The following is a 57671-nucleotide window of genomic DNA, read 5'->3' on the forward strand; positions in this document are numbered from 1 at the left end:
TCTTGAAGAATGCTTTTCATAACGTCAGGATTTTTTTCTATAACGACAAAATCAATTTTATGGGCTCTTAATATATTGGCAGCCTGCTGTCCGTTTCTGCCAAAGCCACAGATAATAACATGATACTGCATTTTCTCTAAAGCCTGCATAAGATGTCTGTTTTTAAAATATGAGGTCATTTCACCACTAATGATATACTGAGTTAACCTGGCTAAGGCATAGGTGAAAGTTGAAAAAGAAAGAATGATAAGAACAATATTAAATAACCTTCCTTCATCTGATAAAGGTTTTACCTCATGGTAACCAATAGTAGAAATGGTGATAACGACCATATACAGGGCGTCAAGAAAACTGTAATTCTCTATCAGCATAAAGCCGGAAATGCCAAAAAGCATGATAAATAGAATAAAGGCTATCCATTGAATCAGAGGCATCGGCTTTGAAAAACGTAGCATAGCTGGCACTTTCGAGATAAACAAAACACCTTTGGTTTTTCAGATATCAAAAGAAGCGATTGTAAAACAAAAATAATCCAAACATCGAGCGCAATAATACATATAGAAGCAGACGGCGATGAATAGAATGGATGTTTAAAAGAGCAAAGGAAAGAAACAGGAAAAATAAGAATTCGTTATATACTTATATTGAAATGATACATTGAAACAAAAGCTGAATTATTTACGTGATAATTGAATAAGAGGTACAATTGTTCGAAGCAAATTCCTTCCGAAAAAATACATCAATGCGTTTTGTCAATTGAACTATTATGAAAAGGTTGCGAGTCAGACTTTCTGGAATCCTTTTGTCACCGTCGAGTGTTTTGTATCAGTAAGAAAGCAATTAGTAAGACTTAAACGAGCAGGCTGAATTATTAATATTTGCAATTACTATAGAACGATTTCTGGTAGCAAAACTTAATTATCTGCATTTCAGTTTCCTTAAAGCAGCTATAATGAACAATTGCAAACGCTAATTGATCTCGTTATTTATCTGGCCGACTCTTTTTACCCTACAATAACTTCCTGCTAAGCCATTACTTCTTCTTCTACCTGAATTTTAATTCCCAATAACTTATAAAATTCCTGCAAAATTCTTGGATGACCTGGCCACGCCGGAGAAGTGGTTAGATTTCTATCTGTTATGGCTTCATTTACAGCCACTTCCTTATATATACCGCCAGCTAGTGAAATATCCGGACCAATAGCAGGATAGGCTGTGAGTGTGCGTCCTTTTAATACGTTGGCCACAGTTAATATCTGGATGCCATGACAAATTGCTGCCACAGGCTTGTCTTCATCAAAAAAATGCTTTGTAATTTCTAGTACTCTTTTATTAAGGCGTATATATTCCGGTGATCTTCCTCCGCAAACATACAGGCCATCATACTCTTCCGGATTTACTTCGTTAAAAGTCTTATTTAATTGAAAGTTATGCCCCCGGAGCTCGGCATAAGTTTGAAAGCCAACAAAATCATGAACTGCGGTTGCTATAGAATCTCCCGATTTTTTATCAGGGCAAACTGCATGCACTTCACATCCCACCGATAGCAAACTCTGAAAAGGTACCATCACTTCATAATCTTCTACAAAATCGCCGGCAAGCATTAAGATTTTCTTTGCCATTATTATAAATTTTAATTGTTTAAAAGTTAAGAAAGTTACAGAAAGTAAGCGAAAAGTTGAAGTTCATCTTGTGATTTTTTTGGTTCATACCGCCCCTTGCAATTCTTTTTCGTTTGTCCTTTCAGTGTAGACAGCTTTAGGTGTTGCTAAAAGGAAAACGATTACCCTTGCATGCATTGGTCATCTTGACTAATTATGTTTCATTCAATCGATACTAATGCTAATACAAAGTGTCATTGAAACTTAAACAACTTCTGCTAACGCATATTCCTCTGATGTTTTTAAAGTACTGGCAAGGTTGTTTATAAAGGTTTGAACATAAACAGGTTGCATTTTACTTTTTAAAACAGCTGCATACCACGTTCTTTTTATAGCCCTTCTTATTGGCACAGCAACCATTCCTCCCAATGGCAGATAGGGCTTAATAATCCAATTAGGCATAACAGCTACACCTATCCCCGCCTTTACCATTTCCACGATTGCTTCTGTAAGAGCAATTTTATAAAGCTCCTTCGGCCGCTTTTCTTTAAAAAGCATTGAATAGATAGTACTTTCTTCACAAGGTATATTATACATTATATAACTTTCATCTGCAAAATCCTCCTGGCGAACTGTTTTTCTATTTGCCCATCTATGTTCTGTAGAAACAAGTGCATAAAATTCATCCTGAAACAAAGGAGTATATAATAGTTTATTATTAGTATTTTCTTCAAGTATACCAATGTCTATTTCATTATTAAGTAAAGATGTAACTGTTTTATAAGTGGCATCAGCATTTATTCTTACCAGTACCTGGGGATGGTCATATTTGAAGTCTTTCATGAATTTAGATAGCCAGTGATAGGATGTATAACATTCTGTCGTTACCCTTATCTCTCCTTCATTTTCATTATTCAATGTTTTTATCCTTTGCTTCACCAATTCTAATTCTTTTAAGATGTTTTCTCCGGCAACTAATATAATTTTACCGGCTTCTGTAAGCAACATTTGTTTGCTGTGCCTGATAAATATTTGGGTATCAAAAAAAGTTTCTATCTCCTTTAACTGATGACTTAATGCGGATTGGGATAAGTAAAGATTTTCAGCAGCCTTTGTTAAATTCTTAACCTCTGCCACTGCCTTTATCATTTTAAAATGTCGCAATTCCATTATTACTATTTTTAATCGTCACCATAAAGTTAATTAAAATTTATAATAATAAACTATCTGCCATTCTCGTAATTAACGCGTTAAAAGCTCTTATATTGATTGCAATGTAGTCTGTATTTTGGAAGGATTAGCAATGGGTTTATTCATGTAGTTTGATTAAAAGTGAAACAGGCCAAAGCTTTCGCTTTGTGCAAGGTTAAGTCTCATTTCATTTAATTTAAAAACGAACCATAGCCTTTTTGGTTTTTGTCCCGCAACACAATTAATATTTCTATTCAATAAAAAACACGCTATAACTATTAGTTTTTTTAATCGTTTTATATAAAACAATTCATTTTAATAATTAATTATTAGAGATAATTTTGACACTGCAATCAATATTTCTTTAAACACAAAACTTACAATTATGAAAAAGCTTAGCCTTTTCCTGATGCTGTCATTCGTCCTTTTCACCTCGTTCAAGTCTCCTAAAACCAATACGACAAATAATGTGGAGACAATTTTCAATGAAACTTTTAAGGATGTAAAAAATGTACAATGGTATGTTACTGATAAAACATACTCAGCACGCTTTACAACTAAAAATGTTATTACAAGTATAACCTATAATAAAGATGGAAAATTTGTTCGCTCGAGCAGAGTTGCTGGCCAAGAACTGTTACCTCTCAATGTTCTTTTAAAAATAAAAGAAAAATACAGTGGCAAAACTATAAAACTGGTAACTGAAATAGTGGAAGGCAATGAATTGTCATATTCATTAACAATTGACGATAAAGATAATTGCTGGATAGTGGAAGCCACAGCTTTAGGAGATAATAAAGTGTTATCAAAATTTGCAAAACAACACTAATTTTTTTGCGACATAAAAATGGCAATGGCATCCCCCTTGTGTATAAAAATGGCAGAAGGCGCCCTATCATGGGGCAAAACATCAGATGCTTTTATTCAAGGTAATCTTAGGCTTAGTATCTCTGCCAGAAAAAACACTAACATTTTTTAAAGCCAGGCTTAGCCTGGCTTTAATCATTTGCATTGAAGTTGAATTTGTAAAAGGAATATTCTGGGTATAACGGATCGGATGAAAAACTCTTAAATTTTATTGGCGCCCGTACTGCTATTTCGATTTCGTAAGCGGGGTAATGCGAACGATCACATCAGGTTTGTTTAACAGAACATAAAGAGCGCCATCAGGGCCAAATTTAATGTCTCTGACGCGGCCAAAGCCTTTCATAATCATTTCCTGTTTAGTCACTTTTTTATTCACAATTACAAGTCTGCGCAATTCTTCAAAAGCAAGAGCCCCTACCATCAGGTTGTTTCTCCATTTCGGAAAAAGCGGAGAGGTACAAAATTCTGCAGGGCACACTGCAATTGAGGGTGTCCATTGCACAATGGGTTGCTCCATACCTTTTTGAGCTGTCTTTTCCGACACTATCTTCCCACTGTAATCTATGCCGTATGTGATAACAGGCCATCCGTAATTCGCTCCCTTTTTTAATATATTTAATTCGTCGCCACCTCTTGGGCCATGCTCAGTAGCCCAAATATCTCCCGTAACAGGATGTTGGGCAATGCCCTCTACATTGCGGTTGCCGTAAGTGAATATTGCAGGCAGTGCCCCGGGGGTATTTACAAAAGGATTATCTTTTGGAATAGAACCGTCAGGGTAAATGCGATAAACTTTTCCTGTAGCACGCCTCAGGTCTTGAGAGGCGTCAGCTTTGCCCATATCACCTATTGTGAAATAGAGATAACCTGACTTATCAAACAAGAACCGGCATCCCCATCGATCGCCCCGAACAACCATTAAAGAGTCAGGCACCTCAAATAAAGTTTGTTGATCCGTCCATTCATGGTCTTTTATTTTGCCCCGAATTATTTTTGTCATCCCGGGTGCGTCTTTATCGTGAATGTCTCCTTTTGTATAACTGAAACCCAAATAAACCCAACCATTTACAGAATATTTTGGATCTAAAGCAATATCCATAAAACCGCCTGTGCCGCTGGCTATGTGTGTAGCAGGAAGTCCAAGGATGGGAACGGTATCAAGCTTACCATTAATCATCCAACGAAGTTTGCCGGGTTTTTCAGAAATCAAAGCACGATCTGCATTTACAAATTCAATAGCCCAGGGAGTGGTTATATCAGTTGTAACAAGCTTTTCTACTTTTAATACATAATCTTCCGTAACAAGTTTTGCAGGAATTGTATCTTTTGTTTTAGCAGGTTTATTTTGAGAAGAGCGGATGTAATCAACCAATGTGCTAATCTGGTTGTCTTTCAAAACATTGCCCCAACCTTTCATTTCCGTATTCGGGATTCCTGCCTTAATATTTCTAAACAGGGCACTTCTGCTTGCGCCATGCAGCCATTTTGTTTTAATTAATGCAGGTGCTGAGTTGCCTTCTAAGTCTGCCCCATGACAACCTCCACAATAGGTTTTGTAAATGACTTCTGCTTGCTGAGAGTAAGCGGAAGTTACAATTAGAATAGAAAGTAGACTAAAAAGTAAAAGTTGTTTCATAAAATTATTTATTAGCAAATGTCCTCTCGTTTAATTGTTCAGGGCGACATATATATGTTATAGAGAACATGAATAGAATTTTGTTGCTATAGCCCTTTAAATTTTAGGATTAGTAGTATTAAAGAAATAGCAAAACTTAATATCGCCAAAGTAAAGGTTAACCAATAAGTTTTATATACTCTTTTAGCATTAACAAGATCAATCTCTAATTTTTGAATTTGTAAATTTTTCTCGTAAACAATTTTGTTCTTTTTTGCTTTTTCTTCTTTGAATATTCTTCTACCCGTTTCATTTATGAATATTAATTCCTGCTCATCAGTAATTAAACCACTCCATTCTAAATTTTTGAGATAAATCATAAGAGATTCTTCTCTATTATTAGGAAATTTTCCTATAAAGAAATCCTCCAGTTCTTTAAAAGTTTTTGGTGAATTGGATTGTAAATATTCCAGTAATAAAAATTCATTCTCCTTCATAATATTCTACAAACTTAAAAAAAGGGGCATAAGAGAAATAAAAATAAGGTAAAGGCCTTTAATTATTTTTTAAAAAACTATAAGAATCACGTTTTTTAATAATTATTCGTTCAACTGCCTCCACAGTCCAATTTACTCCTCACCCAACTTATACAGCTCATAAATAACTTTATTTATTTTTCTATCTGAATATGTAGTTAAGTTGGATATCTCTCTTCCGGTAGCCTGTCTTTTTACCAGCAGTTAAGCAATCAGAAGCTTCTATTTATTCGAATATTTTGGTAAATGCTTTTCTTTTACATACATTCTAGGGTGGTGTGATCTTTAAAATCAAATACAAATTAAAAGGATGACTTACCTGATCAGCATTACCGTACCTTTTTTAAATATTTTTTTCCCTGATGAAGTTTTCATTTCAACTTCATATATAAATGTTCCTGTTTGCTGACGTATATCGTTTACATTGCCATCCCACCCACTGCTAGCGTCTTTACCCGAATAAACTTTTTGGCCCCACCGATTATAAACAATAAATTTTTGTAAAGCGTAGCCGCTCGGCACCATTACTTTAAATCTATCATTTACACCATCATCATTTGGGGTAAAAGCAGAGGGAATATAGAAGTTATCAAACACTTTTATGAAGACAGTAGAAGTAGCAATACCACAGCCAACTGAAGAGGCTACACTCAGTGTGTACTGCATATCGTATGGAGGAAAAATTTTTGGAGTTATTGCATGGCTATCATTTATAAACAGTGCTGGTGTCCACGATACATTTACAGATGTTCCAGCAACAGTTGCAGGCAGTGTTGCAGTATCGCCTTTGATCATTGTAATATTATTACTAGCGTTGGCAAAGGGATTTTTATAAACATTCACGGTTACAAAGGCGGAATCTTTACAACCATAAGAATTACTGGCAGTTACTGTATATACTGTCTTTTCTGAAGGGTTTGCAACCGGGTTTGCTATAGTATCGTTTGATAATCCATAAGATGGCGTCCATTTGTACGTTTCCCCTCCTGATGCGGTAAGCGTTATAGTACTATTTTCACATAAGGCATAGGAACTATTTGCTGCAATAGTTACTGAAGGAGCTACTTTTAAATAAAAAGAGTCTAACGACGTACAACCGTAATCAAACTTTTGGTAGATTTTGTACAGGCCTGTATCATTAGCTTGAATATTTGGAACAGTTGATACTGCATTCGTAGAAAAATAGTTATTAGGACCTGTCCATCGCACTGATCGTGCAGATACATCAGCATACGGCAGTACCAGATCTTTATCCAGGCATCCCAGAAGGTTTTGAAGAGGTCGGTGGGCAGGTAAAGGATGAACACTTATTGAAACAGGATTAGAGGCTATTCTGCACTTCGGTGAATTGATATTTCGATTTTCTGCTATTAATATGCGGTAAAGAACAGTTTTAGCAGACATATGCGGAACAATGTAAGTGGTTGAGGTTTCACCCGGCATATCATTCCATGTTTTACCTGTGTCGATGCTGTTTTGCCACATTACCACGGGGTTAGAAAAACCATAACCATAAGTTGCATTTAAAACAATCGGGGAAGTATAATCTTCACACAAGTCGAGAGCAGAGTCGCTGTTTCCATTGATAGCAACGGCTACAGGAGGACCACAAACCTTTAAGGTTATGTCATCTAATGCAAAGGCGCTTCCGCAGCCGTAACCAGGCTTTATACTAATACGCAGTATTACAACTGTTATACCGGGTGGATTCGTAAAAGACAATCCATATTCCTTCCATTGTTTATCATCAGTCAAAGGAAGGTCGCCTGTATTGTAACGCGCTATTACGGTTCCTGATAAGGTTTCGGCGGTAAAGATGATGTCAGGCAATACTGCCTTACCGTCGCACGTAATCTTTTGCATAACACTTGTAATGTATGCGGCAAACTGATAGGTTGTATTGCTGCATAAACCTGTTACGGTGTCTACATATATGTTTCCGGGCGAAGATTCGGCATTTACAAGCATATAGTTTCCATTATAACCGCCTGTATGATCGCCGGTAAGTTTTACCCATGTGCGATTGCCACATCCAAACAAAAAATTATGTATTGTATATTGGCCTGCTGCTGGACATCCGCCTGCGTATTCATAAGTAGTAGTAGTGCGGGGTAAGGGCTTGTGTATATTGCCAAAAGTGGTATTTATGATGGCGTCTCCCAAATTTCCATTGCAAAGCTGCCCATTGGCAATGCCGCTTAATAACAGTAGGAAAAACGGGAAAACTAAAAATTTCATTTATGAACAGTCTTTAACCAGGTTAGATATAGTTATTTGCAAGAACTAGATGTAATATTAACTAGTATAGCTGCTTTTTACCTCTTTTCTTACTTTATAATTTTTAAAATCCGGATTTTCTATACTAATTCTTTTTTAAATAGTGCAGTAACAATAAAGGAACAGATAAATATTTAATTAAATTAGGAATTTAGTAAACGCTCTGAGGAATATAATTATCCTTACTTAAGCGATCTCACTTAACTCCAAATAACGACAAAAAGCATTTGCTAACCTCATCTGATCAGGATTATTACAACTTGGCTGAAACAATTTTGGACTTGCTACAAGAATAAATATACTTTTAGCTCTCGATACTGCGACATTTAACCTGTTGAGACTGTACAAAAACTCCATTCCGCGCGGTGCATCTTCGGGCGATGATGTGCTCATTGAATATATTACAACCGCTGCTTCCTGCCCCTGGAACTTATCAACTGTTCCAATATGTGCATTAGGTGGCAGTTTGGTTGCAAGAGCAACAACATGGGCATTGTAGGGTGCAATGATCATAATATCAGCAAGCGTAAGGGTTCTTTTTTTGCCGTGCTTGTCTGTCCACAACACGTCATCCTTTGTTAGTTCACTAACTATTACAGCAACTCTATCAGCCTCTTCGTCTGAACAGCTTTGATTGTTTTCATGTTCAACAGGTACAAACCACAACCCTGCCCCTTTGAATAATGTTTTTCCTTCTATTACCTGATTAATAAGGTCAGGTCGTGGATGCAGTCTTCCTTCGTAAAATAATTCTGAAATAAAGGCACAAATCTTTGGATGCATTCGCCAGGTTTCACCTAAGAATATGCCCCTATCATCAGGAATGGTTTTATGCTCCTGCAAAATGTGCTCAAGAGCAGAAACCTCGGTACCCTCAGGATGGCTTCCCTGCTTGCTGGGGTTGTTTCAATTGCTGGGGATCACCTAAAAGAACAATATTTTTAGCAGCTTGCGAAACTGCCAAAGCATCAATTAAACTGAATTGTCCTGCCTCATCAACAAATAACACGTCAACTGCTTCTGCAAAATCTTCGCGAGCCCAAAGCCACGCCGTTCCGGCTGCTACCTTAACCTCATCTGACTGTAGAGCTTTAAGAACAGCCTTATTATCATCCGTTTCCAATATTCCTGGACTGCTTTGTCCTGAAACTACAGATACTTTTTGTATGCATCTTAAAGCAACGTTTAGTTCTTCTGCAGCTTTCATCACTTTTTCCAAAAGCCCCCTGATAACTTTGTGGCTGAGAGCGGTAATACCGACTTTTTTACCAGACCGAACCAACGCGATTATCATTTGTGCTGCCGTATGACTTTTTCCTGCTCCAGGCGGTCCTTGTATGGGTAATACGCTGGTATCTAAAAGCTGTACCCATTCAACAGCTAAATCCAAAGAACTATCATATACCGTTACAGGCTTTTTTGTCCTTGGCGGATAACTTAGCAACAAATCTCTTCCTGATCTATATGATCCATCTGCATCTATTTCATTATCTGCAACCCATGTTGCTATTCGAATGATTGCATCTTCTTTTATGCTATCTCGTACATCATTGTGCCTGAAAACAGAAGCAGGATGTATTTTCTCTTTTTTCGGACCTTTCTTAATATCTATCGTACAAGAAATATAATCAATAGAAACGACCTCGCCAAAATCGTCGCCATTTCCACATTTAAGGGTATCGCCTCTGCGTACGTCGCACTCCTGCGGAGGGTATTTGTAGCGGTCAACGAAGCTTTTTTTAACCGGTTGCCTTTGCCCGCTAAATTGCAAACCCGAAAGAGCCGCCTTTTCTTCAAACAATTCATTGTCAGGCAATTCACACAAACGAAAATACTCCCACCAGGTAGCTTTCTTCTCACGACGGTACCATTCAAGCATGTTAGCGAGCAACCATTTTGCCTGTTGTTTGTCATTACGCTCGCTCCTATCGATAGATATACCTGCGATAAGCTTTTGATAAATAGGTTGTATGCGCTGCTGAAATTCTTTTAAAGACTCACTTGCGTCAGCCGGTTTAACTTCAGGTCTTGGAATTTCTTTTCCGGTTTTAATAAGGTCAGCCCTTAGTTTCTCAAGCCAATCTCTCAACCGTTTTGTAGAGATACAATCTTCTTTATTATATTCTTCAACCGCTTCGATTATTTGAGATGGGATATTTGACGCATTGTTTAGCTCCAAATATCGCTCTATGGCCCTTAAGTTTAGAGAAGCCTGTTTGAGTGGGAGTTCACGGGTAAAACCGTGAAATATTTCGAGGTCTTTTAAAGAATATTTTTCTATTCCTGCACGAAGAGATTGTTTAGTGATACTATGCAAGTCAATAAAAATTTCCCCTCTTAGCATGCGATCAATTTCATCTTCGCGCGTAGCATATTTTCCCATTAAACGTTTGAGTGCTGCTGGTTCATAATTAGTGAAGTGATAAACATGAAAACCAGGGTAAATTTTCCAACGTGCCATAACCCCATCTACAAAGTCTTCAAATGCCTTTTTTTCTTCTGCGGCTGACAGCGCCCAAATGCGATGGTAAGTTTCTTTGCCTTTATCTACAACTGCCCATCCAAATAAATATTCAAGGCCGGTTGTCCCCACGAAAGGATCACCTTCAAAATCAAAAAAAATATCTCCTTCTGACGGTTCCGGTAGCCTGAAAAATCCTTTTTCTTGATTGATTTCTAAAAGCTCGTGAACCGGTGCTTTTTTAACTCTTGCTTCAAACTGCACCCTGGCTTGCTCCCTTACCCGTTCATATGTATCTATTGAACCTCTTGATGGTTGTTGTGCAAGTGGAATTGGCAACTCAGCTAAATTTTTAAGAGTGTGTACCTCCCATTTTTTGATTTCTGCAACCTGCCTGCCTGATATTCCTGAAACCAACGATAGGTGGTCATCATCTCTCCGCTGTCTATCACAATTCTGCCACCACCGACATATCTCGCAATGCTGCACGGGATTAGGATAAGTATAGATGTCATCCGTTCCTTTTTTAATAGCAGTAACCAGCCCTTCTTGCACAAACCTGAAGTAAGCTATAAAATCGTTAACCCGGTAGGTATTAATAGATAGATCGTTTTCAGGGGTGATAACGTACATAAACTCTGGTAACAATCCTTGTATGTCGGCGACAAGTTGAGAGTAAAGGCAGATCTGCAAGATCGTTCCTGCCCGGGTTGATTTTGCCAGTTTTGTATCAATAACTTCATAAGACCACGGCCCGAGCTTGCCAGGTTTTTTAACCTTTTTTAGAAAATCAGCTTTTCCCTGCCAAATTCCATTTTTAAGACTTGCCTGGTAAATATAATCAGCGCCTTGCTGCATTGCTTGTATTGTTCTTTGTAAACCCGCTGCGCTTTCATCACTTGTTGGTTCTGATACGCTAAAACCTTTATCTTTTAATGATTGCAGGTAGGCCTGTTCAAATTCCAGTCCTCTTTCCTGTAAGACTGCAAGCATGGGATCACGATATTTGGGCTGTTCAATAATACCATTGGCTACACGCAGATCTAAAAAAGTGAGATGTCTGCACGCGATATAATTAGAGAGATCGCGGGCAGAAAGTTCAATATCGTTGTGAAGTTTTTTCATGAGATATTTCTATACATTCCTCTTTTTACTTATTGCAAAAAGCAATATAAAACTTTTATCGTGCTACTGGCGAAAGCAAAACAGTTTAGTAGGGATCAAAGGTTAATTTTTATGAAGTTATTTGTTTTCTTTCTCGTAAATGAACGGAGCTCAATAGCTTGGACAAATAACAACAATCTTATTCTTTATTTGCAATGGTAGGGACCGCTATTTTTAAGGCGCTTACTGGTCAGCTTTAATAGACTTTAATCATTTTTTAAAAGTATAATAGCAATTGAACCTGCAATCATTATGGCTGAACCAAATAGCTTTTTACGAATATCTTGTTCTTCAAAAAGCCTGTGCCCTAGAATTACGCTAACAATAGTTGAGAGTTGAAAGAGTGATAAAGCGTAGCCAACGGGCATATGAGCAAAGGTATAATTAGTAGTAAACTGCATAAGTCCGATACAAAGGATAAGGAACATATATCTACTAAAACTTGCAGATTTCACTTTTCTAATTTCTTTTAAAAAATTAAGCCGATAAACAAACAAAAAGAGAAAAGAAAAAAATGCACCAAACCAGCACCAACTTATAAAAGCAATGGTAGAAGAAGAAGCTAAAATAATTTTTTTTATAAATACAGCTTCAATCGCAGTTAATATCATTGCCCAAATGCGATATTGTATTTCATCTTTTTTTAGCAGAGCCACTGAAAACCTTTCTTCAGTTGTATCTAAAACAAAATAGCTTCCATAAACAATTAACGCAATTCCCAATACTCCCCAGAGATTAGGAATTTCTCTAAGCAGGAAAATACCAACTATTATTCCTACAACAGATTTATAAGAATTAATTGGTCCCAGTACCGAAAGATCTCCCTTTTGTAATGCTTTTACTAAAAAGCCGTTTCCCAAAGCGCCTGCTATTCCGCCTAAAATAGAATAAAGCCAGAATTGCGTTGCTAAATTTTTCCACTGTACGGGTATTGCAATAAAAATGCAAACAATCGACAATAGCAAATAAGTTAGAAAATTGATGAGTAAAGGATGATTTCCTTTTGAGGTAAGTTGTTTTTGAAAAACGTTAGCTAAAGGATTGGAAAGAATTCTTACTGAAACGGCTATTGAGGTTAAAACAGTTTCTATCATGTATCATTACTGGTTATAAAGAGCACGTGCAAACTTCAACTCATTAAAATAAGAATGTTACATGCAGCATTCCCCTCATTTTCACTTTAGTCTGTTCGTTTGACAGGTTTTGGCTGACTGGTAGCTGAGTGTTAAAACCTACAGCCATTTTAGCAAAATTAACCTCCATTCCTGCTGCAGCTAACAGAGCATTTCCACCCGTATCTTCAACTTTTGATTTGTTTAGTTCATTTGCATCTATTTTTTCGAATAGAAGACCAGCATTGGGATTAACTGTTGTATTGCCACTACCACTTGAGAATGAATGAAAAACAAATGCGGCAGTATTGAACTGATTACCAAAATGGAAATTTTCCGCACTTCGGTTTATCTTATAATTTACATTGCTGTTAATGCCCCAATCCTCAACATGAAGCGTATACATTGCATTTAATATAAAGTCGACACTGCCCGTGCCAGCCTGGTTATTTGCCTCTGGTATAATATCTACTTCATCGGGAGAGAACTTTCCTGTTGGCAGTTTTAAACCTCCACCTACCCAAAGTTGCTGGCTGATCATCTTTTCATTCGCATTCGTATTCCTCTTGTCTAATATTTTATGATTTACAATAAAACTTATGTCACCTATACCGTTGTTAGTCTTTGTTCCATCGTCAGATGTTTGTTTGTTTATATTATACGGCACAAATGAAAGAACTTGCCATTTTCTGCCAATATTTAAACCTCCCCATAGTTCTATACTTTGATAGAAGTCTTTGCTGAACTGTGTATGATCTGACTTTAGCCTGCTTTCAAAACTTTTGAAATTATACCTCGTGCCAAAGAAATGGCTTCTGAATTGTGGAAATGGACCTAAAAAATAATTACCCGAACTACAGCCACAGATATCACAAGAAAACGCCTGCGTAATAGTTAAAAGCAAAATAGATAGTATGGAAAGTTTTTTCATTTTTATTTTGAATAAGCTGTTCAAATATTCGTCGCGAAGGTAAAAATTTTAATTGGCGTCAAGTAAAATAACGATGTAATATAAAAAAAGTTGCTTTTATTCTTACTGCTGAACGCGAGATGTTCATTAGAAATTCTATCCGCCTACTACAGAAAATTAATCACCCCTCCCCTCTCAAAATTTCTAATAGACTTCTCTTTGAAACTCCTTTTATGTTTATTAGTGCGATTTCAATTATATGCAACGGGATCAAAGCCTTAGCAACTGCAACCAATGAACAATAAAAATAGTTTTAAAAGAAAATTTTATCAAAGCCGGGGTGCTAAAGCGGGATAAAACAATGCCGGTCGCAGAAATTGAGCCGGTAAAATCAATTGCAACATCTAAATAAGATATAGTAAAAAGCGTAAATGGCCTTCACTACAAGACTTTGAAATATTGCTACGGAATCTGATATGTGTTAATTTCGCCTGCTATTTAAGCAATAGTTTGCAAAAGCGGTTTTCAAAGAAACTTAGCCGAAAAGATTATTAGTGAAAGAAATACGAATCCTGGATTGAAAATTAGCAATCGTCTTGAATATTTCTATTAATGTTCCCTGTTCTATTTTCGTTAATTTATTAAGATCTATGTAGTTATCCGGCTCCTTGCGATCCATAATAATTTGATTAGCCTGGTTTTTTAGTCGAAGACTCATGAGAAAGTAGTAGGATTGACTTAACTCATTAAAAGATGTTTCAGTAAATATTCCTTTTTCTTTTAGAGCTTTCAGGCGTTCTCCGGTATTCACCTCAAAAATACGGTTTTGGAGTGCATACACCCTTACAAGATCTACTATCGGCGTCATTGCTTTTTTAATGTCAAATACTTCTTGCGAACCTATCGTTGTCGTTCTTATATTTTTAAAGAACGTTAGTGGAGGTTCATATTGCAGTGCATTTTTGGCCATGAAATAAAAAAGCTTTTCAAGTGGTTTTTGCAATTCCTCATCTAAAAACGCTTTAAGTTCATCCATAATTGAAGCTTCACCAAAGAGAAACCGGCAGTCAAAAAAGGTGGAAAACTTTATGGCTGTCTCTGCAAGTGAATCTTCTATCCAACTGGTATAATTTCTTTTCCAATACGACAATGAGTGTGTCCATTCATGATTTTTTGCCATAAAGCCACCAAGGCAAAAACTAAATCCTATATCATTTAATCTGCCTGATACAATTTCTGCAAATTTCAAAAAATATTCCCTGACCAACTCTCGTTGTTCGTTGGCTTTATCTTCGTAAATAATTGCATTATCCTGGTCGGTTTTCAATGTCTGCTCTTTACGTCCCTCACTTCCAAGTACAATAAAAACGAATTTTGCAGGAGGTTGCCCTATTTCATCTATTACGCCTTCGATTACCTTTATGGCAATAGTATCTGCAACGGTTGTTATTACCTGGTTCGCAATTTCTGCATTTACTCCCCGCTCCAGAAGCTGTGTTACAATCGACGGTACTTTTTCCCATTTCTTTTTAAGCTCGTCAACAGTAGTAGAAGATTTAACCGATTGAATAAATACCAGCGGCGACTGCGCCTGTTCACTTAACAATTTGTTGCGGCTTTGAAAACCAATATATTCACCATTCTCTTCTATCAGCAGGTATTTTGTTTTTGTACGAAACATCATAAGAATAGCCTCATAAACATACGCCTGCGTACTGATTGAAACGACGGGCTTATCTATAATGCTGATTATAGGATTGTGCGCGTCTGACGCGGTAGCCACAACTTTATCTCTTATAGTTATATCGGTAATATAGCCAATTATTTTTTCAGATTCGTCTTTTATAAATAAGCAGCTGACTTTGTTTTTTGCCATAGCTATCGCTGCGACGTAAATAGGTGTAGAGGCCGGACAGGATACAATATTACGATATTGAATGCTTTCGATCTTGCGAGAATACAATTGGTCAGAAGCTATATAACTTTCCTCAAAAGTTGTCGGTTTTTTTACAAAATGAGCAAATTCATCATCGAGCATATGCTTGCCAAAATCTGCTGTGAAATAATGAAAAAAGCTTTCAAATGATTTACATAACTCAACAAAATCTTTTCGTGGCAGGGTGTAAACTACTGTTCCCTTTTTAGCAATGACAGTTTTTAAAGAACGTTTTCTGTTCAACAGTACCGATATGCCTCCATAAGAATGACCGGGAAGATAGAGTTCAACTGACCTTTTATTTTGAGCGCTGTCATAAAAAAAAGTTTCATATTCACCTTGTACAATGATATCTACCTTATTCATTTTCGTAACCTCCTGCTGATAAATAATAGCCTCTTTACTATATTTCACATATTCTAATAAATCTGAAACACCAATCAGCACATCTTCAGGTAAGCTGTTAAAGGGTACTGTATTTTTAAGAATTTCCAGGCGATCATTCATAAAATATAAAGTATTAAAAAGGTTAGGAAAATGATTAAAAGTATGGGGACCATGCAGCCGGTTTGTTTCTCTTGTATCTCAGAAGCCTGTGCCTCTTTTTGTTGAAAAGCAATCGTTTCATCCGTGACTTCCCCACGTTTTATTAGTTCGAAAAAGCAATCGGCCGTTGCCTTTGCATCAACCAAAGCATTGTGTTGATTGTAAAGCTTAGTATCGAACAAACATTCATACAACTCACCCAGTCTAAAAAATTTAAGTGTAGGGTTTTTAACCATGTACGTTGTAGCAACCATGGTACAAAAAGTCATTTCCTTTTTAATAGGATTATCAATTCCAGATCTATAAAAATCAACTCCAAGCATGTCATAATCAAAGTTCATAAAATGCCCGATTACCAGGGGCTGATAGGTTATAACATCGTGAGAAAGTAATTCCATGACTTCCCTGCGGCTTTCTCCATTTATTGAAAGAAACGATTCAGTAATACCGTGAATTTTTGTGGAAGATTTCGAAATTTTAAAATCATTCTCTTTTATAAAATGATTTTCCTGCTTTACCTGCTGCCCATCTTTAGTATAAATAATCCAGGCAATCTGAACACAAGAAGGCCAGTTATCCTGAGCAGAATAAGGCTTTTCCCAATCATTTGGAAGTCCCGAAGTTTCAGTATCAATAAACAACAGGTAATCGGTCAAGGGAAAAAATTGAAAAGTTTGGGGGTGTAAGGTAAGCACCAAACTTTTTTGAGAGAAAAATTAAATTATTCGTCATCAATACCATTTGCAAGTTTTAAATGTAAATAACTGAACGCCTACTAACAAAAAGCTTTTTTTAAACATTATCATTGTAGTTTTTCTTTATCTGATCCATGGTAATAATAGCTGTTGCAGGTTTAAGGAATATTCTGATAATTAAAAAAACGTTCTACATTCGCCCCGGTAAATACATCTTGTAAATTTTTACTTGCAGGAGCAAAATGAATAAGTATATGCAGTTGTAATTTATGAACTATAGTCCACCTGAACTCAGAACTGTTAATGTAATACGATATGTAACGCCCTTGCGTGAAGGCGGCTCGCTACCAGCAATTGCAGAAGCAGATGATGAGTTTCTGTATGTTCTAAAGTTTCGGGGAGCGGGGCAAGGTGCAAAAGCTCTTATTGCGGAAGTTATCTCCGGTGAAATTGCACGATTGCTGGGATTGAGGGTACCTGAAATTGTCTTCTGCAATCTCGATGCTGCATTTGGACGCTCAGAACCAGACGAGGAAATACAAGATTTACTTAAGGCAAGCGTAGGCCTCAATCTTGGTCTTCATTATCTTTCACAGGCCATCACCTTTGACCCTGTCGTAACGACTATCGATGCAAAGCTTGCCTCGCAAATAGTATGGCTCGATTGCTTTGTGATGAATGTAGATCGCACAGCCCGCAATACTAACATGCTTATGTGGAATAAGCAGTTGTGGCTGATTGATCATGGCGCATCACTTTACTTTCATCACTCGTGGCAAAATTTCGAAGAACAGGCACGGAAACCATTTACGCAAGTCAAAGATCATGTACTGCTTCCATGGGCAACAGAACTAGATGCAGTAGATACAGAATATCGCTCAATTTTAAGTTCTGAACGTATTGATTCAATTGTTTCTTTGCTTCCCGAGGAATGGTTAGCGGATGATTCCTCATCTGCGACTCCGGCAGAAAAAAAGAAGATTTACAAACATTTTTTAGAAACACGCCTTTCCCTATCAGAAATTTTTGTCAAAGAAGCGAAGTATGCAAGAGAAGCATTTGTTTGAGTACGCAGTTATTCGTGTAGTACCAAGAGTGGAACGCGAAGAATTTCTAAATGTGGGTGTAATACTATATTGTCGGAAACAACATTTTTTGCAGGCAATGTTTGGAGTCGACAAGGAACGGCTTCATAACTTTTCAAGCAATTTAAATATACCTGAAGTGGAGGAGTGCCTGGGTGCATTTACAAAAATCAGTGAAGGAAATAAGCAAGGCGGAGCAATTGCTAAACTGCCAATGGCTGAACGATTTCGTTGGCTCACTGCGACCCGCAGCACTATTGTTCAAACATCACCTGTTCATTCGGGATTGTGTGAAGATGCCCGCGAAACATTGGTAAAACTATATGAACAACTAGTTAAATAAGAAGACATTCAAGTATACCTTATATGTACCATATAGCATCTAGTGATAAAGAAAGATAAATAGTATCACCTTTTTCAATTTTGCAATCATTTGTTTTAATGGTAATACGATCGCCCAACAGTAAAACTTCGATCTCACACAGGCTACCTAAAAAAATTACTTCCCTAACTTTTGCCTCGTAAGAATTGATATTCTTATCTACTATTTTGAAACTCTCCGGGCGGATAAACATTTTTTTACCATTTATTTCGCTGCTTCTTACGTTATTCAACGCCTGGAATAGTGAAGGATTTATAAGATTATAATTTCCGAAAAGAGCGGCAGTATATTCATTAACCGGTTGATGATAGATTTGCTGGGGCGACCCTTTCTGAATGATTTGGCCATTTTTTAGCACGATGATCTCATCTGCCCAGGAAAGAATGTCAAGAGGATCATGCGAAATAAGAGTACAAGTGATTTTTAATCTTTCACTAATGTCCCTGATAACGGACTTCAAAATATTCTTATGTATAATATCAAGATTAGAAAAAGGTTCATCGAGCAATAAAAGTTTAGGCGAAGTGGTAAGTAGCCGGGCGAGGGCAATACGTTGTTTTTCTCCTCCTGACAGCTGATCAGTTCTTCGTTGTAACAAATGATCAATGCTGCAAATCTTATATAAAGTAAGCGCTTCATCACCCCCTAATTTATTTACATACTCTAACACTTCTTCAACATAATAATTATTTGGCAACTCAAACTGCTGCGACAAATATGCGATACCAGGATGTCCGGGTATTAATTTTTCTGCAGGACCTTCTACCCTCACATTTTCAAATAGCACCCGGCCTTCATCTGGTTGCACGAAGCCCCCTATTATTTTCAGTAAAGTACTTTTTCCTGATCCGGTTTCTCCGGCGATTGCTATTTTTTGTCTCCTCTGCTGGCTAAACGATATATCTTTTAATACAATTTCTCCTTCCTGTTGTTTACATATTCCTGACACATCTACTAAGCTCATATAATGAAAACAAATTTTACAAATTCATGAAATAACAAAGCCTACTTAAAAGCCATTAAAGGTATATGACTATTACTAAAACTCGTTGTTAAGCCACTCATAAGTGAAAACAAAGGCACCTTTTTGTTATTACCTTATCATCATTTCTTTATGCTTTTCTTTATAAACATTACCTTCTATAAGATTTTTTTACCTTAGATTAGAATACTAAAAAAGGTTTAGCTAAAATAACGGCAATATGTCTTCATTGCTTTTGAAGAAAAAAAATAAGCCTACTCATGCAGGAGGTGTGGTTTTCAGAGAAAAAAACGGACAAAAGGAATTTTTATTAGTGTCCGCCAGGCACTTTCCTTTTATCTGGGTATTGCCAAAAGGACATATTGAGCCATCGGAAACAGAAGAAAAAGCTGCTATAAGAGAAGTAAAGGAAGAAGCAGGGGTACGAGTTTTAATTATTAATAAAATTGGAAACGCTGAAAGATTTCAATGGAATTTCAGGAAGCAAATAGTAGCCTTTTACCTGATGAGATTTGATGGAAAATATGCTAAAAACAAAGAAAACAGAAAGATCTTATGGACGCCTGTAGACAATGCTATTAAAAAATTGTTTTATTCTGATCAAAAGCAAATTCTGAGAAAATTGAAATGGTAGCTATTTATAAGCCTTCACGCATAATTGTTGTTTTCCAGCGTTCTTTTAATAGATCAGTAACTTTAAAACCAATGGTACTGTTAATTGAAAAGAAAGCGTTTGACGTAATTTTGTAAAAAAAATAATAAATGGATATTACAACTACGGTATTAATAATTATAATTGTTTTGTTGGTCGGCGGATTTATCGTTTACTTCTTTAACCAGCAAAATAAACTCGATAAAAACGACAGTGAAAACGTCGATAGCTCAACCAGGGCACTTCGGTTACAAGCTTATGAAAGATTAACAGTACTGGTTGACAGGATAGCTTTGCCTAACCTCATTAGCAGGGTAAATCAAAACGGTATTAGTTCAAGGGACATGCAACTGCTTCTGACAAGAAGCGTTAAAGAAGAATTTGATTATAATATTTCCCAACAAATTTATGTCTCTTCAGATGCATGGAATGCAGTAAAAAATCTGAAAGAACAAAACATTCTTGTTGTAAACCAATTTGCTACCGCTTTACCCCCCAATGCCACCGGTTTAGACCTTAATAAGCTTTTATTGGAGTACCTGATGACGGATAAAAAAGGACAACTACACGAAGTGGTAAGTGAAGTGCTGAGTTACGAGGCTAAAAAGCTGATGTAGAAGTAAAAGTATTGAAAGTAAAAAGTGATAAAAAGTACCGACCAAAGGACTTTTTAAAACGGTGTTTATTACCAGCCTTTTCGATTGTAAGCAAGCTACCGAATAAACCTGCGTTATAAACTTTGGTTTATAAATAATGTATAATAACAACCATGAGCGCTGCAAAAAAATTTACCGATTCGGGTATTGAGATTAAGAATGTTTATACCGCTGCTGACCTGTCTGCTGTTGATGCCCAACAATTGACAGAGCGACCAGGCCAGTTTCCCTATACACGAGGTGTACAAGCCGATATGTATCGCGGACGCCTTTGGACCATGCGGCAATATGCCGGATTTTCGACTGCAGAAGAAAGCAACAAGCGATATCATTACTTGCTCTCACAAGGCGTAAACGGACTCAGTGTAGCATTTGATCTGCCCACCCAAATTGGTTACGATAGTGATCATCCGCTTGCTGAAGGAGAAGTCGGCAAGGTGGGTGTGGCCATTGATAGCATCGATGACATGGAGACATTGTTTCATAACATAAAACTTGAAGATGTAAGCACCTCCATGACCATTAATGCAACCGGGTTTATATTATTGAGCCTTTATGTTGCTTTGGCTAAAAAGCAGGGTGCAGACCTTTCTAAAATTACAGGTACAATTCAGAATGATATTTTAAAGGAATATGCAGCAAGAGGAACTTATATATATCCCCCTAAACCAAGCATGCGTATTATTACAGATATATTTGAATGGTGCAGCAAAGAACTGCCTAAATGGAATACAATTTCGATATCAGGATATCACATTCGTGAAGCGGGAAGTACCGCTGTACAGGAGGTAGCCTTTACTCTTGCAAACGGAAAAGCATACGTAAAAGCTGCATTGCAAAAAGGGCTTGATATAAATACTTTTGGCAAACGTCTCTCATTTTTCTTCAATTCACACAATAATTTGTTTGAAGAAGTTGCCAAGTTCAGGGCTGCCAGAAGAATGTGGGCAGTAATGATGAAGGAGCTGGGAGCAACTGATCCTAAGGCAATGATGCTTCGTTTTCATACACAAACAGGTGGCAGTACACTAACTGCTCAGCAGCCGCAAAATAACATTAGCCGGGTAACCATTCAAACACTGGCAGCAGTGTTGGGCGGCACACAAAGCTTACATACAAACGGTTATGATGAGGCGTTGAGTTTGCCAACAGAAGAAGCCGCCCGCATAGCTTTGCGAACGCAACAAATAGTTGGTTTTGAAAGTGGTATTGCCGACAGCGCTGATCCATTAGCAGGATCTTATTTCGTTGAAAATCTTACCGCGGAAGTAGAACAGAAAGCATGGGAACTAATTGCAAAAATTGATGCAATGGGAGGAAGTGTAAGCGCTGTTGAAAACGGTTTTATACAGGATGAGATAGCAAAAAGCGCATACGAATATCAACGGAAAATTGAAACCGGAGATAAAATTATTGTTGGAGTAAATAAATTTAAGATATCCGAAGAAACAGGTGTAACTGGCTTTAAAATTGATGACAGTATAAGGAACATTCAAACAGAAAAATTAAACAAACTGAAAGCCAGGCGATCAGCAGAAACAACTGATCTGTGCCTTAAGGAAATTTCTGCTGCTGCTATAAATGGCCGAAATCTTATGCCTGTGGTAATTAATGCAGTTGAAAATTATTGTACTCTTGGTGAGATATCAGATGCATTGAGGAAGGTTTTTGGGGAGTATAAATAAGCTATGCAAATTGAAATAAACAAAGAATATACTTTCGAAGATGACCAGTTTTTGTGGAGATATATGGACCTTCACCGTCTCATCTACTTTCTAAATACAGAAAACATATTTTTTTCTCCGTTAAGTACTTTTTTTGATCCTTTCGAAGGCATAACTGAAAAGCACCTGCAAGATAAACAATACGTGGACGCTATAGACGAAGAAGCGGAGAAAGAAGAAGGATTGCCCCAAAAAAGCAAAGAGGAATTAGTTGAAAAAAAAGACGAAATAAAACAAAAGTTTAAAAGTCGGCTCGAAGAAATACAAAAAACGTTTTTTGCGAGTTGCTGGTATCTTGGTGTCAGAGAGTCGCTGGCCATGTGGGATACTTACTCTAATAAAGACAGTGTCGCGTTAAAATTTAACCCCAAGGGTTTGTGTAAAAATATCATTGGTTCCTGTAAGAAATTGAATGCTGAGGATTTTGACATAATGATACATTGAAAGGTTGAATATTTTAAAATATCACCTTTTGATCCTCATGATGATGGACTAAAAAATTGTGGTCACAAGTTTAAAGGTTTCCTTAAAGATTTAAGTTATAAACATGAGGAGGAATTCAGATTTCTAGTGATCCAAAAGAACCAGGATAAAACGTATGATTTTTTTGAATTGTCACTTGAAAATTTGAAGAACACAGATTTTTGTATTGTAACCCATCCCTACATGGAGCCTTGGAAGTATAATAATATATTGAACGTTTTAAAAGCAAAAGGGATTGAAAACAGGCTGAAAAAATCAGATATACCTACGCGAAACCAGGTATTTGATATACCATATTAACAATTTGAAGCCCAATTTTCATTTTAAGAGTATACTAAAATTCGGCTACTATTCCCAAACCTGGTGCACCTGTTACTTTCACCTGACCAAAATCATATACAAGGCCTGTTGCAATATCTTCCGCTAGCAATAAAGGTCCATCTACATCTACAAAATCTAATTGTGGCATGAAATGGGCAATAGCTGAAGAACCTATCGTAGACTCATTCATCGAGCCCATCATCACTTTCATGTTTAGTTCCCTTGCTCTTGCAATCATTCTTCTGGCCGGGGTTATTCCACTGCACTTTGTAAGCTTAATATTTATTCCGTGAAAATATCCTGAACACTTTTCCACATCTTTTTCAAACACGCAACTTTCATCAGCTATTAAAGGCACAGGAGATTTTTCGTACAATTGCTTCATTCCATCCCAGTTGTCTTTTTCCAATGGTTGCTCGATGAATTCAACACCCAGTTTTGCTAAAACAGGTATTTTTCCCATTGCTTCATCTGTTGTCCATCCGGCGTTTGCATCTACTCGAAAAACTGCATCTGTATGCTTTCTCAACTCCTCTACGATAGAAATATCTCTTGCCGTTCCTAATTTGATCTTGTAGACAGGCCACGGTTTTTCCTTCATTTTTTCAACCATCCTTTCTACTGTATCAATTCCAATTGTGTAATCGGTTAAAACAACTTTGGCGGTATCAGCATTAAATAACTTGTATAATGGCTTTTGCTTGATCTGTCCAAACAAATCCCAGCCCGCCATATCTAAAGCAGATACGAGAAAAGGGTTTTGAGGAAATAAATGATGCAGGTAATGCCAATAACGTTCGGGATCTGTAAAAGCAAATTTTTCGACAAAAATCTTTTTCTTTTCAAGATCTTCTATCATTTGCTCAACTGTTATATTATAGTATTGAATAGCTGGAGCTTCCCCATAACCTGAATATGGCCCAAGTTCAAGTTTTACAACTAAAGATGGCTGGTGTGTTTTTGTTCCTTTTGATATGGTAAAAGGATGTTTAAAAGGAATATTTAGAGACCGATATGTTACTTTCAAATGGGAATTTTTAGAATGAACTATTAAAGCAATGAAAGATCTTTTTGCAAATACAAAAAAGTTCGCTAAAACCAATATCATAAAAGATCTTTCATTCAGCTTTATCAAGTATTAAGAATGATTGTTACTTGCTTAACTGTAAAGATAGCCCTTTCTTATTTCGGTCCGATTGGCATTTGTCCTTTTAATGATCTTTGTACAAATAACCACGATCATCTCTAAACGACTGCTTTCGCTATTCATATGAATACACTTATTGTATCAATTTAGCAATTTTATCAAAAGGAATCGTATTAGCCATAGCAAGAATTTCAGATTCATTAGTATTATCAACATGTAAGGTAATTAACGCATTGCTCATTGGCATTTCCAGTTTGTAAGAAGGTTTGCTTTGATCTTGAGAATCTTCTTTTGTCAGTCTTGACTTAAATCCTTGTATTTTCAGAACTTTACTTTTACCATCGTTACCTAAGCCTGCAAGCAGAGGCGATGTTAAAAATGCATTAAGGGTGCCAAGCATAGGAGAATTGTTTACAATTTCCACCTCGGCTTTTTTCTCACCCATACCATAGCTGCGATGAATTGTTGCACCAACAAAACTTACATTGCCCGCTACATTATCGTCTTTTATATTGACTGGCAATGTGTCCATTTTGGCGGGAAATAGTTTGAGAACTTCTTTACCAATTGTAATGTCTAAAGCCTGTAACGTTTGCTGTAAAGCAAAGTGTGCGTCCTCGAGTTTTCCTGATTTGTAAGAAGATTTTGCCGTTGCCACTTCCTGTTTAAAATCCTGGCAATAGGAATAGGTGGCGATGAAAAGAAACAGGGAAAATATGGATAATTTTTTCATATTTTAATATTATTAAATTTTAGTATTTATTTTTCTCCAAGCATTTTTTTAATGCCGTCTATATCAAAAGTGTTTATTGCAGTCATCATGTCCTGTTCTGTAGCGAAGTTGACTCCTTCAAAAGTTATCATTCCGTTTTGCCCAAGTTGTACAAGTACAGTATAACCTTCATTCTGATCAAATCTTATAACCGCTTTGTTTCCTTTGACTTTTATTTGCTTAAAGTTTTGCGTATCACCATTTGATTGAGTGTAATTGCCAGCAAAAAAAATATTGACAAACCCTGCATAAGCAGAATTATTTCCTACAAGAACAGTTAATTGCTTGTCGTCTTGCCTATATATTCTTTGTATGGTAAGATTGGCCCATCCCCATTGAGTACTGGTAACCCTGTCTTCAGTTGTGTCTTTTGGAAGTCCGGCTACAGTTGATGGCAATGATTTTAAGACTTCTTTGCCCATTTGCAGTTCAATACCTAGCAGCGCCTGTTGGATTGAGTAACGTGCATCACTTAAGTTTCCTGCACTTTGTGCAGTTTCTGCTTCAGAGATTTGCTGAATTACATCAGGAGGTGTTGTGTTTTTTAAGCCCTCTCCTACCTTGTTTGATGGCCTTCCGCTCCGGCTGCTTGTACCACGTGTAGGCGAGCCACCTGTTTCTGGAGAATTTGAAGCATCTGAAGCGCCATCTACACCAACAGCTTTGTCGACGGCTTTGTCAACTTTTCTGTCAATAACCCTATTAGAGACGTCAGAAGCTTTATCTTTTAGCTTCTTTAAAAAACCCTGCGCGTGTATGTCTGCCTGCAAGAGCATACCCACGCATGTAATGGCAGTAACAATTGTAAATCTTTTCATTTTTTATAATTTGCTCAACAAAATAAAAAATAAAAAAAACAAAAGCAACACCGCCTATCCTTGTTTTTCAGCCAGTTATAAAACTGTATATAAGATGATAATGATCTTCTATTAAAAATTTTCAACCTGCTTTTGTTGCGCTGCTAATTTTTTTACCAGCGGATCAAGCAGTACTAAAAAAAGATCTTGCCTATGGTTTCAATAGGACAGCAGTTTCTTTTTAAGATCTTGCAACAGAAAATTATATAGTTGTTTTTGACCCGGCTTTTGTTATATACCAAAAGCTTTGTACAATTCTATAACTTATGGTTTTAATAGAAAATACCGCTTTTTTGAAGTAAGCATTTTTCTAAACCAATTTCTTGTCTTTTTCAATTTTTTGTCCGGCGGACAATCCTTATAGACGCTCGATTATAATTGAGGAAGCGCCTCCTCCACCGTTGCAAATAGCTGCGAGACCAAAACGGTTTTTCTTTTGTTGAAGAACATTACATAAAGTAACAATAATTCTTGCGCCTGAGGCGCCTAACGGGTGACCAAGGGCAACAGCTCCACCAAATACATTTACTTTTTCAGGGTCTACATCCATAAACTTATTAAACACAAGTGGAACAACAGAAAATGCTTCGTTTACTTCAAAATAATCAATATCATTTTTTGACAATCCTGCCGTTTTTAATGCTTTAGGAGCAGCATCGGCAGGAGCTGTAGTAAACCATTCTGGCTCATGTTCTGCATCAGCAAACGATACTATTCTTGCAATTGGCTGAATACCCAGCTCCTTCACTTTTTGTTCGCTTGCCAGTACAAGAGCGGCTGCGCCGTCATTAATAGTCGAAGCGTTTGCAGCGGTAACGGTACCATCTTTGGAAAAAGCAGGTTTTAAAGAAGGTATTTTGTCAAATTTTACATTTTTATATTCTTCATCTTCTTTTACAATTATTGTGTTGCCTTTGGGTTGAGGCACCTCTACGTGAATTATTTCATTTGAAAAGAAACCTAATGTTGTTGCCTTTTCTGCGTTGTGGTAAGAGCGGACAGCAAAAGCATCTTGTTCTTCCCGCGATATGCTGTACTTTTTTGCTGTTGCATCAGCAAACGAACCCATGGCCTGCTGAAGATAAACATCTTTAAGCCCATCTTTGTCTAAACCGTCAATTAATTCTGCATTTCCATATTTATATCCAAACCTTGCTTTAGGTATATAGTAAGGTACCATAGACATGTTTTCCATACCTCCAGCTACAACTACGTCATTAATGCCAAGCATTATGCTTTGCGCGCCAAACATAATGGCTTTAGCGGCAGATGCACAAACCTTGTTAACAGTAGTACATACAGTTGTATTTTTCAAGCCGGCATATAATGCAGCCTGCCTGGCAGGCGCCTGTCCTAAATTTGCGGAACATACATTACCCATAAAAACTTCCTGGATCGCTTCTGGTGCAATACCTGCTTTTTGAAGGGCACCCTGTATGGCCGTTGCTCCAAGTTTTGTTGCAGCGACAGAAGATAATGCACCACCAAAACTTCCTAACGGAGTTCGGATCGCCGAACAAATGAATACTTCTTTCATAAATAGTAACAATAAATCTAAGAAATAAATTAGAATTCTCAATAAGCTGCAACACTCAAAATATAAAAAGCAAAATAGAAACAATTATATCTGAAGCAATTGTTTCAGGGTTAAATCGCCATTTCTTTAACATCTGCTGAAATAGTTAACCTTCCTGCGGTTTTGGTTTTTATTTCGTCAATAGTCACTCCCTGTGCATATTCTATACAGCAAAAACCTTCCTCGATTATATCAAATACGCCGAGGTCGGTTACTACTTTTTTAACGCAGCCAACTCCCGTTAATGGAAGTGTACAGGTGGATAATAATTTGCTGTTACCTCTGGGGTCAGTATGCTGCATAGCAACAATTATATTCTTTGCTGATGCTACCAGGTCCATTGCGCCTCCCATGCCTTTCACCATTTTTCCAGGTATTTTCCAGTTTGCAATGTCACCTTTTTCAGAAACTTCCATTGCGCCAAGAACAGTAAAATCAATTCTACCTGCTCTTATCATTCCAAAGCTCACAGCACTGTCAAAAAACACCGATCCGGGAAGCGTGGTAACTGTTTGCTTACCTGCATTTATCAAATCAGCATCCTCTTCTCCTTCAAACGGAAACGGTCCCATTCCCAAAAGTCCGTTCTCACTTTGCAATTCTACATTTATACCGGCGGGAATATAATTAGCGACGAGTGTGGGAATGCCAATGCCAAGATTTACATAATAACCATTTTTCAATTCTCTTGCTATACGTTGGGCAATCTGTTCTTTGGTTAAAGCCATTTTTGTATAAAATTTGAATTTTAAAAATCAACTATTACGTTTTCGCACAGTTATTTTTTCAATTCTTTTTTCATAATTACTCCCTTGAAATATTCGTTTAATATAAATACCGGGAGTATGAATATGATCAGGATTAAGTTCACCTGCAGGCACAAGTTGTTCTACTTCGGCAATCGTTATCTTACCTGCCATTGCCATTACAGGATTAAAATTACGGGCGGTTTCTTTATAAATGAGATTGCCGCAAGTATCGCCTTTCCACGCCTTTACAATAGCAAAGTCAGCTTCAAAAGCATACTCCATTAAATAATTTTTTCCATTAAAATTCCTTGTTTCCTTTCCTTCGGCCACTTCTGTTCCTACGCCAGCGGGAAGGTAAACGGCCGGAATGCCATATCCGGCGGCAAGACAACGTGTTGCAAGTGTGCCTTGTGGTATTAATTCCACTTCTAGTTCGCCGCTTAATAGCTGGCGCTCAAATTCTGCATTTTCTCCTACATAAGAAGAAATCATTTTTTTAATTTGCTTTTTCTTCAACATCAGCCCTATACCAAAGTCATCTATACCTGCATTATTCGATATGCACGTTAGCTGATTAACACCTTTTTTAACGAGAGCTGCAATACAATTTTCAGGAATACCGCACAGTCCGAAGCCGCCAAATAGCAGCGTAGCACCAGGAAACACATCGCGGATTGCTTCATCAGCGTCTTTAACTGTTTTGTTTATCGCCATTTGGAATCATTTGTGAAAAAAGTACATGAAAAGATAATTCTTATTCTGCAATATTTTGCACTTAAATACTAATTGGAGGAAAGCTATTTTGAAAACGCTTCTGGCACTGACAGAAATAAGAAAGAGAAAATAAAAAAAGTGAGAACAATAATTAGGGCTCAACTGCTAACTTCAGTAAAACAGCCCGTAATAGTACCGGAAAAAATGAAAGTAAAAGCTTACGTTAAAACCGAATTTTGAAGGAGTTATAAGGGCTTAAAAAGTTATTTATTCTGATTCGCGTACAGGTTTCATATTTGGCACTTTTAAAAGAAAGCTTGTACCTACGCCTGGTGTTGATGCAACGGATATATCTCCCCCTATTCGTGTAAGCGCCTCTTTTACTATATACAGTCCAATACCCAAACCTGTTACTGTAAAATTGCTTCTAAAAAACATCTTGAAAATATTATTTAAGTGATCTTCAATAATGCCAACTCCATTATCTTCTATTAAGATATTAGCTTCCTGTTGGTTAACGTCAATTACTAACTTTACAAAGGGATTACATTCATCTGGTTTCTGATATTTAACAGCATTTGAAATAAGATTATTTAAAATAACAGATAGCCTGAAGGCATCGGACCAGAATTCCTCTGGCTGATTTACCTGCAAATCGAATATAATAGATCTATTTTGCATGCGGATAAGATCGATGCTATCAGTTGCAAGTTTTTTAAGATCAACAATCTCGTAAGCTTCATCTACGCGAACACTTTTATAATATTCTATAACTTTAATGATAAAAAAATCCATCTTGTTCACGCAGCTCTCAATCATGCCCATATAACCGTTCGGATCTTTAACGGAACCTTCCATCTTGGCCAGGTTAAGAACTCCCATTACTGACGCCAGCGGAGACCTGAGGTCATGCGACGTACTGTAAACGAACCTATTCAATTCATCATTTGTTCTTTGAAGTTCTTCTATTTTAATTTTAAGATTTTGTCTTGTGGTATATACCTCGTAAGCATTTTTTATCGATGTCTGCAGTTCCAGCTTATCCCATGGCTTTTTGATATACCTAAAAATTTGTCCCTTATTTATCGCATCAATTATTGCTTCTACGTCAGTATAGCCGGTTAATAATATCCGCATTGGGTCGGGGTGCGCAGTTCTTACAATATCAAAAAATTCGACTCCCGTTGATTGTGGCATACGCTGGTCAGCAATAATGATATGAACGGTATTATTATTGAGAATATTCAGACCTTGTGCAGATGAAGTAGCAGTAAAAATATCATAGTTTCTCCGGAAAGTAGCCTTAAACGAGAGAAGGTTATCTTCTTCGTCGTCAATATATAAAATAGAGATCTTCTTATTGTTAGCACTCATTATTTATATGAATTAAATTATGGGTTTTCCGGGTATTATATTATTTAATGTTATTATAAACTCACATCCTTTTCCTTCTTCAGAAATCACTTCAATTTTTCCTGAATGTTCTTTAATGATTTTAAAAACTATAGCCATTCCTAATCCTGTTCCTTCTCCAACATCTTTTGTTGTAAAGAACGGATCATAAATTTTTTGCTTTACCTCTTCTGACATTCCTTTTCCCGTATCCTTAATCCTTATTTCAATTTCATCCTCGACAACACGGTTTGTGGTAATTATTATTTTCTCGTCCGTGCCTATATTTTCTTTTGCCTTAATAGCGTGTATCGCATTGGACAAAATATTCATAAATACCTGGTTCAGCTTTCCTGGATAACATTCTATAGTTCCATCTGCATTGTACTCTTTTACAACAGTAATATTAGCAGGAATATTGCTTCGCAATAAAATCAGAGTTGAGTCTATTCCTTCATGAATGTTTACCGTTTTTATTACGCTCTCATCTAACCTGCTAAAAGTTCTCAGGCCTCTTACAATTTCTGCGGTCCTTTCTGCACCATTTTCTATACCAGTCATTAGGCTTGTGATCTCATCTTTTACAAAATCTATATCAATACTTTTTTTCAATGATTCTATTTGTTTCAAATGAGATGCCACCTCCTGGCTGTCTAGCGTATGCAGCTTGCTATATTCATCTATCACCTCTACCAAATCTTTAAAATCCAGCTGCAATGGTTTGATATTGCTTTTTACAAAATTGATCGGGTTGTTTATTTCATGAGCGATACCTGCCGTCAACTGACCCAAAGAAGCCATCTTTTCAGCCTCTACCAGTTGTATCTGTGTTCCTTTCAAATTTTTAAATGCCCCAGACAATTGCTCATTAGTCGTTTGTAATTCCTCGGTTCTTTCCGCTACCTTTCTTTCAAGCACTATATTTTGCTCCCTTACCAATTTTTCATTTTCTCTTGATATTTTTAAAGCCTCCGCCTGCGATGTTTCTTTTTCTTTTTTCAAAATGTTTATTCTATCGGCCAGGGCCAAAGACAATAATGCAACCTCTATCGCTGACCCGATATAAAAGATATAGGCAGTGAAAGTGTTATAAGGCAACAAGTTAATGTTTATAAAAATTAAAACAATAAAAGATAGTAATAAAGCAAGCCAGGCGATCAGGTAAAAAACGGCCGGACGAAAACCCCGTTTGGCTAAATGAATAGAAACTATTAATACGACGATAACACTAAGAAGGCCATTAAAGTTTAAAATATAATAGCTGAAAGAAATGTAGCCTAATATGCTTAAAACTAATCCTGCGATATACACACCAATAAGTCCTTTTAAAAGTACATGGGCTTTACGAAAAAACCGGGAAGTATGCAGAAATATCATTGAAAACAAAATACCGGTGACAGTAGCAAAAGTAGATGTCCAAATAACAGCATATTTATTTATTGAAGGAAAATTTGGCCAAAAATATCTATAGGCATAACCACCTAGCGTTAATTGTGCAAGTGCTAGAAAGAAAATGTAAATAATATAATACAGGTAGTTGTTATCACGAGTAGAGAAATAAAGAAAAAGATTGTAAAGAAACATAATACCTAAAATGCCCAGGTAGGAACTCATAATAAAGGTCTGAAAAATAATAGAATCAGCTAACCCATTATATGCACATACAGAAGCAGGAAGAACAATAGGATGTTCACTTGTAATATGAACTAAATATTCCCCTTCCTGGCCTACAGGAAGATTTAAGTTTAAAATAATATCAGGTGAAGCAACGATGGTATGTTTCAAAGGCAACTCATTACCTCCTTCAGTTATAAGAGACAAACCGGCGTTGTTTTTTTTATAGACACTTACACGTCCGAGATTTGAGAAAGCAATATTTAAATAAACAGAAGGCGATGAAGAATTATTTACAGCTCTAAATTTTAACCAGACGCTTTTTATAACAGGATTATAATTGGGAGTACCACCTGTTACAGTATTAAATTTTTTTTGTGTTACCGTTTCTAAAGATGAAAAAGTGTCTTTGTCTACATGTTCTTCAACATAATTTCCAATAGAAATGGTTGGATGACTGTCGGTAATGCTTATTACAGGAGCAGCTTGTACATCTGCAATAAACAAAGTTGAAAGAACAATTAAAAAAAAAGCAATTACAAACCTGGTATTTCCGTAAGATGTATTGGTACTCAAATAAAAACTTTTCATAAAGTTAGAAAACAAAAGGAATTATTTTTTTTGTTTGAATCATGTATTCTTTGTAGCTGTTTCCAAAATGCTCTATCAATTTCCGTTCTTCAATGCCTATACGAACATAATAAGCAATGCTCATAGCAATAATTGATACAACAATTCCTGTAACGCTTTCTAATAAAACTGCTCCGCCTGTTATACTAAGAAAAGCAGCAAAATAACTGGGATGTCTTATGATCTTGTAAGGCCCGGAATTTATCAGCTGGTGCGCTTTTTTAATTTGAACAGTAGGCGTAAAAAATTGTCCCAGTGTTTTTACTGCCCACGCTCTAAACCAAATGCCTGTAGCAATCATTACAACACCTAGGGCAGTTATCCAATTATAATCATTGGCTGAAGCACTAAAATAGGCCCAGTCTACTATGGGGACGACTCCACTTATCAAAGACATAGAAAGAATAAGTATTACAGAAAATTTATCGCTTTGCTTTTTATCACTTGTTTCTGCAATACTAAAAGCAGGCTGGGTTAGCCATATACAAATACTTCCAGCTATAATAACTAAGATTTTAGGATGAAAAATCAATGAAGGGTTTCCCAATAATGGGAGAAATACCATTAGTATATTACTAATAATTGAGAGAGCAACTTTTTTCATTGGATAAGATTATTTCAAAGGGTTTAGTAGGCATGAGCACATCCAACTTAAATTCATTTGGATTAGCACTGGCAATTTTTAAAGAATAATGGATTTTTACTAATTTATTTTTAAAAGGCGATTTCTCCTCTGCTATATGGTCAAGATTTTTTCTAAGAAAAAATATTTTTTCTCTTTCTCTGGGATGTGCCTCTGGTAGATTAATAGCGTCTTCGGTATAAAGGGCTGTTGCAAGAAGGTCAAGGTTAGGATAATAAAAAGTTCCTTTATCGCCGATATTTTCCATTTCGGTTCCCCCTATCCAACTTTTAAATCTTACCGTCGTGGGCGAACACAATGTAAACAATACTTTTACACCTATTTGCTCTGCAATTGCGACTGCTACTCGTGACGGAAATAAACTTCCAATTCCAAAACCCGCAACTTCTTTCGAATTCCATAATCCTGACAACTCTGCTGCGCCAAACTGCGAATAATATTTTACGATCTCATAAATTTTTGGATCCATCTTGCCTGTAGCTTCTTCTATTGGCAACGGATTTATTCCATTTGCCGCTTGCACCCTTGCTCCGCCGTATAATTTCTCACCATCTAAACTTTCAACAACTATAACGAAGATGGCAGGATTATACATCCAGTCATCAGTATTTGTAGTAATATTTTCTATTCCATAAATAGATAAAACACGTCTGTGGCCACTGATAAACCTAAGACACGTATCAGGATCCTCAATGGCTCTGAAGGCTCTTATTTTTATTTCTGTTATCATTTGGATTCAAGGGGGGATAATTAAAGAGTGTCGTTGTACAATAATAACGATCAATTAATAAAAAAATTTTGTATCTGCAAGTATTCCGTAAAATTTGTTGACCTTTTTATTAAAAATTTTCTACTTACAACAATTATTATTCTTTTCAGCCGTTTTATTGCTATGGTTTGTTGTAGTAACAAGCAGAAATCAATAAACTAAATAACAATTCTAAATTATATGAGCGACAAGAATATTAATGTTTTGTATATTGACGATGAGGTTAATAACCTAAATTCTTTTAAAGCAACCTTCAGAAGAAACTTCAATATTACGACAGCAGAATCCGCTGACGAAGCATTGAAAATTTTGGAAAAAGAAACTATTCATGTTATTCTAAGTGACCAACGTATGCCTAAAATGACAGGGATAGAATTTTTTGAAAGCATTCAAACAGTATTTCCAAATCCCATTCGTATTCTAATTACCGGGTATACAGATATTAATGCTGTAATTGATGCCATAAACCGCGGGCAGGTGTACAAATACTTAACAAAACCCTGGATCGAGGATGATGTAAAAATATTTGTAGAAAAAGCTTTTGAAGTATACAGATTAAGAAAAGAAAATATTGACCTCACCAATAAATTGATTGACGTAAATAAAAAGCTCGAATTCCTGGCAAGACAAGCACTTCTATCTTAAACACATGGATAGAGAGCGCATAGCCGCTATTTTCCTTTCGAGGAAATTCGAATAACGTATTTTATAGAACGATAAAAAATCTATTTTAATAAATCAAATATTCTTTGTTTTATTGTTTTTTTCACTGAAGCGATTTCCTGCAAAAAAGGCAATACTTCCTTCTGAGTGGCGATATTAAACCTGGCAGCAGTAGTACCATTACCTATTTTAATAGTATAAGCTTTTGCTTCAAGTGCTGTAAACATATCTTCATCTGTTGTGTCATCACCGATACATAAGGTAAAGTCAGGGTTTAGCTTATTAAATACTTTCAATGCTGTCATACCTTTATCCATGCCGGTTAACCTGATCTCTAACACTTTGTTCCCATCTATTACCTGCAGTGGACTATTGGCTGTTAATTGTGAAAGATTGTTTAATAGTTCCCGGGACCTTAAAAACCCTAAATCCGCATGTGCATTTCTATAATGCCACGTGATCGTGTTTTGCTTTTCCTCTATGTGAGAACCAGGGCATCTGAAAACATATGCTTCCAGCATAGGTCTTATCTCTTCTTTCCAGCCTGAAGGTACATTTGTCTGGGACTCCCACTCTCCGTTTTTATATCTGATAAAAGAACCATGCTCTGCAATGAAATTCAACTTTAAATGCCCAAGCCATTTTTGCAATGTATCAGCATCTCTGCCACTGATAATTACTACTTCATTCTTTACATCTGCCGATAATTCCTCTAAAAACTTTATGACGTCTCTTGACGGTGAAGCATGAGATGGCATTTTAGTCAAAGGTGTTAAAGTGCCATCATAATCGAGCAAAATACACCTCTTAACTGCCTTAGAATAATCATTTTTTATTTTTCGAATTGCGTTGGCATCTAACAGCTTTACCTGCATTTTTTCCTGGTCTTTCTTAATTTTTGAAAGCTGGTCCAAAAAATCATTAACCCATTGTACAACATCGTACTCCGACAATCGTTTTTGCATTGCCTGTATGCGGTGCTTTTGTTCCTCCAATGGCATTTTCAACGCAGAAGCAATGGTATCAGCCATTTCCTCAGTATCTGTTGGGTTTACCAGTAGTGCATCATTTAGTTCGCTTGCAGCACCGGTTAACTCACTTAAAATTAAAACGCCACCTTCTTTGCTGCTGGCGACATATTCCTTCGCGACTAAGTTCATTCCATCCCGTAGTGGAGTTATCAATGCAATATTGGCCGCAAGGTATAATCCGCACAACTCCTGAAAAGGCAAATGATTATACCTATAAATAAGTGGCTGCCATTGTATAGTAGAAAACTTACCGTTTATTTCACTTACCTTCTCCTCTATCATTCTTTTTCTGTCGTTGTAAGCAGCTATTTTGTCCCTCGACGGAATAATATTCAGAATAAAAATGACTTTTTCTCGCCATTCAGGGTATCGCTCTAAAAAATTCTGATACCCTTGCAGCCTGTAGTTAAGCCCTTTTGTATAATCAAGGCGGTCAACAGAAAAAATAAGTTTTTTATCTTTAAAATTTTTAAGTAAATCATTTTTATAAGCAATAACTTCTTTATCTTCTGACGCTTTTTTAAATTTATTAAAATCAATTCCTATCGGAAAAAGGTCTGCACGCACTACACGGTTTTCAAATTGCAGAAGGCTGTATTGATTCTCTAATCCCAAAACCATTTTTGCAGAATTGATAAAATATCGTGCATATTCATACGTGTGAAAACCAATTAAATCAGCGCCCATTAATCCTTCAAGTATACTTTTTTTCCACTGCAGGGGCAGCAGCCTGAAAATTTCATAAGAAGGAAAAGGAATATGAAGAAAAAAGCCAATCGTAGCGTCAGGATTTTGCCTGCGAAGCATCTGGGGCAGGATCATTAATTGATAATCGTGGATCCAAATGACGTCATCGGGCCTGACGATTTCATTGATACTATCGGCAAACATTTGATTTACCTTATAGTAAGCTTCAAAATGCTGCTTTTCAAATTCTGTCAAAGATGGAAAATAATGAAAAAGAGGCCATATTGTTGAATTTGAAAATCCATTATAATAATCAGAGTAAAGTTGATCTTCTATAAATACCGGTTTAATAGAAAAATCGGTACTCTGAAGCTTGTCTTTATTTTCATTCCAGTCGTTTTCGTCAAAATCGCAACTTCCTACCCAGATTTTTTCACTAAATTTTCCCTTATCATTGCTTTGGTCAAAATAGCCTTTTAAAGCAGAAACCAATCCACCCGAACTTTGCCTTATTTTCACATCTTCACCGCTCTTATCTAATGAAAACGGTAACCTGTTAGATATTATAATTAATCTACCCATCTATTAATATTTGATCAGGAAATTTTTCTTCCAACTCCAAAATTAAGACCTATACCACTATTATGAACAGACACATTAACAGTCATACAAAAATGAAATTAAAAAAATTTATAATTAACTGACAGACAGACTCCTCAGTGTGATAATTAGTATTAAGAATAAATATTTTGTGATAACAATACAATATTGTAATGTTTAGATAATAATAGAGGCTATAAGCAGAGATAGTTTTTTTATAACTTATAATTTATGAAATTCGCTGCTTATTTCAATTTGATGTATGGAAAATAGAAAGTTGCAGGTATGGCTTCCGCTACTGTTTTCGGTTATAATGGTAGCAGGAATGGTGATTGGATACAAATTGCGCGAAGAGTCTGGCATTAAAAATTTCTTTACAATAAACAACAAAACATCTTTCCAGGAGGTGTTAGACCTGGTAAGCTTAAAATATGTAGACCAGGTAGCCACAGATTCACTTAGCAACAATGCCATCAATGATGTACTTCACCATCTTGATCCACATTCTGTGTTTATCCCTGCAAGTGATCTTGATTATGTTAATGATGATCTTAGAGGAAATTTTAGTGGCATTGGCGTAGAATTTCAGATGTTTTATGACACTGTCAATGTTTTAAATGTGCTTCCGGACGGCCCTTCTGAAAGGGCTGGGCTGCAAGTGGGTGATAAGTTTTTGAAAGTAAACGATAGTATATCTATAGCTGGCAAACATTTACAACCCAACGACATAAGAAGATTACTAAGGGGTGAAAACGGAAGTATAGTTAAGTTGACGGTTATGCGCGATAGGCAAATTATTCCCTTCAATGTAAGCAGGGGAACAATTCCCGTTCCTTCGGTGGATGCGTCATATATGATTACTCCCTCAACAGGCTTTATACATATAAATAAATTCGCAGAAAGTACGTACCGGGAGTTTATGAGATCTTTAGAAAACTTACAGGCTCAGCACATGCAAAAACTTATTCTGGATCTTAGGGGAAATGGAGGAGGCCTGCTGGGTGTGGCAGTAAATATTGCCGATGAATTTTTAGATGGAAATAAGTTAATAGTATATACGAAAGGGAGCCATGTACCAAAATATGAGTACAAATGTAAAAGAGATGGACTGTTTGAAACGGGAGATCTTGTTTTGTTGGTAGATGAAGGCTCAGCCAGTGCAAGTGAGGTGCTTACTGGAGCGCTGCAGGACTGGGACAGAGCAACTATTGTAGGCCGCCGCACTTTTGGCAAAGGCCTGGTACAAGAGCAATTTCAGCTCACTGATGGATCTGCTTTAAGACTTACTGTTGCACGTTATTACTCCCCTTTAGGCAGAAACATTCAAAAATCTTATAAACAAGGTTATGAAAAATATGAGGAAGAAGTGATGAACAGGTTTCATGATGGTGAGGTACTGAAAGGTGATACAACAAAAAAATCGGGGCCTGCTTTTAAAACACCAAAAGGCAGAATTGTATATGGCGGAGGTGGCATTACTCCTGATATTTATGTGCCTTTTGACACAGCAAGCATGGGTAATGAAGTGATGAAGCTTTATCTGAAGGGAACCTTAAGTAATTTTATTTATACTTATTTTATTGAGCATAAAGAACAGTTTAACCAGTATAAAAAAGCAGCAGACATTGTAGCCTTTAAAGCGGGTGAAGATGAATGGAATGCCTTGAAAAAATTTGCTGTAAGGGATTCAATTGATCTTAATAAAGTAAGCGAGAAAGACAAATCTCTCATTATAAAACGAATTCCTTCACTTGTGGCGAGGCAAATATGGAGATACGAAGGCTATTATGAAGTAATGAACCGATCAGATGACTTTGTACAGAAAGCGTTACAGGTGTTAAACGAGAAGGATATTCAGAAATAAAAGAGACAAAATCCCTCATTCGTTCATTTTTTTAAGATCGAAAGGATTATTATGCTCTTATTGCTTCTTTCCTTTTCACGTGCGTGTACTTCTTAGTCTACCTTGTATCCATTTATTACCTTTGAGTAAAAATTAAGCTTGCTATGTGGCTAAACAGTATTCTTGAAACAATTGGAAATACCCCGCTAATTAAGTTAAATAACATTACTAAAGACCTTCCCTGCACTGTTCTTGCAAAAGTCGAATATTTTAATCCTGGTAATTCTATTAAAGACCGCATGGCCGTAAAAATGCTGGAAGTAGCAGAAAAGGAAGGTAAGATAAAACCAGGCGGAACCATTATAGAAGGTACCAGTGGTAACACAGGTATGGGGCTTGCATTGGCTGCAGTTGTAAAAGGATACAAATGCATCTTTACCACAACGGACAAGCAGTCAAAAGAAAAAGTTGATATTTTAAAAGCAGTAGGTGCAGAAGTAATTGTGTGCCCAACGAATGTAGAACCAGAAGATCCACACAGCTATTATTCCGTAGCGAAAAGATTACCAAAAGAAATTCCTAATTCATTTTACATGAATCAGTATGATAATCTTTCTAACCGTCAGGCGCATTATGAGACTACCGGCCCTGAAATATGGGAACAGACAGAGGGAAAGATAACCCACCTGGTAATTGCCACAGGAACCGGAGGTACCATAACAGGTACCGGAAAATATTTAAAGGAAAAAAACAAAAACATACAAGTTTGGGCAATAGACGTTTATGGTTCTTTACTTAAAAAGTTTTTTGATACCGGCAAAGTCGATCCCAATGAAGTGCATCCATATATAACAGAAGGAATAGGTGAAGATTTTGTACCCGACAATTATGACATGAGTGTTATAGATAGGTTTGAACAGGTTACTGATAAAGCAGGAGCTATAATGGCCAGGCGTATATCAAGAGAAGAAGGAATTTTTGTAGGCTACAGTGCAGGCACATCGCTGCAGGGATTGATGCAATTGAAAGATAAATTGAAAAAAGATGATTTGGTAGTGGTCATATTCGCTGATCATGGCAGCCGGTATGTAGGCAAGATTTATAACGACCAATGGATGATGGAGCGCGGTTTTTTTGACGTTAAAACATGTAAAGATTTAATAAGTGCCAGAGGAAGTACAAAACTGGTAACTGTTGATGCAAACCAAACCGTAGCAGAAGCTGTCGAATTGATGCGCAAATATGACATAGAACATATACCCGTAGCAGATGGAGAAAATTTGATTGGAGCTTTAAGTGAAGGAGGCCTGTTTCAAAAAATATTCTCTAATCCTGAAATAAAAACTTCTACCATTAAAACTGTTATGGAACCTCCCTACCCTATTGTATCTTTTGATACACCTTTGGAAAGACTTGGCGGACTAATAACAAAAGGCAATGGCGCCGTTATGGCGAAGGATGAAAGCGGCAATGTGCACATCGTAACGAAGTATGATGTAATTCAAAGTTTAGCCAAATAAAAACGATTAGCAGTATTTTTTGAAGCGTCAATTGACTTTATTTAGTATGAATGATGATTTTCAAAACTATTTGAAAATCATCATTCATATCATCTCATAAAGATCTTGTGTAAAAATCGTTTAATCAGTAATATCTTTCTCTTCGGAGCCCGATGAGCCGGTTTTAGGCGGTTCCCAAACAATTTGATCGGCTTCTTCTACCGTTAAATCGTTTTCTTCAAGGTCTTCTTCATCCAATGGAGGGTCGGTATCTTCATTAGCTGATTCTGCTGCCTCATTTTTTTCTATAAAGTCTGGCGAGCTATTTTCCTCTTCCTGGCGGTATTTTGGAAGCTTGCTGTCATTTTGAATATTCATAATAGTAGTTTTTCCTTCATGTTTGCAACTTTTGGACCGTGGTGTTTAACCATTTTGTTTTGCTTATCGCAAAATAAGAAGTTAGTACAGCAGGTCTTCATAAGCGCCTTGTAATTCATTATAACTATGCTGATCGCCTGCTTTTTTTGCGGCTGCCATTCCCTTTTCATACCATTGTATCGCCTCTGCATTATTTCCGGCTCGCTCAAGCAACTTTGCCAAATGATAATAGCTTCCTACGTAGGCAGCATCTCGTTCTAAGAGATTTTCGAACAGTTTTCGAGCTTCACCATCTTCGCCGATTTTTATATATTCCAACGCAAGGGCATGTTGCAAAAAGCTATCTGCAGGAGATGTGATAAGATACTCCTTCAGTTTATTTATCCTGTCCATAATAATTTTTATAAATAAAATTCTTAGAAAATGTTTTTAAAATAAGAAACTTATATTTGTAATAAGTAGTTGCATAAACAACTTTATTATATTCTTCAATTGCCAAATATGAAAATATTAGTTTGTATAAGCAAAACACCGGATACAACGGCAAAAATAGCGTTCAAAAACGGTAATAGTCAATTTGACGATAATGGCGTTCAATGGATCATAAATCCTTACGACGAATGGTACGCATTGGTGCGTGCTATTGAGTTAAAAGAAAAAGATGCTTCAACAGTTTTGCATTTAGTGAATGTTGGAGGTGCGGATGCGGACCCAATTATACGAAAAGCACTTGCCTTAGGCGGAGATGAAGCCATAAGGATAAATACCACTGATTTGCACGACAGCTTTTATGTTGCTTCCCAAATAGCAGAAGTAGCAAGGAACGGTGGTTATGATCTAATATTTACAGGAAAAGAAACGATTGATTACAATGGCTCGTCTATAGGTGGAATGGTTGCGGAACTGGTTGGCCTTCCTTACATATCTTTGGCTACACACTTTGAAATAAGTGGCGCAACTGCAACTGTAACACGTGAAATTGAAGGCGGTGAAGAAGTTGATGAGGTATCGCTACCTGTAGTCGTAAGTTGTCAGAAAGGTATGGCTGAGGCCAGGATACCGAATATGCGCGGCATCATGTCAGCACGTACAAAACCCTTGAAAGTAGTAGAACCTATTGAAGCACCCGTCTTTACAACTATACAAAACTTTGAACTTCCACCACCGAAAGCCGGTGTTAAACTTATCAATCCTGACAATCTGAGTGAATTGGTTAGACTGCTACACGAGGAAGCAAAAGTAATTTAATTCCGAACCGGGTTTGAAGACTATAGAATGAACGACGTAAAACATATCCTCTCACAGTATTTAATTTTTTTGAAATAACTGAGTTTCTAATTGGTTTCAATTTTTCATTCAATTTAAAATTTCAAATTTCATGGTTCTAATATTTGCAGATCAAACAGATGGCCAATTTAAAAAGACAACATTTGAAGCGCTATCTTATGGAGCTAAAGTGGCTGAACAGCTAGGTGTACATGCAGAAGCTTTAGTGCTGGGAACCGTAAATGAAAATCTTAATTCATTAGGAAAATATGGGGTAACTAAAGTACACCACGTTCGAAACGAGGTATTAAATAGTTTTGATGCCCAGGTATATACCCAGGTAATTTCAGAAGCAGTAAAGGCAACAGGAGCAAAAGTAGTTGTTGTAGCACACAATAATACTGGTAGGGCTATTGCAGGAAGATTGTCTGCACGCTTAAAAGCTGCCATGGTTCCTGCAGCAGTTAGCTTACCCGACACAACCGGTGGTTTTATAGTTAAGAAAGTTGTTTTTAGCGGAAAAGCTTTTGCCAATGTTTCATTAAATACAGATATTAAGATCATTTCACTAAATATGAATGCTTTTAAAATAGCAGCTGTTGAAGGCACGGCAGAGGTAAGTGTACTGGATATTCCTGTGGAGGCGGCTAAAGTAAAAGTGGTTGCTACCAACAAGGTAACAGGTGAAATACCACTAACTGAAGCAACCCGTGTGGTAAGCGCCGGTCGTGGTTTAAAAGGGCCTGAAAATTGGGGATTAGTTGAAAATCTTGCTAAAGCGCTTAATGCTGCGTTAGCATGTAGCCGCCCCGTTGCAGACTCTGGTTGGAGACCGCATCATGAGCATGTGGGCCAAACAGGCATAGCAATAGCTCCCAACCTTTATGTGGCGGCGGGCATCTCAGGGGCTATACAACATCTCGCCGGGGTAAACAGAAGTAAAGTAATTGTGGTGATTAACAAGGACCCTGAAGCTCCATTTTTTAAAGCAGCGGACTACGGGGTGGTTGGTGATGTCTTTGAAGTATTACCAAAACTTACAGACGAAGTACAAAAGTTTAAAGGAGTCTAATAAAAAATAATTATTCTTATTCAAGCTGTAGTATTATTTTTCCTTGTTTCTTTTTAATCCGCAATTAAAAAGTCCATCAACACATTTTGAATATGAAAGAAGGCTGAAAATAGTGCCTAACACTAAAAAAAGTTTATACATAAAGACGAGGTCCACGAATTGCCCCTGTTTAGTATCTACTTAAAAAGTCTCTTCAATAAAAAGCTGCACCGGGCAGCTCTTTCTTAATCTAAAATCAAAAATTATAGTTCTAATAATGTTTTAACCGGGTCTTTACCAAATAACAATAATTCAGGAGTTTCCAATAGTTCTTTAACCCTCACAAGAAAACTTACGCTTTCACGTCCGTCAATGATTCTATGGTCATAACTCAAGGCGAGATACATCATCGGTTTTACAACGACTTGTCCGTTAACCGCCATTGGTCTTTCCTGTATTTTATGCATACCCAGAATAGCACTCTGAGGAATATTGATAATAGGTGTTGACATCAACGATCCAAACACTCCACCGTTTGTAATTGTAAAAGTTCCTCCCTGCATTTCTGCCATTGACAATTTATTTTCCCTTGCTTTCCCTGCAAGTTCAACCACTTTCTTTTCTATTTCAGCCATGCTCAGGCTTTCAGCATTTCTTATAACTGGAACTACCAAACCTTTTGGAGCAGAAACTGCAATGGAAATATCGCAATAATCATGGTAAATAATAGAGTCGCCATCGATGTATGCGTTTACTGAGGGCCACTCCTGTAACGCGTAACAAACAGCTTTCGTAAAAAAGCTCATGAAGCCAAGATTAGTGCCATGTTTTTCTTTAAACTTATCTTTAAATTGAGTACGAAGCGCCATTATACGGCTCATATCTACTTCATTAAAAGTAGTAAGCATTGCCGTTGTATTTTTTGCCTCAACCAATCTGCGGCTGACCGTCTTGCGAAGGTTGCTCATCTTTTCGGTGCGCTCATTACGGCTAAATAATTCCTGTCCTGCAACTGCTTTTTTACCCGGATTCGCCAAAGCCTGCAAAACATCATTTTTCATTATTTTACCATTAAAGCCAGAAGCAGTTATGGCCGAAGCTTCTACTTTCTTATCAGCTATTATAGCTGCTGCAACGGGAGTAGCTTTTAAATTATTAGGAATGGATGTTACAGGCGCCTGCGCAGCAGGTTGAGCAGGAGTTGATGCGGGTGATGGTGCTTGTGCTGCAGGTTTTGCTTCTGCCGTTGGTTGAGAAACTGAAGCACTTACTGCTACATCACTATCGATGGTAGCTATAATATCTCCTATTTTTAAGGTTTCACCTTCCTTTGCTTTTAATGATAACTTGCCGGCTTGCTCTGCATTTAATTCAAAAGTTGCTTTTTCGCTTTCAAGTTCGGCAATCACTTCATCAAGTTGTACAAGATCGCCTTCCTTTTTAAGCCATTTCACTAAGGTAACTTCAGTAATTGACTCTCCAACGGTCGGTACTTTAATATCAATAATTCCTTTTCCGGCTGCAACTGGTGTTGCCGCGGAAGTAGGGGCAGGCTCAGAAACTGCCGGTTGATTTGGTTGTGTTTGAGCGACAGGGGCTGGTTGGCTTGCAATAGAGCCTGCATCAACAGATTTTTGCGCAGTTTCATCAATTTGAGCGAGTACGTCTCCTATGTTTAGTGTATCTCCTTCAGCCGCTTTTGTTTTTAGTACACCTGCTTTTTCTGCATTTACTTCAAAGGTTGCTTTTTCACTTTCAAACTCAGCAATCACTTCATCTCTCTCTACGTAATCTCCATCCTTTTTTATCCATTTTACAAGTGTTACTTCTGTTATTGACTCGCCAATCGCCGGAACTTTTATGTCGATCATACCAAGATTTTAAGTTTTGCAAATTTCGGGGAAATAAGTTGTTTTTTTATGGAAATTTAAAGAAGATTATTAAATGCTTTATATAGCTAAAAAATAACCTTCACGCCAGCTTTTAAGAAGCAACAACTACTGATCTTACAATTCATCGATTATGTTTCTTAAAGATGAAAAAAGGCATGGAAGAAGTTTTATATGCTCCTTTCATACCTTATTTATCTAAAAGTATTTATTCTTAAAAAGAAATTATTTTTAAATTGAAAATGCAGTATTAATTATTTCAGCCTGCTCCTGTGCATGCACTTTTGAATACCCGGTAGCAGTTGAAGCAGTTGGCTGCCTGCTAATTACACCATAATTAATTCCTTTTAAATTCATTTGTAAAAAGCCTGCCGCTCCCATGTTCATTGGTTCTTCCTGCACCCAGAACCACGTAGCCTTGTTGTATTTTTTATATAACTCTTCCAGTTGTTTCATTGGCAAAGGATATATCTGCTCTAACCTGATAATTGCAACGTCCTGGCGGTTTTCTTTTTGCTGACGCTCTGCGAGATCAAAATAAATCTTTCCACTACAGAAAAGCACTTTTTTAACTTCTTCTGGGTGCCGAACAAAAGTATCGTCAATTACTTCTTTAAAACCTCCGGCAAGAAAATCAGTCATCTTACTATAACTACCCGGATGACGAAGATTAGCCTTTGGAGTAAAAACTGCCATCGGCTTTCTAAATGGCCAGGTTAGCTGCCTGCGAAGTGCGTGGAAAAAATTGGCTGAGGTAGTAATATCTGCAATCACCCAGTTAAGCTCTGCCGACATCTGCAGAAAACGCTCCATACGCGCACTGCTATGTTCTGGCCCCTGACCTTCGTAACCGTGTGGCAACAGCATTACAATACCACTCATCTGCTGCCATTTGGTTTCACCGCTGCTTATAAACTGGTCAACCATCGGCTGTGCAGTGTTGAAAAAATCACCAAATTGCGCTTCCCATAACACCAGTGTGTTTGGGTTGGCGATTGAATAGCCATATTCAAAACCTAAAACTCCAAATTCGCTTAAAAAAGAATTGTAAATACGAAACTTACCTTCCGCATTGGGAATGCTGCTGAGACGGTTATAACTTTTGTCGGTATTTTCATCCCTTAAAACTGCGTGACGATGAGAAAAAGTACCACGACGAACATCCTGTCCACTCATACGCACATCTTTTCCTTCGAGCATTAAAGTGCCATACGCCATTAACTCTCCCGTCGCCCAGTCTACTGCATTTTCAGTTTCAAACAATTTTATTTTATCCTGCAATAACTTTTCGACTTTGCGCAGTGGCTGAAATCCTTCAGGCCATTTCATGAGACTGTCGAAAACCGTCCTGAATTGTTCTTGAGTTATAGCAGTTACAGGTGATTGATAAAAATCATCCTTGGTAGCCTTACGTAAATTCTGCCACCATAATTCCGGTTTCTGGTATTTATACGGTAACGGATGCTGCTTAATTTCATCAAGGCGCTCCTGCAAATCACTCCAGAATTTCTTCTCCATTTCCTTCGCCAGTTCGGCATCAATGGAGCCATTATCGATTAACTTCTGGTTATACACCTCACGTGGATTTGCATGCTTTTCTATCAATGCATATAATTGGGGCTGTGTATATTTTGGATCGTCACCTTCGTTGTGACCGTGACGACGGTAACAAACCATATCAATAAATACATCAGTATTAAATTTTTGGCGATAGCGGGTAGCAATGTTAACACACTTTACCACCGCTTCAGGATCATCACCATTAACATGCAAGACAGGCGCCTGTATCATCGCCGCTACTGATGTGCAATAATCAGCCGTGCGTGCATCATCAAAGTCGGTAGTAAAACCAATCTGGTTGTTAATCACAAAGTGTATCGTTCCGCCGGTATAATAACCTTTTAAACCGCTCATTTGCACCACCTCGTACACTATCCCCTGCCCCGCCACCGAGGCGTCACCATGTATTAGTATTGGTAAAATTTTATCATATTCACTTTCGTAAATCACGTCTGCCTTGCTCCGTGAAAAACCAATGACCACCGGGTCTACAGCTTCAAGGTGGGAAGGATTTGGACATAATTGAAGATTAACTTTCTTTCCGTCTCGTGTAGTATGTTCACCACGAAAGCCCATGTGATACTTCACATCTCCGCTACCCATAGTAGTATCGGGAATTGCAGAGCCTTCAAACTCAGAGAAAATCTGCTCGTACGTTTTGCCAAGAATATTTGCCAAAACATTTAAACGGCCGCGGTGTGCCATTCCTATTACCACTTCCTGCACGCCAAAATCTGCTGCAGTATTTATTATGGCATCCAACGCAGCAATCGTGGTTTCTCCTCCTTCCAGTGAAAATCTTTTTTGCCCTACATATTTTGTATGAAGGAATTTTTCAAAAATAACTCCCTGGTTCAGCTTTTCGAGAATGTTTTTTTTCTGGTCAAGACTTAGGGGTTTATGAAATTCATTTTCCACTTCGTTGCCAAGCCACTCTATCTTCTCCTGGTCATTCAACCCCGAATATTCAACACCTACTGAGGCCGTATAACATTTTTGTAAATGAGCTATTATATCTTTTAAAGAAGCGTTTGGCATACCCAAAAACTTACCAGCTTCAAAAGTGGTATTCAAATCAGCATCACTTAAGCCAAAGTTGGAAAGTTGAAGATTTGCCCTTCTGTCCTTTCTTTCGCGAATGGGGTTTGTCTTTGCTACCAGGTGCCCTTTTTTACGGTAGGCCCTAATTAACTGAAAAACACTAAATTCTTTTTGCAGTGTTTGAGCATCTACCTGCTTACCGGCTACTGCATGACCATTAGTGGGAGGAACAACCTTGCTGACAGCAAAGTCAAAGCCTTCAAAAAACTTTCGCATTTCCGGGTCAACGGCCTCAGGATTGGCAACAAAGTTGTTGTACAAATTCTCAATATATGCAGGATGGGAATTTGTGATGTATGAGAAGTCCTTCATTTGTATATTTTATCAGTGAAACAACCGCTATTATAATCATTGCAAATATCGGTTATTGGCAACAAATTGATATAGAATATTTACGTTAAAAATGAAGTCCTTTTTATAAGAGAGATTTTTGGCAGCCAGCTTAGCGTTTCTATTCAACTTCTCTTGCGTCGCACACTTGTACTATGTAGCTTTATTAAGCGATTTTATTCTTTAAGATGTATATAATTGGTAAGCTTATACTACATAAGAATAGAGGCTATCTCCTATGTCTGCAAAAACAGGAGACAGCCTCTTTAGTATTAAGGGTTTTTCAGATAATTATCTTTATTTAAGCCCTACCAGCTTACCGGTTGTTCTTTGATTACCTACTCTGAACATGTAGATCAGATTAGTTCGTTGAGCATTAGGTACACTGTACTCTATGGTTTGCACTTTTCCTTTTTCAATATAACCTTGATATACTGTCTTCACTTTTTGACCCAGCATGTTGTATAAATCTAAAGAACCTTGTCCTGATACTCCTGATTGTAATGTGAATTTAACCTCATCATTAAAAGGGTTTGGAGCTGCCTTTACCAGTGTTAGTGCTTTTTTAATGTTCGGCGCAGCTACAACCTGCGAAGGTCTTCCAGCTGGACAACTGTTAGTAGTATAGTTAGTACAATTGGTAGCAGCAGAGGTACAACCAGCTGCAGTGGTAACTGTAATGCTAAAGCCAATACCTGGTTTTACAGTAAGTTTAACTGGTCCATTTGATCCTGTATATGAAAAAGTCTGATCAGTTTGTCCTGGTTGCGTTAACTTATAAGTACCAACTATAGGACATGAAACAGTTATAGAAGGTGTAGTAACAGTTCCGCATATGGTTGCTTCCTGCAAAGTCACAACAGGTCTTGCTGGGTTTGCAGGTGCTGTACCAATGGTGACACACGCTTGGGGAGAAACACAGCCATCAGATGTTCTTTTTGATGTAACGCAATATTCAGTTTTTTCAGTTAAGCCACACCAACCACCTGACGGATAAGGAGCATAGGCACCGCCATTAAAGCTAAAGGTAAAGCCAGTTGTAGAAGAAATGACTGTAACGCAACCGGTAGATGTAGTACAGGTTGGATCCGTTTTAGCAAGTGTTGGTGCGACCACTGGACCAACGATGGTGATGGATGACGCAGTGCCGCATTTAGGCTCTATGTCGCTACATTGGGTTGCATTCGAGAACTTGGTGCAACGATCAGATGTTGTTCCTGAAGCATCCGTCCACGCCAGGAAGTTATTCGTAAGCGTCAGGGTCTGACCACAGGTAAACGTGATGCTTCCTACGGCAAAAGTTTGGTTACCCGGAGCAGTTTCACCGGGCAGGAGTTGATCTGACTTCACCGTAATGGGACCCACGCAAACAAAGATGTTGCCTGAAATTCCGTTGATTGTAGCACCGGAGCTCAACGTCCCGTAAAGAGCAAAAGAGGTCCGTACAGACTTGGTTCCATTATGGATCGTCATTTTTAAGGGATAGGTTACCGTTTGGCCCGGTGTACAGGTGGCACATGCAGGAGCATCTATAGCCACGCTAACTATTTGCAGGTCGTTGGATGTACAGTGACCGCTCGGGCAATTTAACTTTGATTGCGAAACATTCTGGGCGGATACTGTACCGGAGAATACAAAGGCTAAGAACAAAAAAATACCCATCATTGCTTTAGTACTTAAAGCAAAAAAATTTGTACTTTTTTCTATATTCTGAAAATTATTACGAATTCTAAAAATTTGTGGCATAACAATGATTTTTTATCTTTAATGTATTCATTTGTGATGTATGAGTTTTACTATATATCGATCGTTAAATTATATGTACAATAAAATGATAGTTAATCCTATTCCGGAGGAGACCTATCTACATCCCTTATTAAATGGGTCACATGTAGCTTTCCTCTTCCGTAAGAACTAACGGAAGGAGCAAAAAATAAGAGTTTCATAATTTATAAATAAATCTGTATTTCCTAAGCTGAGAGAGCAGGACAGAGAATTTTTTAAGTGAATTGATGTGATAATAAAACTATTGGAGCGGAAGTTGAAAAGGTGTCTATTGATAAATCTTGACTATTGAGTCTAAACCAAATTGCATTGCTAAAACTCTTTCTTGTCTTAATTGTTTTATCAAATCATTAACAAACTACAAAAACATTATCTGTTATGCAACTTTATTTTAATATTTATTTTTTCCATTGTAACTTTTGCTAAACCTATAACTCTTCTTCAGTTCCATTGCTTTTTAAAAGCATTAGTAATAAATTAAGAGTGGAATAACTTATGGAACTATTGGAGGCTTAAGAAAGGAACTTTTTTAGACAACAAAACATTCTTAACACTGAAAATAAAAAATAGCAGAGGTAAATTATCTTATTAGGAATGTATAAGATTTACATTGTTAATGAAGATATAGGTAATATTAAAATAAAAAAAAACGCCACTAAAAAGAATGCTTTTAGTAAAAATCAATCAGCTCTCATAAATATTCCGATTCAAAAACTCATTTCTAAATTTTCCCTTAGGGTCGTATTCCTTCATAAGTTTTTGAAAGTCTGGCAACTTTTCATATAATGATTGTAGTCTTATAGGCGAAATGGTAAAGAGTTTGCCCCAGTGTGGGCGGGCATTAAAAGGAGCAAGTTCTTTTTCTATCACCGGCAGCACCTGGCTTACTGATCGCCAGTCGGGCTTCCAGGTAAAGTGAATGGTTACACTTGCCTGTTTGTAACATGGGCTCATCCAGAGATCGTCGGCGTCAATGGTGCGGATCTCTGATATTAAAAGATGCGGGCTTATTTGTTCGTGCAAGCGTTGTACTGCGAGAATAGCATCAACAGCGTTATGCCGGGAAATAAAATATTCTGATTGCAACTCTTTACCGCTGCTAGGCGTAAAGCCCATACGAAAATGAGGTAACCGCTCATACCACGGACCCGGCACTCCCATTTGCTCCGTACAATTTACCGCTGAAAGATCTGAAATAGGATGAAGATTTTTTGTTGCACGTGTAGCATCAAAAAATTCTGATTGTAAAGTAAAAGGTATTCCTTCGCCTACCTTACTTTTAATCCATACTTCATTAAAATCATTTGTCCGCCAATCTGTGAAAAGGCTTACACTATATCCTGCTGACATGATTTCTTCAAAATGATTTGTAAGGTGACTGACGGGAAGATTTAGATACACATCCTGCCGCATTTTGTAAGTAGGTTCAATATTTAGGGTCATTTTTGTTATCACACCAAGTGCACCAAGATTAACAACTGCACCTAAAAAATTTTCCCCGTCTTTTTCCCGCGACAATTCAAGTACCCGGCCATCTGCCGTAACCATTTCCATTCCGGAAACTGCAGTTGCAAGATTTCCATTTTTTATGCCCGAACCATGTGTAGCGGTTGCGCAGGAGCCTGCAATAGATATATGTGGTAGTGAAGCGAGATTGTGCAGGGCAAATCCTTTATCATCAAGATATGGACAAAGCTGTCCGTACTTCATTGCTGAACCCACTGTTACAGTACCTGCTTTTTCGTCTAACGACAGCACTTTATCCATCTCCTTTAAAGAAATAAGATTATCAGTACTGTCCGCAATTCTATTAAAGCAATGTCTTGAACCTAGAACCTTTAGTTTACTATATTTTTTTAAAAGTTCCTGAACTTGTGTTACAGAGGAGGCATAATACAAATTATCTGTACTAAATTCGAAATTACCGGCCCAGTTTTTTATTTTATTGCCTTGCTGCCAACTTACTAAAGGTGAAAACATTGAACCGGAAATTAAGGTGGAGGAGATTTTTATAAAAGTTCTTTTTTTCATATGGCAGAAGGTTTAGGAATCTTTAAGATAAGAGTTAAGAATAGAAAACTGAAATTATTTTTTGTTGCATTGTTTCACAACACTTGTCAACAATATTCCGTTGTCTGTTATCCTTTATATCTATCCGTCTTCTGCCAACTACATTAATCCAGCTTCAGCACAGCCAGGAAAGCTTCCTGCGGCACTTCCACATTTCCGATTTGCTTCATACGTTTTTTACCTTCTTTCTGTTTCTCAAGCAATTTTCTTTTACGGCTGATATCGCCTCCGTAACATTTTGCGGTAACATCTTTACGCATGGCACTTATGTTTTCACGGGCTACCACTTTTGCACCAATTGCTGCCTGTATAGCGATCTGAAACTGTTGCCTTGGTAATAATTCCTTTAATTTTTCACACAGCTTTCTTCCAAAATCCTGTGACCTTCCTCGATGAATTAATGCACTTAATGCGTCCACTTTTTCTCCATTTAGCAAAATGTCCATTTTTACAATATCACTTTCGCGATAACCTATGGGATGATAATCAAATGAAGCATATCCTCTTGTCGTGCTCTTGAGTTTATCATAGAAATCAAAAACGATTTCTGTTAGTGGCATTTCAAAGATCAATTCAACACGTGTGGGCGTCAGGTAACTTTGATTGATAAGAATACCACGTTTACCAAGACATAAGGTCATAATATTTCCTATATAATCTGCCTGTGTTACAATCTGTGCCCTGATATAAGGCTCTTCAATCATATCAAGCTTAGTAGGGTCAGGCATTTCTGACGGATTGTTCACAATAATCTTTTCACCACGACTTGTATGGGCAATAAAACTTACGTTTGGAACGGTAGTAATTACAGTTTGGTTAAACTCTCTCTCCAGCCTTTCCTGGATAATTTCCATATGCAGCATTCCCAAAAACCCGCAACGAAAGCCAAAGCCAAGTGCTTGTGAAGTTTCCAACTCAAATGTAAGAGAAGCATCATTTAACTGCAATTTGTCCATGCAATCTCTCAATTCTTCAAACTCATCTGTATTTACAGGAAAGATTCCGGCAAATACCATTGGCTTCACTTCTTCAAAGCCTTTTATCATTTCAGCGGGATTATTTGCAAGTGTAATCGTATCTCCCACTTTTACTTCCTTGGCATTTTTAATCCCTGTAATTATATATCCAACATCACCTGTCTTTACTTCGTCTTTAGGTGTCATGGTTAACTTTAACACACCGACTTCATCTGCAAAATAGTCTTGCCGCGTACTGGCAAATTGAATCTTATCGCCTCTTTTAAGGCTTCCATTCATTATACGATAATAGATGATAATACCTCTGAAGCTATTAAAAACACTGTCAAAAATAAGCGCTTGCAAAGGAGCATCAGGATTACCGGAAGGAGCAGGAATTCGATTAACAATTGCTGCTAATATTTCCTCAATACCAATTCCGCTTTTTGCACTTGCAAGTAAAATATCTTCAGGCTTACAGCCTATTAAGTCGATGATCTGGTCTTTCACTTCATCGATCATTGCACCATCCATATCAATTTTATTAATAACAGGAATTATTTCCAGGTTGTTATCAATGGCTAAATACAAGTTGCTAATGGTTTGGGCCTGTATGCCCTGAGATGCATCTACCAGCAACAAAGCTCCTTCGCACGCAGCCAGCGCCCGGCTAACTTCATAGCTGAAATCTACGTGACCGGGAGTATCAATAAGGTTAAGTGTATATGTTTCGCCTTTGTATGGATATTCTATTTGTATCGCATGACTCTTGATTGTGATTCCTTTCTCACGTTCCAAATCCATGTCATCAAGCACCTGGGCCTGCATGTCGCGGTCGCTGATCGTGTGTGTAAACTCAAGCAGACGATCGGCAAGCGTACTTTTTCCGTGGTCAATGTGAGCAATAATGCAAAAATTCCTAATATTCTTCATGTTGCAGCAAAAATAACAATGTGCAGGCACATTTGTGTTTTCAGTCGCTAGTTTCCTTATATGGAATTCAAATTTTTACATTTTTCATTTAAACAGTTTGCAACGTATATTATGATTATATCCCTTTATAAACCCTGACATAGTCTACATACATGCTCGCGGGTAATTTACTATTGTCTATATTTTGGCCTGGCCAATCGCCTCCAACAGCAAGATTTAAGATGATAAAGAAGGGTTTATGAAATTCTTGTGTACTGTTTATATTGTTAAGAATACTAGCCTCGTGGTACTTATTTCCATCTAAATACCAGCGGATCGAAGCCGAATCCCATTCGACAGAATAAATATGATAGTCTGTCGTTGTAGAGCGTGTTGTGTCTCCGCTTTGAACATGTCCGTTATTATCCCAATGTATCGTTCCGTACATCAAGTTATCGGTATTGATATGTTCCATAATGTCTGTCTCGCCACACGCAGGCCAACCGACGCTATCTATATTAGCTCCAAGCATCCAGAAAGCCGGCCATAAACCCTGTCCTACCGGTATTTTAATCCGGGCTTCAACTTTACCATAAGTAAACTCATGTTTGCCCTTTGTTGTCATTCTTACTGAAGTATAAGCATTAGATTTTACACTTTCTTTTTTTGCCGTTATCAGCAGCATACCATTGGAAACAGTAGCATTAGATGCCTGGTAATATTCCTGTTCATGATTTCCCCATCCTTCTCCCCCGGTTTCAAAATTCCAATTATTTGTATTTACAGAATTGCCGTCAAATTCATCAGACCATACCAGTTTGTAGGTTGTAGCAGTTGAGCCACCTAAAGTGTCTTGTGAACCAACTTTTGAAGAAGCTTCTTCCTTTGTTGAATCTTTTTTACAGGAAAGCAGCACTAAAAATGTAGTTAAGGAAATAATTGCAAGAAAACTTCTAAAAAGACAAACAGTTATTTTCATACGGTAAGCATTTGAAGAGTAAACTTACTACAACAAATAAAGAAATTATTAAAACATTTATCAATAGTCTTTAAATGATATTGGAACTGAATCGATTTTTTAAATTTATTTGCTCCCTGACTATTGGTTCACTTCCTATTAGAATAAAATTCTATTTTTCCAATTGAGCCTGCATTTTTTTAATTCTGTCCTCCAGTTTTTCGCTGCTCATATTTTCACGCATGCTGTCTACTTTAACAGGGAAACAAAAAGGAGTTAGCTGGGCGGGAAAAGTCAGAATAATTTTAGATTGCTGAATTCTCTCTAACATTTTGCGCAATCGCATTTCTTCCATCTGCTGCTCCATCACTTCATGATATGATTGACGAAGCAAGAGGTTGTGAGGATCGTATTCACTAAACACATTAAACAATAACGATGCAGAAGATTGCAAGTGCCGTGCTTTCTTTTGCTCTCCCGGGTATCCCTGGAAAATGAGTCCGCCTATTACGCCGATATCACGAAATTTTCGCCTTGCCATTTCAGTTGAGTTTACGCTTCGCTGAATATCTGCAAATAAGTTTTCGGTAGAAAAAAGCTCATAAACATTTGTATCATCCACAGGAATTGGCTGATCGCTAAGGAGTTCAAAGCCATAATCGTTCATAGCCATAGAAAAAGTGATTGGAGTAATTTTGCTAATGCGATAAGCAAGAACCGCCGCCATTGCTTCATGCACCAGCCTTCCTTCAAAAGGATAGACAAATAAATGATGGCCATCTTTTGTTTCGATCTGTTCAATCAGCAGTTCCATTTCCCGGGGTACGTGTGATAATTTTTTTTGCAAAACAAACAATGGCTTCAGCGCTGTAAGTTCAATATCTTTTGCAGTAAGGGCCTCATTAAACTTTCTTCTAAGCATCATACCAAGGTTGGAAGATAAAGGCATTCTTCCACCATCCCAACTAGGTACAATTGCTTTTGTTGCATTTGATTTTCTTACCAAAGCAGTCATTTCTTTTACCATCACAAACTCCAAATTCCTTCCTGCCAATGTAAATACATTGCCAGGCTCTAGTCTTGATATAAACGTTTCTTCTATCACACCAACGTAACCACCACTTATAAACTTTACTTTCATCATTGGACTGCTAACAATAGTGCCTATATGCATGCGATGACGCATAGCTATCCGCCGGTTTTTTATCCTGTAAACGCCATCTTCTCCCTGTTCCACCTTTTTATATTCATCATATTGTTGCAATGCTTCGCCTCCACTAACTATCGTGTATAGTACCTGTTGCCATTCTGCATCATTCATCTCTGCATAGCACCAGGTATTTTTTACCTCTTCATAAATTTCATCGGGTCTAAAACCCTCACCGACAGCCAGCGTGCACAAATATTGAATGAGCACATCAAAGCAAAGAGTTCTTGGTTCACGACTTTCAATAATATTTTCTTCCATTGCCTGTTTCAGCGCAGCAGCTTCCACTAATTCTAAAGAATGAGTTGGGAGAAAATAAATTTTACTCACCTTACCCGGTTGATGTCCACTCCGTCCGGCGCGTTGTAAAAAACGAGCGACCCCTTTTGGCGAACCGACCTGTATTACCGTTTCAACCGGTCTAAAGTCAACACCAAGGTCTAAGCTTGATGTACAAATAACTGCTTTGAGTTTTGTAGTATGTAACGCCTCTTCTACCCACAACCTGATTTCCTGTTCTATGCTTCCATGATGCAAGGCAATGGCACCAGCAAGGTCCGGAGCAATTTCAAGTATTTTTTGATACCACCTTTCGCTCATGCCGCGTGTATTGATAAACACAAGAGTTGTGTTATTTGCCCGGATAATATCAACGGCTTCCTGGGCAAGATTTAACCCAAGATGACCTGCCCAGGGGAATTTTTCAATTTCTTCGGGAATAACGGATTCTATAGATATCTCTTTACGCAGCTGAGCTTTAACAATAACAGGAGAAAATGCACGCCTTTGTTTTTGTAAGTTAAGGGAGAAAAGAAGGACATCTTTGGCCTGTTCCAGATTTCCTATAGTCGCACTGATGCCCCAAATAGAGAGCTGAAAGTTGATAGAAGGATACTGCTTTTCGTTGTTCACTGTTCGTTGTTCGCTCCTTACTTCCAACTTCCTGCACACTCCAACTATTCTCGATAACGCTAACTCAACCTGTACACCGCGCTTGCTTCCCAGCAATTCGTGCCATTCGTCTACTGCTATTATTTGTAAAGTAGAAAAAATGTCTTCATAATCTTTCTGGCCCAGAAGTAAATGAAGACTTTCGGGAGTTATGATAAGAGCTTCGGGCATGCTCCTTTTTTGTCTTTGCCGCTCATTTATATCGGTATCGCCGTTTCTAATTCCTATTTGCCAGCTCATGCCGAGTTCCTGGATCACTTCCTCCATTGCCCGGGAAATGTCTTTTCCCAATGCGCGTAACGGCGTTATCCAAAGCAATTGAATGCCATTTTTCTTTTTGGCTTTATAATCTTTCGGATGCTGATTTATGAAATTGATCAGAGCACCGAGAAATACTGAAAATGTTTTTCCGAAACCTGTGGGTGCATTTACGACTCCGCTGTTACTTATGTGCAGTTGTTCCCATGTCTCTTCCTGAAATGGAAAAGGTGTCAGGCCTTTTGAAGCCAGCCATTCAATAATAACTTCATATCCTTTTGTTTCCTGAAGTTTCAACTACTTAAATTTAATAATGCTTTAATTGTTCTCTCTGCTCTTCTATGATTGCGGTTTTGTGCCATACACCTCCAACATCTTCTTTAAATCTTCCAAAGTGTTTATTTCGTCTGGCTTTTTATCTTTTCTCCACCTGTTGATCCTTGGAAAACGAAGCGCCACTCCGCTTTTATGGCGATTGCTTGCTGCAATTCCTTCAAAGGCAATTTCAAAAACCAGCTCGGGCTTCACAGTTCTTACCGGACCAAATTTCTCAAGCGAATTTCTTTTTACAAACGAATCTACTTCCGCAAACTCCTTGTCTGTTAATCCGCTATAAG

Annotated in this window: 45 protein-coding genes and 1 pseudogene (2 of these 46 cut by a window edge); 12 read left to right on the plus strand and 34 right to left on the minus strand. The window is 37.4% G+C overall.

Going from position 1 to position 57671, the window contains the following annotated elements:
* From B154_RS0123340 to B154_RS0123350, 3 genes are all read right to left on the minus strand, one after another.
* A protein-coding gene (locus B154_RS0123340) for a potassium channel family protein (RefSeq protein ID WP_026260383.1) crosses the window boundary here: on the minus strand, positions 1 to 455 show its start. 553 nt of this gene lie to the left of the window's left edge; 455 of the gene's 1008 nt are visible here — the first part of the coding sequence; its start codon is at positions 453 to 455; the stop codon falls past the left edge of the window.
* Between the two features lie 570 nt (positions 456 to 1025).
* A complete protein-coding gene (locus tag B154_RS0123345; protein WP_018616782.1) occupies positions 1026 to 1622 on the minus strand; it encodes a DJ-1/PfpI family protein in 597 nt (198 codons plus the stop codon).
* A gap of 243 nt (positions 1623 to 1865) precedes the next feature.
* A complete protein-coding gene (locus tag B154_RS0123350) occupies positions 1866 to 2771 on the minus strand; it encodes a LysR family transcriptional regulator (RefSeq protein WP_018616783.1) in 906 nt (301 codons plus the stop codon).
* Positions 2772 to 3177: 406 nt separating this feature from the next.
* Here B154_RS0123350 and B154_RS0123355 point away from each other — a divergent pair, with 406 nt between their 5' ends.
* Positions 3178 to 3621, plus strand: coding sequence for a hypothetical protein (locus B154_RS0123355; protein ID WP_018616784.1), 444 nt, complete (start codon positions 3178 to 3180; stop codon positions 3619 to 3621).
* Between the two features lie 264 nt (positions 3622 to 3885).
* Here the strand turns inward: B154_RS0123355 and B154_RS0123365 are convergent, their stop codons facing one another.
* The 9 genes and pseudogenes from B154_RS0123365 to B154_RS0123400 form a co-directional block, all read right to left on the minus strand.
* Positions 3886 to 5295, minus strand: coding sequence for a PQQ-dependent sugar dehydrogenase (locus B154_RS0123365; RefSeq protein ID WP_018616786.1), 1410 nt, complete (start codon positions 5293 to 5295; stop codon positions 3886 to 3888).
* Positions 5296 to 5381: 86 nt separating this feature from the next.
* On the minus strand, positions 5382 to 5771 hold the full coding sequence (locus B154_RS0123370; protein ID WP_018616787.1) for a hypothetical protein: 390 nt from the start codon (positions 5769 to 5771) through the stop codon (positions 5382 to 5384).
* 354 nt (positions 5772 to 6125) lie between these two features.
* On the minus strand, positions 6126 to 8048 hold the full coding sequence (locus B154_RS0123375; protein WP_018616788.1) for a T9SS C-terminal target domain-containing protein: 1923 nt from the start codon (positions 8046 to 8048) through the stop codon (positions 6126 to 6128).
* A gap of 225 nt (positions 8049 to 8273) precedes the next feature.
* Positions 8274 to 8939: pseudogene (locus tag B154_RS33195) on the minus strand (DEAD/DEAH box helicase); the annotation flags it as partial.
* Positions 8940 to 8961: 22 nt separating this feature from the next.
* Complete coding sequence (locus tag B154_RS30310; RefSeq protein WP_051084337.1) at positions 8962 to 11673, minus strand: TM0106 family RecB-like putative nuclease; 2712 nt, start codon at positions 11671 to 11673, stop codon at positions 8962 to 8964.
* 245 nt (positions 11674 to 11918) lie between these two features.
* On the minus strand, positions 11919 to 12806 hold the full coding sequence (locus B154_RS0123385; protein WP_018616789.1) for an EamA family transporter: 888 nt from the start codon (positions 12804 to 12806) through the stop codon (positions 11919 to 11921).
* A 43-nt stretch (positions 12807 to 12849) separates the two neighbouring features.
* Positions 12850 to 13755 (minus strand): hypothetical protein, encoded by a 906-nt coding sequence (locus tag B154_RS0123390; RefSeq protein ID WP_018616790.1) that lies wholly within the window; start codon positions 13753 to 13755, stop codon positions 12850 to 12852.
* A gap of 514 nt (positions 13756 to 14269) precedes the next feature.
* Complete coding sequence (locus B154_RS0123395; protein ID WP_018616791.1) at positions 14270 to 16177, minus strand: DUF294 nucleotidyltransferase-like domain-containing protein; 1908 nt, start codon at positions 16175 to 16177, stop codon at positions 14270 to 14272.
* On the minus strand, positions 16174 to 16911 hold the full coding sequence (locus B154_RS0123400) for a 3'-5' exonuclease (RefSeq protein ID WP_018616792.1): 738 nt from the start codon (positions 16909 to 16911) through the stop codon (positions 16174 to 16176). The genes B154_RS0123395 and B154_RS0123400 overlap by 4 nt, the downstream gene beginning before the upstream one ends.
* Positions 16912 to 17180: 269 nt before the next feature.
* Between B154_RS0123400 and B154_RS0123405 the strand changes: the two genes are divergently transcribed.
* Positions 17181 to 17978 (plus strand): HipA family kinase, encoded by a 798-nt coding sequence (locus B154_RS0123405; RefSeq protein ID WP_018616793.1) that lies wholly within the window; start codon positions 17181 to 17183, stop codon positions 17976 to 17978.
* Positions 17956 to 18339, plus strand: coding sequence for a DUF3037 domain-containing protein (locus tag B154_RS0123410; RefSeq protein WP_018616794.1), 384 nt, complete (start codon positions 17956 to 17958; stop codon positions 18337 to 18339). The genes B154_RS0123405 and B154_RS0123410 overlap by 23 nt, the downstream gene beginning before the upstream one ends.
* 19 nt (positions 18340 to 18358) lie before the next feature.
* Here the strand turns inward: B154_RS0123410 and B154_RS0123415 are convergent, their stop codons facing one another.
* On the minus strand, positions 18359 to 19342 hold the full coding sequence (locus B154_RS0123415; RefSeq protein ID WP_018616795.1) for an ABC transporter ATP-binding protein: 984 nt from the start codon (positions 19340 to 19342) through the stop codon (positions 18359 to 18361).
* 238 nt (positions 19343 to 19580) lie between these two features.
* On the opposite strand from B154_RS0123415, the gene B154_RS29615 reads away from it, so the two are divergent.
* The 4 genes from B154_RS29615 (at position 19581) to B154_RS0123440 (ending at position 22836) form a co-directional block, all read left to right on the plus strand.
* Positions 19581 to 19994 (plus strand): NUDIX hydrolase, encoded by a 414-nt coding sequence (locus tag B154_RS29615; RefSeq protein ID WP_018616796.1) that lies wholly within the window; start codon positions 19581 to 19583, stop codon positions 19992 to 19994.
* A 128-nt stretch (positions 19995 to 20122) separates the two neighbouring features.
* Positions 20123 to 20629: a DUF7935 family protein gene (locus B154_RS0123430; RefSeq protein WP_018616798.1), complete on the plus strand. Its 507-nt coding sequence runs from the start codon at positions 20123 to 20125 to the stop codon at positions 20627 to 20629.
* Between the two features lie 152 nt (positions 20630 to 20781).
* A complete protein-coding gene (locus tag B154_RS0123435; protein ID WP_018616799.1) occupies positions 20782 to 22353 on the plus strand; it encodes an acyl-CoA mutase large subunit family protein in 1572 nt (523 codons plus the stop codon).
* Positions 22354 to 22356: 3 nt separating this feature from the next.
* Positions 22357 to 22836 (plus strand): hypothetical protein, encoded by a 480-nt coding sequence (locus B154_RS0123440; protein WP_018616800.1) that lies wholly within the window; start codon positions 22357 to 22359, stop codon positions 22834 to 22836.
* A 373-nt stretch (positions 22837 to 23209) separates the two neighbouring features.
* Here B154_RS0123440 and B154_RS0123450 read toward each other — a convergent pair whose 3' ends face one another.
* The 10 genes from B154_RS0123450 to B154_RS0123500 all read right to left on the minus strand — a co-directional run bounded on the left by B154_RS0123450 (position 23210) and on the right by B154_RS0123500 (position 34020).
* Positions 23210 to 24223 carry a dipeptide epimerase gene (locus B154_RS0123450; protein ID WP_026260384.1) on the minus strand — a complete coding sequence of 338 codons (1014 nt, stop codon included), beginning with the start codon at positions 24221 to 24223 and terminating at the stop codon, positions 23210 to 23212.
* Between the two features lie 253 nt (positions 24224 to 24476).
* Positions 24477 to 25076 (minus strand): hypothetical protein, encoded by a 600-nt coding sequence (locus tag B154_RS0123455; protein ID WP_018616803.1) that lies wholly within the window; start codon positions 25074 to 25076, stop codon positions 24477 to 24479.
* 26 nt (positions 25077 to 25102) lie between these two features.
* Positions 25103 to 25933: a hypothetical protein gene (locus tag B154_RS0123460; RefSeq protein ID WP_018616804.1), complete on the minus strand. Its 831-nt coding sequence runs from the start codon at positions 25931 to 25933 to the stop codon at positions 25103 to 25105.
* Between the two features lie 397 nt (positions 25934 to 26330).
* Entirely contained in the window at positions 26331 to 27509 is a 1179-nt protein-coding gene (locus B154_RS0123465; protein ID WP_018616805.1) for an acetyl-CoA C-acyltransferase, read from the minus strand.
* A 110-nt stretch (positions 27510 to 27619) separates the two neighbouring features.
* The gene (locus tag B154_RS0123470; RefSeq protein WP_018616806.1) at positions 27620 to 28276 is read right to left on the minus strand and encodes a 3-oxoacid CoA-transferase subunit B; all 657 of its coding nucleotides are present in this window, start codon (positions 28274 to 28276) and stop codon (positions 27620 to 27622) included.
* A gap of 27 nt (positions 28277 to 28303) precedes the next feature.
* Positions 28304 to 29011, minus strand: coding sequence for a CoA transferase subunit A (locus tag B154_RS0123475; RefSeq protein ID WP_018616807.1), 708 nt, complete (start codon positions 29009 to 29011; stop codon positions 28304 to 28306).
* Positions 29012 to 29278: 267 nt separating this feature from the next.
* Positions 29279 to 30385, minus strand: a complete 1107-nt coding sequence (locus B154_RS0123485) for a hybrid sensor histidine kinase/response regulator (RefSeq protein WP_018616809.1) — start codon at positions 30383 to 30385, stop codon at positions 29279 to 29281.
* Between the two features lie 12 nt (positions 30386 to 30397).
* Positions 30398 to 32608, minus strand: a complete 2211-nt coding sequence (locus tag B154_RS29620) for a sensor histidine kinase (protein WP_018616810.1) — start codon at positions 32606 to 32608, stop codon at positions 30398 to 30400.
* A gap of 4 nt (positions 32609 to 32612) precedes the next feature.
* Positions 32613 to 33251, minus strand: a complete 639-nt coding sequence (locus tag B154_RS31035) for a methyltransferase family protein (protein ID WP_083935016.1) — start codon at positions 33249 to 33251, stop codon at positions 32613 to 32615.
* The gene (locus B154_RS0123500; protein ID WP_018616812.1) at positions 33223 to 34020 is read right to left on the minus strand and encodes a hypothetical protein; all 798 of its coding nucleotides are present in this window, start codon (positions 34018 to 34020) and stop codon (positions 33223 to 33225) included. Before B154_RS0123500 ends, B154_RS31035 begins: the two co-directional genes overlap by 29 nt.
* Before the next feature lie 219 nt (positions 34021 to 34239).
* On the opposite strand from B154_RS0123500, the gene B154_RS0123505 reads away from it, so the two are divergent.
* The gene (locus tag B154_RS0123505; protein WP_018616813.1) at positions 34240 to 34704 is read left to right on the plus strand and encodes a response regulator; all 465 of its coding nucleotides are present in this window, start codon (positions 34240 to 34242) and stop codon (positions 34702 to 34704) included.
* A gap of 80 nt (positions 34705 to 34784) precedes the next feature.
* Here the strand turns inward: B154_RS0123505 and B154_RS0123510 are convergent, their stop codons facing one another.
* The gene (locus B154_RS0123510; protein ID WP_018616814.1) at positions 34785 to 37022 is read right to left on the minus strand and encodes a bifunctional alpha,alpha-trehalose-phosphate synthase (UDP-forming)/trehalose-phosphatase; all 2238 of its coding nucleotides are present in this window, start codon (positions 37020 to 37022) and stop codon (positions 34785 to 34787) included.
* Between the two features lie 280 nt (positions 37023 to 37302).
* On the opposite strand from B154_RS0123510, the gene B154_RS0123515 reads away from it, so the two are divergent.
* Both B154_RS0123515 and B154_RS0123520 read left to right on the plus strand, forming a co-directional pair.
* The gene (locus B154_RS0123515) at positions 37303 to 38904 is read left to right on the plus strand and encodes a S41 family peptidase (RefSeq protein ID WP_018616815.1); all 1602 of its coding nucleotides are present in this window, start codon (positions 37303 to 37305) and stop codon (positions 38902 to 38904) included.
* A gap of 143 nt (positions 38905 to 39047) precedes the next feature.
* Positions 39048 to 40403, plus strand: coding sequence for a pyridoxal-phosphate dependent enzyme (locus B154_RS0123520; RefSeq protein ID WP_018616816.1), 1356 nt, complete (start codon positions 39048 to 39050; stop codon positions 40401 to 40403).
* Between the two features lie 120 nt (positions 40404 to 40523).
* Here the strand turns inward: B154_RS0123520 and B154_RS0123525 are convergent, their stop codons facing one another.
* Both B154_RS0123525 and B154_RS0123530 read right to left on the minus strand, forming a co-directional pair.
* A complete protein-coding gene (locus B154_RS0123525; RefSeq protein WP_018616817.1) occupies positions 40524 to 40760 on the minus strand; it encodes a hypothetical protein in 237 nt (78 codons plus the stop codon).
* Positions 40761 to 40841: 81 nt separating this feature from the next.
* Positions 40842 to 41153 (minus strand): tetratricopeptide repeat protein, encoded by a 312-nt coding sequence (locus B154_RS0123530; protein ID WP_018616818.1) that lies wholly within the window; start codon positions 41151 to 41153, stop codon positions 40842 to 40844.
* A 108-nt stretch (positions 41154 to 41261) separates the two neighbouring features.
* Here B154_RS0123530 and B154_RS0123540 point away from each other — a divergent pair, with 108 nt between their 5' ends.
* Entirely contained in the window at positions 41262 to 42008 is a 747-nt protein-coding gene (locus tag B154_RS0123540; protein WP_018616819.1) for an electron transfer flavoprotein subunit beta/FixA family protein, read from the plus strand.
* 130 nt (positions 42009 to 42138) lie between these two features.
* Positions 42139 to 43098, plus strand: coding sequence for an electron transfer flavoprotein subunit alpha/FixB family protein (locus B154_RS0123545; RefSeq protein ID WP_018616820.1), 960 nt, complete (start codon positions 42139 to 42141; stop codon positions 43096 to 43098).
* 242 nt (positions 43099 to 43340) lie between these two features.
* On the opposite strand, the gene odhB is transcribed toward B154_RS0123545, so the two are convergent.
* The 8 genes from odhB to B154_RS0123585 form a co-directional block, all read right to left on the minus strand.
* The gene (gene odhB / locus B154_RS0123550; RefSeq protein WP_018616821.1) at positions 43341 to 44948 is read right to left on the minus strand and encodes a 2-oxoglutarate dehydrogenase complex dihydrolipoyllysine-residue succinyltransferase; all 1608 of its coding nucleotides are present in this window, start codon (positions 44946 to 44948) and stop codon (positions 43341 to 43343) included.
* 249 nt (positions 44949 to 45197) lie between these two features.
* Positions 45198 to 47939, minus strand: coding sequence for a 2-oxoglutarate dehydrogenase E1 component (locus tag B154_RS0123555; RefSeq protein WP_018616822.1), 2742 nt, complete (start codon positions 47937 to 47939; stop codon positions 45198 to 45200).
* 315 nt (positions 47940 to 48254) lie between these two features.
* A complete protein-coding gene (locus tag B154_RS0123560; protein ID WP_018616823.1) occupies positions 48255 to 49703 on the minus strand; it encodes a hypothetical protein in 1449 nt (482 codons plus the stop codon).
* Between the two features lie 723 nt (positions 49704 to 50426).
* A complete protein-coding gene (locus B154_RS0123565; protein WP_026260386.1) occupies positions 50427 to 51773 on the minus strand; it encodes a D-arabinono-1,4-lactone oxidase in 1347 nt (448 codons plus the stop codon).
* A gap of 143 nt (positions 51774 to 51916) precedes the next feature.
* On the minus strand, positions 51917 to 53701 hold the full coding sequence (gene lepA, locus B154_RS0123570; protein ID WP_018616825.1) for a translation elongation factor 4: 1785 nt from the start codon (positions 53699 to 53701) through the stop codon (positions 51917 to 51919).
* A 115-nt stretch (positions 53702 to 53816) separates the two neighbouring features.
* Complete coding sequence (locus tag B154_RS0123575; protein ID WP_018616826.1) at positions 53817 to 54659, minus strand: glycoside hydrolase family 16 protein; 843 nt, start codon at positions 54657 to 54659, stop codon at positions 53817 to 53819.
* A gap of 151 nt (positions 54660 to 54810) precedes the next feature.
* Positions 54811 to 57351, minus strand: coding sequence for a ligase-associated DNA damage response DEXH box helicase (locus tag B154_RS0123580; RefSeq protein ID WP_018616827.1), 2541 nt, complete (start codon positions 57349 to 57351; stop codon positions 54811 to 54813).
* 42 nt (positions 57352 to 57393) lie between these two features.
* Positions 57394 to 57671 carry the 3' end of an ATP-dependent DNA ligase gene (locus B154_RS0123585; protein ID WP_018616828.1) on the minus strand. It continues 1423 nt past the right edge of the window, so the window shows 278 of its 1701 coding nt (coding positions 1424-1701); its start codon lies beyond the right edge, outside the window; it ends in the stop codon at positions 57394 to 57396.

Source organism: Segetibacter koreensis DSM 18137, assembly GCF_000374045.1.
Taxonomy (GTDB): domain Bacteria; phylum Bacteroidota; class Bacteroidia; order Chitinophagales; family Chitinophagaceae; genus Segetibacter; species Segetibacter koreensis.

Coding starts and splice junctions, on each gene's coding strand:
- B154_RS0123500 (WP_018616812.1), bottom strand. CDS start 34,020: ATGATAACAGAAATAAAAATAAGAGCCTTCAGAGCCATTGAGGATCCT.
- B154_RS29620 (WP_018616810.1), bottom strand. CDS start 32,608: ATGAAAAGTTTTTATTTGAGTACCAATACATCTTACGGAAATACCAGG.
- B154_RS0123440 (WP_018616800.1), top strand. CDS start 22,357: ATGCAAATTGAAATAAACAAAGAATATACTTTCGAAGATGACCAGTTT.
- B154_RS0123510 (WP_018616814.1), bottom strand. CDS start 37,022: ATGGGTAGATTAATTATAATATCTAACAGGTTACCGTTTTCATTAGAT.
- B154_RS0123345 (WP_018616782.1), bottom strand. CDS start 1,622: ATGGCAAAGAAAATCTTAATGCTTGCCGGCGATTTTGTAGAAGATTAT.
- B154_RS0123470 (WP_018616806.1), bottom strand. CDS start 28,276: ATGGCTTTAACCAAAGAACAGATTGCCCAACGTATAGCAAGAGAATTG.
- B154_RS29615 (WP_018616796.1), top strand. CDS start 19,581: ATGTCTTCATTGCTTTTGAAGAAAAAAAATAAGCCTACTCATGCAGGA.
- B154_RS0123505 (WP_018616813.1), top strand. CDS start 34,240: ATGAGCGACAAGAATATTAATGTTTTGTATATTGACGATGAGGTTAAT.
- B154_RS0123545 (WP_018616820.1), top strand. CDS start 42,139: ATGGTTCTAATATTTGCAGATCAAACAGATGGCCAATTTAAAAAGACA.
- B154_RS0123390 (WP_018616790.1), bottom strand. CDS start 13,755: ATGAAAAAACTTTCCATACTATCTATTTTGCTTTTAACTATTACGCAG.
- B154_RS0123395 (WP_018616791.1), bottom strand. CDS start 16,177: ATGAATGATCGCCTGGAAATTCTTAAAAATACAGTACCCTTTAACAGC.
- B154_RS30310 (WP_051084337.1), bottom strand. CDS start 11,673: ATGAAAAAACTTCACAACGATATTGAACTTTCTGCCCGCGATCTCTCT.
- B154_RS0123375 (WP_018616788.1), bottom strand. CDS start 8,048: ATGAAATTTTTAGTTTTCCCGTTTTTCCTACTGTTATTAAGCGGCATT.
- B154_RS0123365 (WP_018616786.1), bottom strand. CDS start 5,295: ATGAAACAACTTTTACTTTTTAGTCTACTTTCTATTCTAATTGTAACT.
- B154_RS0123455 (WP_018616803.1), bottom strand. CDS start 25,076: ATGAAAAAATTATCCATATTTTCCCTGTTTCTTTTCATCGCCACCTAT.
- B154_RS0123515 (WP_018616815.1), top strand. CDS start 37,303: ATGGAAAATAGAAAGTTGCAGGTATGGCTTCCGCTACTGTTTTCGGTT.
- B154_RS0123520 (WP_018616816.1), top strand. CDS start 39,048: ATGTGGCTAAACAGTATTCTTGAAACAATTGGAAATACCCCGCTAATT.
- B154_RS0123405 (WP_018616793.1), top strand. CDS start 17,181: ATGAACTATAGTCCACCTGAACTCAGAACTGTTAATGTAATACGATAT.
- B154_RS0123460 (WP_018616804.1), bottom strand. CDS start 25,933: ATGAAAAGATTTACAATTGTTACTGCCATTACATGCGTGGGTATGCTC.
- B154_RS0123415 (WP_018616795.1), bottom strand. CDS start 19,342: ATGAGCTTAGTAGATGTGTCAGGAATATGTAAACAACAGGAAGGAGAA.
- B154_RS0123555 (WP_018616822.1), bottom strand. CDS start 47,939: ATGAAGGACTTCTCATACATCACAAATTCCCATCCTGCATATATTGAG.
- B154_RS0123435 (WP_018616799.1), top strand. CDS start 20,782: ATGAGCGCTGCAAAAAAATTTACCGATTCGGGTATTGAGATTAAGAAT.
- B154_RS0123540 (WP_018616819.1), top strand. CDS start 41,262: ATGAAAATATTAGTTTGTATAAGCAAAACACCGGATACAACGGCAAAA.
- B154_RS31035 (WP_083935016.1), bottom strand. CDS start 33,251: ATGAAAAAAGTTGCTCTCTCAATTATTAGTAATATACTAATGGTATTT.
- B154_RS0123355 (WP_018616784.1), top strand. CDS start 3,178: ATGAAAAAGCTTAGCCTTTTCCTGATGCTGTCATTCGTCCTTTTCACC.
- B154_RS0123475 (WP_018616807.1), bottom strand. CDS start 29,011: ATGGCGATAAACAAAACAGTTAAAGACGCTGATGAAGCAATCCGCGAT.
- B154_RS0123465 (WP_018616805.1), bottom strand. CDS start 27,509: ATGAAAGAAGTATTCATTTGTTCGGCGATCCGAACTCCGTTAGGAAGT.
- B154_RS0123530 (WP_018616818.1), bottom strand. CDS start 41,153: ATGGACAGGATAAATAAACTGAAGGAGTATCTTATCACATCTCCTGCA.
- odhB (WP_018616821.1), bottom strand. CDS start 44,948: ATGATCGACATAAAAGTTCCGGCGATTGGCGAGTCAATAACAGAAGTA.
- lepA (WP_018616825.1), bottom strand. CDS start 53,701: ATGAAGAATATTAGGAATTTTTGCATTATTGCTCACATTGACCACGGA.
- B154_RS0123430 (WP_018616798.1), top strand. CDS start 20,123: ATGGATATTACAACTACGGTATTAATAATTATAATTGTTTTGTTGGTC.
- B154_RS0123575 (WP_018616826.1), bottom strand. CDS start 54,659: ATGAAAATAACTGTTTGTCTTTTTAGAAGTTTTCTTGCAATTATTTCC.
- B154_RS0123525 (WP_018616817.1), bottom strand. CDS start 40,760: ATGAATATTCAAAATGACAGCAAGCTTCCAAAATACCGCCAGGAAGAG.
- B154_RS0123370 (WP_018616787.1), bottom strand. CDS start 5,771: ATGAAGGAGAATGAATTTTTATTACTGGAATATTTACAATCCAATTCA.
- B154_RS0123565 (WP_026260386.1), bottom strand. CDS start 51,773: ATGAAAAAAAGAACTTTTATAAAAATCTCCTCCACCTTAATTTCCGGT.
- B154_RS0123560 (WP_018616823.1), bottom strand. CDS start 49,703: ATGCCACAAATTTTTAGAATTCGTAATAATTTTCAGAATATAGAAAAA.
- B154_RS0123410 (WP_018616794.1), top strand. CDS start 17,956: ATGCAAGAGAAGCATTTGTTTGAGTACGCAGTTATTCGTGTAGTACCA.
- B154_RS0123350 (WP_018616783.1), bottom strand. CDS start 2,771: ATGGAATTGCGACATTTTAAAATGATAAAGGCAGTGGCAGAGGTTAAG.
- B154_RS0123385 (WP_018616789.1), bottom strand. CDS start 12,806: ATGATAGAAACTGTTTTAACCTCAATAGCCGTTTCAGTAAGAATTCTT.
- B154_RS0123485 (WP_018616809.1), bottom strand. CDS start 30,385: ATGAGTGCTAACAATAAGAAGATCTCTATTTTATATATTGACGACGAA.